This window comes from Bacillus sp. FJAT-27986, assembly GCF_001685035.1.
GTDB lineage: Bacteria > Bacillota > Bacilli > Bacillales > Pradoshiaceae > Pradoshia.
Window position 1 is genome coordinate 1 of sequence record NZ_MAYV01000016.1, and the last position, 57,671, is coordinate 57,671.

The 57,671-nt window shown below is 37.2% G+C and carries 47 protein-coding genes, 1 tRNA gene, 1 riboswitch and 2 other annotated features (1 of these 51 running past the window's edge); of the genes, 6 read left to right on the top strand and 42 right to left on the bottom strand.

What is annotated here, in order from left to right:
* Nucleotides 1-374: 374 nt before the first annotated feature.
* From A8L44_RS12970 to A8L44_RS13025, 12 genes are all read right to left on the bottom strand, one after another.
* A complete protein-coding gene (locus A8L44_RS12970; protein WP_066106940.1) occupies nucleotides 375-1,805 on the bottom strand; it encodes a glycoside hydrolase family 1 protein in 1,431 nt (476 codons plus the stop codon).
* An 80-nt stretch (nucleotides 1,806-1,885) separates the two neighbouring features.
* Nucleotides 1,886-2,797 (bottom strand): ROK family protein, encoded by a 912-nt coding sequence (locus tag A8L44_RS12975; protein WP_077248133.1) that lies wholly within the window; start codon nucleotides 2,795-2,797, stop codon nucleotides 1,886-1,888.
* 144 nt (nucleotides 2,798-2,941) lie between these two features.
* Nucleotides 2,942-3,946: a LacI family DNA-binding transcriptional regulator gene (locus tag A8L44_RS12980; RefSeq protein ID WP_066106946.1), complete on the bottom strand. Its 1,005-nt coding sequence runs from the start codon at nucleotides 3,944-3,946 to the stop codon at nucleotides 2,942-2,944.
* Nucleotides 3,947-4,036: 90 nt separating this feature from the next.
* Entirely contained in the window at nucleotides 4,037-4,879 is an 843-nt protein-coding gene (locus A8L44_RS12985) for a carbohydrate ABC transporter permease (RefSeq protein WP_066106949.1), read from the bottom strand.
* Complete coding sequence (locus A8L44_RS12990) at nucleotides 4,876-5,835, bottom strand: carbohydrate ABC transporter permease (RefSeq protein ID WP_066106952.1); 960 nt, start codon at nucleotides 5,833-5,835, stop codon at nucleotides 4,876-4,878. The genes A8L44_RS12985 and A8L44_RS12990 overlap by 4 nt, the downstream gene beginning before the upstream one ends.
* An 86-nt stretch (nucleotides 5,836-5,921) precedes the next feature.
* On the bottom strand, nucleotides 5,922-7,217 hold the full coding sequence (locus A8L44_RS12995; RefSeq protein WP_066106955.1) for an ABC transporter substrate-binding protein: 1,296 nt from the start codon (nucleotides 7,215-7,217) through the stop codon (nucleotides 5,922-5,924).
* A gap of 681 nt (nucleotides 7,218-7,898) precedes the next feature.
* Complete coding sequence (locus A8L44_RS13000; protein ID WP_066106959.1) at nucleotides 7,899-8,318, bottom strand: hypothetical protein; 420 nt, start codon at nucleotides 8,316-8,318, stop codon at nucleotides 7,899-7,901.
* Between the two features lie 17 nt (nucleotides 8,319-8,335).
* Nucleotides 8,336-9,172 (bottom strand): carbohydrate ABC transporter permease, encoded by an 837-nt coding sequence (locus tag A8L44_RS13005; RefSeq protein WP_066106962.1) that lies wholly within the window; start codon nucleotides 9,170-9,172, stop codon nucleotides 8,336-8,338.
* A 12-nt stretch (nucleotides 9,173-9,184) separates the two neighbouring features.
* On the bottom strand, nucleotides 9,185-10,117 hold the full coding sequence (locus A8L44_RS13010; protein WP_077248134.1) for a carbohydrate ABC transporter permease: 933 nt from the start codon (nucleotides 10,115-10,117) through the stop codon (nucleotides 9,185-9,187).
* Between the two features lie 115 nt (nucleotides 10,118-10,232).
* Nucleotides 10,233-11,492 (bottom strand): extracellular solute-binding protein, encoded by a 1,260-nt coding sequence (locus A8L44_RS13015; protein ID WP_066106965.1) that lies wholly within the window; start codon nucleotides 11,490-11,492, stop codon nucleotides 10,233-10,235.
* 195 nt (nucleotides 11,493-11,687) lie between these two features.
* A complete protein-coding gene (locus tag A8L44_RS13020; RefSeq protein ID WP_066106968.1) occupies nucleotides 11,688-13,445 on the bottom strand; it encodes a glycoside hydrolase family 2 protein in 1,758 nt (585 codons plus the stop codon).
* Between the two features lie 228 nt (nucleotides 13,446-13,673).
* Nucleotides 13,674-14,762: a GntR family transcriptional regulator gene (locus A8L44_RS13025; protein WP_066106971.1), complete on the bottom strand. Its 1,089-nt coding sequence runs from the start codon at nucleotides 14,760-14,762 to the stop codon at nucleotides 13,674-13,676.
* Between the two features lie 508 nt (nucleotides 14,763-15,270).
* Between A8L44_RS13025 and A8L44_RS13030 the strand changes: the two genes are divergently transcribed.
* Nucleotides 15,271-15,975, top strand: coding sequence for a type 1 glutamine amidotransferase domain-containing protein (locus tag A8L44_RS13030; protein WP_066106974.1), 705 nt, complete (start codon nucleotides 15,271-15,273; stop codon nucleotides 15,973-15,975).
* A 58-nt stretch (nucleotides 15,976-16,033) separates the two neighbouring features.
* Here the strand turns inward: A8L44_RS13030 and trhA are convergent, their stop codons facing one another.
* The 19 genes from trhA to sdaAB form a co-directional block, all read right to left on the bottom strand.
* Nucleotides 16,034-16,678, bottom strand: coding sequence for a PAQR family membrane homeostasis protein TrhA (gene trhA, locus A8L44_RS13035; protein ID WP_066106977.1), 645 nt, complete (start codon nucleotides 16,676-16,678; stop codon nucleotides 16,034-16,036).
* Between the two features lie 67 nt (nucleotides 16,679-16,745).
* On the bottom strand, nucleotides 16,746-18,206 hold the full coding sequence (locus tag A8L44_RS13040; RefSeq protein WP_066106980.1) for a bifunctional ADP-dependent NAD(P)H-hydrate dehydratase/NAD(P)H-hydrate epimerase: 1,461 nt from the start codon (nucleotides 18,204-18,206) through the stop codon (nucleotides 16,746-16,748).
* A gap of 423 nt (nucleotides 18,207-18,629) precedes the next feature.
* Nucleotides 18,630-19,247 carry a 5'-nucleotidase, lipoprotein e(P4) family gene (locus tag A8L44_RS13045; RefSeq protein WP_066106983.1) on the bottom strand — a complete coding sequence of 206 codons (618 nt, stop codon included), beginning with the start codon at nucleotides 19,245-19,247 and terminating at the stop codon, nucleotides 18,630-18,632.
* Between the two features lie 564 nt (nucleotides 19,248-19,811).
* On the bottom strand, nucleotides 19,812-20,297 hold the full coding sequence (locus A8L44_RS13050; RefSeq protein WP_066106986.1) for a DinB family protein: 486 nt from the start codon (nucleotides 20,295-20,297) through the stop codon (nucleotides 19,812-19,814).
* Between the two features lie 122 nt (nucleotides 20,298-20,419).
* On the bottom strand, nucleotides 20,420-21,220 hold the full coding sequence (gene trpA, locus A8L44_RS13055) for a tryptophan synthase subunit alpha (protein ID WP_066106989.1): 801 nt from the start codon (nucleotides 21,218-21,220) through the stop codon (nucleotides 20,420-20,422).
* On the bottom strand, nucleotides 21,213-22,412 hold the full coding sequence (gene trpB, locus A8L44_RS13060) for a tryptophan synthase subunit beta (protein ID WP_066107807.1): 1,200 nt from the start codon (nucleotides 22,410-22,412) through the stop codon (nucleotides 21,213-21,215). Before trpB ends, trpA begins: the two co-directional genes overlap by 8 nt.
* 5 nt (nucleotides 22,413-22,417) lie before the next feature.
* Nucleotides 22,418-23,035, bottom strand: coding sequence for a phosphoribosylanthranilate isomerase (locus A8L44_RS13065; RefSeq protein WP_066106992.1), 618 nt, complete (start codon nucleotides 23,033-23,035; stop codon nucleotides 22,418-22,420).
* Nucleotides 23,032-23,823 carry an indole-3-glycerol phosphate synthase TrpC gene (gene trpC / locus A8L44_RS13070; protein ID WP_066106995.1) on the bottom strand — a complete coding sequence of 264 codons (792 nt, stop codon included), beginning with the start codon at nucleotides 23,821-23,823 and terminating at the stop codon, nucleotides 23,032-23,034. Before trpC ends, A8L44_RS13065 begins: the two co-directional genes overlap by 4 nt.
* Nucleotides 23,808-24,845: an anthranilate phosphoribosyltransferase gene (gene trpD / locus A8L44_RS13075; protein ID WP_066106999.1), complete on the bottom strand. Its 1,038-nt coding sequence runs from the start codon at nucleotides 24,843-24,845 to the stop codon at nucleotides 23,808-23,810. Before trpD ends, trpC begins: the two co-directional genes overlap by 16 nt.
* On the bottom strand, nucleotides 24,838-25,431 hold the full coding sequence (locus A8L44_RS13080; protein ID WP_066107002.1) for an anthranilate synthase component II: 594 nt from the start codon (nucleotides 25,429-25,431) through the stop codon (nucleotides 24,838-24,840). The genes trpD and A8L44_RS13080 overlap by 8 nt, the downstream gene beginning before the upstream one ends.
* A complete protein-coding gene (locus A8L44_RS13085) occupies nucleotides 25,412-26,803 on the bottom strand; it encodes an anthranilate synthase component I family protein (protein ID WP_175354298.1) in 1,392 nt (463 codons plus the stop codon). The genes A8L44_RS13080 and A8L44_RS13085 overlap by 20 nt, the downstream gene beginning before the upstream one ends.
* Nucleotides 26,804-26,854: 51 nt before the next feature.
* Nucleotides 26,855-27,090 (bottom strand) — a binding site (T-box leader).
* Nucleotides 27,091-27,132: 42 nt separating this feature from the next.
* Nucleotides 27,133-27,382: a binding site (T-box leader), on the bottom strand.
* A 353-nt stretch (nucleotides 27,383-27,735) separates the two neighbouring features.
* Nucleotides 27,736-28,989 (bottom strand): 2-oxoglutarate dehydrogenase complex dihydrolipoyllysine-residue succinyltransferase, encoded by a 1,254-nt coding sequence (odhB, locus tag A8L44_RS13090; RefSeq protein WP_066107005.1) that lies wholly within the window; start codon nucleotides 28,987-28,989, stop codon nucleotides 27,736-27,738.
* A gap of 16 nt (nucleotides 28,990-29,005) precedes the next feature.
* A complete protein-coding gene (gene sucA, locus A8L44_RS13095) occupies nucleotides 29,006-31,846 on the bottom strand; it encodes a 2-oxoglutarate dehydrogenase E1 component (protein ID WP_066107008.1) in 2,841 nt (946 codons plus the stop codon).
* Between the two features lie 215 nt (nucleotides 31,847-32,061).
* Nucleotides 32,062-32,928, bottom strand: coding sequence for a GNAT family N-acetyltransferase (locus tag A8L44_RS13100; RefSeq protein WP_066107013.1), 867 nt, complete (start codon nucleotides 32,926-32,928; stop codon nucleotides 32,062-32,064).
* Between the two features lie 169 nt (nucleotides 32,929-33,097).
* Nucleotides 33,098-34,543, bottom strand: coding sequence for a sensor histidine kinase (locus A8L44_RS13105; protein ID WP_225983578.1), 1,446 nt, complete (start codon nucleotides 34,541-34,543; stop codon nucleotides 33,098-33,100).
* A complete protein-coding gene (locus A8L44_RS13110) occupies nucleotides 34,540-35,763 on the bottom strand; it encodes a beta-ketoacyl-[acyl-carrier-protein] synthase family protein (protein ID WP_066107015.1) in 1,224 nt (407 codons plus the stop codon). Before A8L44_RS13110 ends, A8L44_RS13105 begins: the two co-directional genes overlap by 4 nt.
* A gap of 520 nt (nucleotides 35,764-36,283) precedes the next feature.
* Nucleotides 36,284-37,603: an amino acid permease gene (locus A8L44_RS13115; RefSeq protein ID WP_066107018.1), complete on the bottom strand. Its 1,320-nt coding sequence runs from the start codon at nucleotides 37,601-37,603 to the stop codon at nucleotides 36,284-36,286.
* Nucleotides 37,604-37,831: 228 nt separating this feature from the next.
* A complete protein-coding gene (sdaAA, locus tag A8L44_RS13120) occupies nucleotides 37,832-38,710 on the bottom strand; it encodes an L-serine ammonia-lyase, iron-sulfur-dependent, subunit alpha (RefSeq protein ID WP_066107021.1) in 879 nt (292 codons plus the stop codon).
* Between the two features lie 23 nt (nucleotides 38,711-38,733).
* Nucleotides 38,734-39,432 carry an L-serine ammonia-lyase, iron-sulfur-dependent subunit beta gene (gene sdaAB, locus A8L44_RS13125; RefSeq protein WP_066107026.1) on the bottom strand — a complete coding sequence of 233 codons (699 nt, stop codon included), beginning with the start codon at nucleotides 39,430-39,432 and terminating at the stop codon, nucleotides 38,734-38,736.
* 740 nt (nucleotides 39,433-40,172) lie between these two features.
* Between sdaAB and A8L44_RS13130 the strand changes: the two genes are divergently transcribed.
* The 3 genes from A8L44_RS13130 (at nucleotide 40,173) to A8L44_RS13140 (ending at nucleotide 43,445) form a co-directional block, all read left to right on the top strand.
* A complete protein-coding gene (locus A8L44_RS13130) occupies nucleotides 40,173-40,850 on the top strand; it encodes a helix-turn-helix transcriptional regulator (RefSeq protein WP_066107029.1) in 678 nt (225 codons plus the stop codon).
* Nucleotides 40,851-41,164: 314 nt separating this feature from the next.
* Nucleotides 41,165-41,935, top strand: a complete 771-nt coding sequence (locus A8L44_RS13135) for an NADPH-dependent oxidoreductase (RefSeq protein WP_066107032.1) — start codon at nucleotides 41,165-41,167, stop codon at nucleotides 41,933-41,935.
* A 289-nt stretch (nucleotides 41,936-42,224) separates the two neighbouring features.
* A complete protein-coding gene (locus tag A8L44_RS13140) occupies nucleotides 42,225-43,445 on the top strand; it encodes a dicarboxylate/amino acid:cation symporter (protein WP_066107037.1) in 1,221 nt (406 codons plus the stop codon).
* 410 nt (nucleotides 43,446-43,855) lie between these two features.
* Here the strand turns inward: A8L44_RS13140 and A8L44_RS13145 are convergent, their stop codons facing one another.
* From A8L44_RS13145 to A8L44_RS13160, 5 genes are all read right to left on the bottom strand, one after another.
* A complete protein-coding gene (locus A8L44_RS13145; RefSeq protein WP_066107041.1) occupies nucleotides 43,856-44,851 on the bottom strand; it encodes a hypothetical protein in 996 nt (331 codons plus the stop codon).
* A gap of 188 nt (nucleotides 44,852-45,039) precedes the next feature.
* Complete coding sequence (locus A8L44_RS13150; RefSeq protein WP_066107046.1) at nucleotides 45,040-45,786, bottom strand: SDR family NAD(P)-dependent oxidoreductase; 747 nt, start codon at nucleotides 45,784-45,786, stop codon at nucleotides 45,040-45,042.
* A 239-nt stretch (nucleotides 45,787-46,025) separates the two neighbouring features.
* A tRNA-Ser gene (locus tag A8L44_RS19020) sits at nucleotides 46,026-46,095 on the bottom strand.
* A complete protein-coding gene (gene metH, locus A8L44_RS13155) occupies nucleotides 46,094-49,537 on the bottom strand; it encodes a methionine synthase (RefSeq protein WP_066107049.1) in 3,444 nt (1,147 codons plus the stop codon). Before metH ends, A8L44_RS19020 begins: the two co-directional genes overlap by 2 nt.
* Nucleotides 49,534-51,393: a bifunctional homocysteine S-methyltransferase/methylenetetrahydrofolate reductase gene (locus tag A8L44_RS13160; protein WP_066107052.1), complete on the bottom strand. Its 1,860-nt coding sequence runs from the start codon at nucleotides 51,391-51,393 to the stop codon at nucleotides 49,534-49,536. Before A8L44_RS13160 ends, metH begins: the two co-directional genes overlap by 4 nt.
* 94 nt (nucleotides 51,394-51,487) lie before the next feature.
* Nucleotides 51,488-51,589, bottom strand: a riboswitch (SAM riboswitch).
* Nucleotides 51,590-51,713: 124 nt separating this feature from the next.
* On the opposite strand from A8L44_RS13160, the gene A8L44_RS13165 reads away from it, so the two are divergent.
* Nucleotides 51,714-52,310 carry a class I SAM-dependent methyltransferase gene (locus A8L44_RS13165; RefSeq protein WP_066107055.1) on the top strand — a complete coding sequence of 199 codons (597 nt, stop codon included), beginning with the start codon at nucleotides 51,714-51,716 and terminating at the stop codon, nucleotides 52,308-52,310.
* A gap of 208 nt (nucleotides 52,311-52,518) precedes the next feature.
* Here A8L44_RS13165 and A8L44_RS19025 read toward each other — a convergent pair whose 3' ends face one another.
* From A8L44_RS19025 to A8L44_RS13190, 6 genes are all read right to left on the bottom strand, one after another.
* Nucleotides 52,519-52,677 carry a hypothetical protein gene (locus A8L44_RS19025; RefSeq protein WP_175354299.1) on the bottom strand — a complete coding sequence of 53 codons (159 nt, stop codon included), beginning with the start codon at nucleotides 52,675-52,677 and terminating at the stop codon, nucleotides 52,519-52,521.
* 566 nt (nucleotides 52,678-53,243) lie between these two features.
* On the bottom strand, nucleotides 53,244-53,582 hold the full coding sequence (locus A8L44_RS13170) for a hypothetical protein (RefSeq protein WP_066107058.1): 339 nt from the start codon (nucleotides 53,580-53,582) through the stop codon (nucleotides 53,244-53,246).
* Nucleotides 53,583-53,732: 150 nt separating this feature from the next.
* A complete protein-coding gene (locus A8L44_RS13175; protein ID WP_066107059.1) occupies nucleotides 53,733-54,410 on the bottom strand; it encodes a phosphatase PAP2 family protein in 678 nt (225 codons plus the stop codon).
* A gap of 30 nt (nucleotides 54,411-54,440) precedes the next feature.
* Nucleotides 54,441-55,424: a diaminopimelate epimerase gene (gene dapF, locus A8L44_RS13180; RefSeq protein ID WP_066107062.1), complete on the bottom strand. Its 984-nt coding sequence runs from the start codon at nucleotides 55,422-55,424 to the stop codon at nucleotides 54,441-54,443.
* Nucleotides 55,425-55,520: 96 nt separating this feature from the next.
* Nucleotides 55,521-56,327, bottom strand: coding sequence for a hypothetical protein (locus A8L44_RS13185; protein ID WP_066107065.1), 807 nt, complete (start codon nucleotides 56,325-56,327; stop codon nucleotides 55,521-55,523).
* Nucleotides 56,328-56,451: 124 nt separating this feature from the next.
* A complete protein-coding gene (locus A8L44_RS13190; RefSeq protein ID WP_066107071.1) occupies nucleotides 56,452-56,775 on the bottom strand; it encodes a DUF4870 domain-containing protein in 324 nt (107 codons plus the stop codon).
* 143 nt (nucleotides 56,776-56,918) lie between these two features.
* Here A8L44_RS13190 and A8L44_RS13195 point away from each other — a divergent pair, with 143 nt between their 5' ends.
* Nucleotides 56,919-57,671, top strand: partial view of an undecaprenyl-diphosphate phosphatase gene (locus A8L44_RS13195; protein WP_066107074.1) — the 5' portion only. 48 nt of this gene lie beyond the right edge of the window; the window shows 753 of its 801 coding nt (coding positions 1-753); the start codon lies at nucleotides 56,919-56,921; its stop codon lies off the right edge, out of view.

A 57,671-nucleotide genomic window follows, 5' to 3' on the forward strand; every position in this document is an offset into this window, starting at 1 on the left:
TTCGTTTTTTTGTTGCTGTTGTTGTTTTTGCTGTTGTAGTTGTAGTTGAGCTTGTATAAATGCAAGTAAATCCTCAATTCTTATTGAACTCATTGATATTTCCTCCTTTCTTGTTGGTATAAAATATTGTATGTAGACAAGCATTATTTGCATGGTCAAGTAGACTGAGTTAAATCCATCATTTTCGATGAAAGCTATTATAAATGCTTTTTTGCCCTTAAAAATATACTTTGTGCCTTTCGTCGACCCTATTTACCTTCAATTCATATACTTACTTTTTCAAAGAAATGTATACAGAAGTTTTTTAATCGCAATAGAAACAAAACTCTTAATTGATTGCATAAAAAAGAAAGCGAAGTATTCCTCCGCTTTCTCTAAATTCCATTCGATTCAATGACTTGCTTGTACCAATAGAAGCTATCCTTTTTGATACGGCGTAAGTCATGCGTGCCTTCTTCGTGCTGATTAACATAGACGAACCCGTAGCGTTTTTGGAAACCATTCAACCAACTTAGTAAATCTGTGAAAGACCAGACACAATAGCCAATCACTTCGGAACCATCAGAAATGGCGTCTTGAATTGCTTTCACATGAGCCTGAAGGTACTCGATCCGGTAATCATCATGGATTTGGTCATGTTCCTCTACCTTATCAAATGCACCGAGTCCATTTTCACTTATCAATATCGGCAAATCATATCGGTTTGTGATTCGGCGCAGCGCAGTTCTCAGCCCTTGCGGATCAATATTCCAATCCCAATTCGTCCGTTCAAGGTTTGGATTCTTCGTAGTTTTGTATAGTCCTGGAATTCCAGAATCCTTTGATGTCCCTTTGATCCCGGTTGTATTCATTTCACCGGCACCCACTCCGCCTTCTAAAGGATTGACTTCAAAGGTCGAGCTTTGGTAATAGTTTAAGCCCATAAAGTCTGGCTTACCTTCTCTTAATAAAACAAAGTCCTCCTCTTCCACTTCAGGAGCAAGACCTTCTTCAACCAAGTAGTTCCATGCTGCCTTCGGGTATTTTCCCCAAGTATATATATCCATCCACCAATGGCTATTCAACTCCTCTGCATTCTCAGCAGCCAAAATATCTTCCGGCTTTGAAGATGCCGGGTAAGCTGGACCATAGGCAAAGCTCGGACCAATCTGTCCATCCGGGACATATTGACGGAATGCTTTGATGACACTGGCATTGGCCAGGTTTGCGTGATGATTCACTTGGTAGAATAACTTTGTATCCTTTACACCCGGTGGATGTGAACCTTGATCATATCCATGGCGAGTAAAAATATTTTGTTCATTTAAGCTGACCCAGTACTTCACACGATCTCCAAAGCGTTTAAAACATTCCACACTATAATTCGTAAAATCCTCAATGATTCTTCTGGACTCCCATCCGCCATATTCGTCCTGAAGTGCTTGTGGTAAATCCCAATGGTACAAGGTTAAGATAGGCTCAATTTGATATTTTCGCAGCTCATTAATCAAATCATCATAAAAGGCGAGTCCCTGCTCGTTGATTTCACCTCTTCCATTTGGAAAAATACGCGGCCATGATACAGAAAAACGGTACGCCTTTAAACCCATTTCTGCCATTAAACGGACATCTTCCTTATAACGATGATAATGGTCTACTGCGACATCTCCCGTCGTCCCTTTATATGTCTTACCCGGGATACGTACAAATTGGTCCCAATTACTAACCCCTTTTCCGTCTATATCCCATGCACCTTCAATTTGATAGGCAGCAGAAGCAGCTCCCCATAAAAAGTCTGTCGGAAACGGTTTTAATGTTTTATACATATCGCTTTAGTCTCCCTTCCGTCTGAATGTTGTCTTTTCCTTTTATAACATAGTCACTTAGACATTCTCCCAATCTAGCTTTAAACCAAAATGGAGTCCTTCTGCCGCTGTAAAAAATGATACAAAGCACCAATTAGATTCGAATCATTTCCAAACTGACATTTTTCAACTTTGACCGTTAATCCATCTGTTTCATATTTCATTTCGTTTAATGTTTCATTAATCTTGTCGATAAATGCTTCGCGATTACTGATTGCACCGCCAATCAAAATCTTATCCGGATCCAGAATAAATTGTAGATTATATATGCCAACAGCAAGCCGACGCATAAACTTATCAATCTCTTCCTGTACCTCTGTGTCACCCTGTTCAGCAAGCTCAAAGATCATCTTACCGGTAAAAGTATCGGGGTCTCTCTCTTTTCGTTTAGCAACCTGCTTGATCAAGCCTCCTACGGCTGCCAACGTGCTATAGGTTTCTGCTGGTTGTGTTCCCAAATAGCCCTCCATCTTCATATATCCGAATTCTCCAGCAAACCCATTTCTCCCATGCCGAACTTTTTTATCGAGTACGACGGCACCGCCTATACCGGTGCCAATCACTATACAAAGATAATCCTGTACATCCTTTGCTGCACCAATCCAGCCCTCCGCCAAACCAGCACAATTAGCGTCATTCTCCAATTCTACCGGTAAATTTGTCCGTTCCTGAAGGAGTTCTTTTATATTAGGGCCATGGATATAAGGGAGTGCTGTGATCCCCTCTATGATCCCGGTTTCAATATTTACCGCACCAGGCATACTCACCGCCAGACCTTTTATCACATATTTATTTTTAAAATCCTTCACGATCATATCAATTGTATTTATAAATTCGGTAAGACTCTCTTTAGGAGTTGGAAGTGAGGATTTTTCAATAAAACATCCCGTTTCATCCATAAGTGCATATTTAATGGCAGAGCCACCAACATCAAGTACCGCATAGTAATTCACTATATAACCTCCAGCAACCCAATTTTTCATACAATTATCATATCCAATATATCTGTGTTTCTTATGGGTTATAAAATAGCTTCATACATCGAAAACATCAGAATTTATCAGCTTCTGTGAACCTCGAAGTCTATGAAACTTTGATTAACAGGATTCTCGGATAATTAATTCGGAATCAATAAATACCGGTTTTAATTGGGATCTATCATTAATTAAATCGTCGAGCATATAGGCGGATAATTTACCGAACTTTTCCTTATCCTGTTTCACCGTTGTTAATTTTGGAGAACTATAACGGCAGGCTGCAATATCATCACAGCCAATTAACCGGATATCATCTGGACAGCTTAAGCCTGCTTCTTTAATAGCTTGCAAAGCTCCGAGGGCCATCATATCTGATGTCGCAAAAATTGCTTCTGGCAGCGTTTTAGAGCACAGGATTTTCTTCATTGCCGCATACCCGCTTTCCTCATGAAAATCACCGTATTGAATCCAGTCCTCACAAATTTCGAGTCCAAATTGATTCAGTGCTTCCAGGAAACCTTTTTTGCGAAAGATCGAAACAGGAGAATCAAATATACCGCCAATAAAACCAATCTTTTTAATAGCATGAAGATACAGATATTCCACCACTTTTCTCGACAAGCCCAAATTATCAGTCATAATATAGCTAGCCTTTGGCCCTTTTAATTCAATATCGATTCCGATACAGGGCAGGCCGGCTAAAGCTAAAGCGTAGGTAGATTCCTCCACCTCTTCACCAGCAATAATTAAACAGCCATCCACATTAAAATGCCGGCATCTTGCTAAATAACTTCCATTATCCGACTGAAAATGTTCGTTTGAAAACATTAAAATATCGTAACCCAGTAAACCTATATTCTTTTTAAATGAAGAGATAACCTCATTAAAATAAGGATGGGTCATATCAACATTAATTCTTCCGGCATAAATTAACCCAATTAGATTTGACTTTTTCGTAGCCAATGATCTGGCAGAAAAGTTTGGCTCGTAACCACTTTGGTTAATAATATCCATCACTTTTTTTTTCGTTTTTTCACTTATTCCCTCATAATTATTGATTACTTTTGAAACTGTACCTTGAGATACATTGGCCATTTGTGCAATATCTTTAATCGTTAAATTCATGTTAATCCCTTCTAAATGCGAGTAGTTTGGTTACCCATTTTTAGGTTAATAGGAGTTTCAATAGTTAAGCATAAAATTTGGAAGGAATGTTTATTTAACTGAGCCTTCAGTAATACTCGAAATAAACAACCTGTTGAAAAATAAAAATACTAGTAATAACGGTACTGTTGCCCAAAATACACCTGACATAATCATTCCAAAATCCACATTATGTGTATTGCTTAATTGAGCCAATGCTACCTGAATCGTATAATTTTCCGGATCTCTTAACACGGTAAACTGCCATAGGAACTCACCCCATACTGCCGTAAAGACAATAATACCCAACGTTGCAAATGCAGGGAGAGTAATCGGCACGATGATACTGCGATAAATTCTAAAGTTCGAACAGCCATCTAACTTTGCTGCTTCGATAAGTTCATCAGGAACCGATTTACTAATATATTGCCTCATGAGAAAGATACCCAAAGGATTTAAAAAGAACAGCACCATTACCCCTGGTAATGTATCAAGCATGCCCGCCTTTGATATAAGGAAATATTGAGGGATTAAACCCAATTGCGGCGGAATAATCATCGTTAGCAAAATCGCGATAAATAGTACATTTTTTCCCCGGAATGTAAACTTAGCAAAGGCAAAACCGGCCAATGAACTAATGAATAGAACAACGATTGTTACAATGGCACAAATGACAAATGAGTTCCACATCGAACCGAAGAAATCAATTTGATTTAATACCTTTTTAAAATTTTCAACTAACATATTCCCCGGTGTAAGGGTGGGAGGAATCGAGTTAAAGGCCGAGCTTGGACTAGTCGCCATTACAAACATCCAATAAAACGGGAACAAGGATAATAAGGAGGAGATGCCCAATAAGGTATAAACTAATAGTTTGCTTATGGAAAATTTCCTCACTTTTTTATTTTTATTCATTTCCCACCCCTCCTTTTTCTTCCAACTCCAGAAGTTAAGTATACATTGATTGCTGCAATCACTGAGATTAATACCAGCAAAATAATAGCTGTTGCAGAAGCAGTACCAAAGGATTGCAATCTGAAAGCATCACGATACAGGTACATAACGATCGTCATAGCCTCATCTCTTGTAAAGGCGCCTGTTCCCATAAATATAGTAGGCTCGGAAAACAGCTGCAAAGCTCCAACGGTAGAAGTAAAGACAGTCAGTATAATAAATGGTTTTAACATAGGAATGGTTATGTAACGAAATTGTTGGGTTTTATTTGCCCCATCAATCGTGGCAGCTTCATACAAATCATTGGGAATACTCTGAATCCCTGCTAGGTAAATGATTGTATTATAGCCAACCCATCGCCAAAAGACCATAATGGATATCGCAATTTTCGTTCCCCATTCTGAACTTGCCCAGCTTACTGGATCAAGACCTGCTAAACTAAGAACATAATTGGCTAAGGAGGATTCATGATTACTAAACAGCACACTGAAAATCAAGGCTACCGCAACCATTGATGTAATATAAGGCATAAAAATAGTGACTCTGAAGAAGTTTTTAAATCTTAGGAAGGCTAGATTTAACAGATAAGCAAAAATGATTCCAAACACAATTTGCGGAGCCGTGCCCATAATGCCCATAACAATCGTATTATAAACAGCCTTCCAAAATAGAGGGTCTGTTAAAACAACCTTAAAATTATCCAACCCCACTGAGACCATGGGACTGAGACCGTTCCACTTTTGAAATGCTAAATAAATACTGAAAATCATAGGATATAAACCAATAATCGCAAAAATGATAAAGAAAGGAGCAATGTATAAATAAGCGGAATACATATCTTTTTTTGCCTCAGATCTAGCTCGCTTCTTTTTAACTTTGATTTCGTTCATACTAGGATTCGCTTTCACTGGATCCATTTTCACACCTCTTTTCTTATCAAAGATGGGAGCGACGTATCCATGAAAGTCACGCCGATTCCCACCTTATTAGTAATCTATTGAAATTACCGGTTTAGTAAGCCCTTGGAGCGTTTAACAGCGGCTTTCCATTCTTTTTCAGGATCCGTTCCTTTATTTTGAACGTTCTTTAAGCCATTCAATACTTCTGAATAGATTGGGAAGTATTTTTCTCCTTTATAAACAGCCCCACTGATATCCTGTGCTGCTTTTGCAAATACAGGTGCTGTTGCTTGACCGCCAAAGAAAGCATCTTCGTTTGTTTTGAAAGCATCCATTTCATATACAGCTTGTGCGGAAGGGAAAAGTCCCTTGTCTTGGAAGGATTTTAGTTGATTGTCTGGAGAAACTAACCATGAAGTAAATTTATATGCTTCTTTCGCATTTTTCGTTTCGCTTGGTATGGAGATGAATGAGCCACCCCAGTTTGCCGCAAATTCAGATGGCAATGTCGCAACTCTCCATTTACCGGAAGCTTCTTGCGCATTCCCTTCCATCCAGCCTTTTAACCATCCAGCCCCTAATTCAGCAGCAAATTCACCTTTATTTACAGCATTTGCCCACTCCGGAGACCACATTTCAAATTTACCAACAATACCCATTTCATTCAATTTCACAGCATAATCATAAGCTTCTTTAACAGCGTTACCATCCTCTTCGATCAATAACTCCCCTTTAGAATTAAGGAATGTTGTTTCTGCACCATCCAAGTAAGCTCTGAATGCCATTTCGATACTATCTATAAATACCTTGCCTGTTTTTTCCTTCACCTTCACACCAGCTTCTTCAAAAGCTTTTGGTGAATTAATCAGTGTGGCTACTTCCTCAGGATCTGTTGGAAGACCTGCAGCTTCAAATAAATCTGCACGATAGTATAAGGCTTTCGGTCCAATATCTGTTGGCAGACCAATCAGGAAATCCCCACTATCATTCTCCCCTGTTTTCCATTTCCAATCTAAGTACTGATCCTGAATATCTTTTGCACCAAGATCATATAAGTTTTCAAAGCGATCCTGCGCTCCTTTAAAACGGTCCAGTTGGTCAATTTCCAACATCGTGATATCAGGTGCTCCACTTCCAGCAGATAAAGCAGTAAATAAAGCATCATGATGATCTGCTGTTTCAGCTGCTCTTACTTTAATCGTGACGTTTGGATTTTCCTTCTCATATTCCTTCGCAAGATCCTCATAATTCGTAGCTCCGAAAGTCCAGAAATCCAGAGTAACTTTTTCCCCACTTTTACCACCGTTTGAAGAAGTCTTTTCATCATCCTTACATGCTGCCAACGACAGCGCCAGGACCGTTGATAATCCGATTGCAGCCAATTTTTTTAAGCTTTTCAATTGTAAAACCCCCTATAATAATTTGGTCAGACCATCATCCATGGATGATGCATAAAGGTAAATTTTGATTCTGTGCTACCCAGCCCCCTTTACCATATTAATCTTTAAAAAAATGATAATAGCACCACCGTTTAGAAACCGGTTTCCAAAAAGATTAAAATCATGTCATTATCAGAGAACAGAAACCGCTTTCATTAGTGATTATAAATCGATTTTTCTGAAAAATCAACCATTTATTGGGAATATCGCCCAATATTTTGGAAATCGCTTTCGTAATTAATTCTATTAAATAACTTACCAAAGACCCTTTAGGGAGTGGTCTTAACATTTCTCTATATAGGTACCTGTTCTTCCCATTCTGGGTATTCATAAACTGAAACACAATCACCCTTACATCTAATTGTATGCCTCAAAAATAACATAGATGTAAACAGGTTATTTCACAAAAAAAAAAAAAAACGACTTACCGCACGGGCAAGCCATTAAAGAATTAATATCTAGATGACAGTCTTATCATTAAAATTTTTATGCTATCAGATTAGATACTTTTTAATACGGTTACCAATCAATTAACTAAATGGGATTTGATCACCTTTAGAAATTACAATTTAGAAGTTATACCCATTCTAAAGAACTAGGACCCTAACCATCCTAACTGAGAGAATCAACTTATTAGATAAATTATTGTTTTTGAAATTGATTGTTTACGATCTTTGATATCGATTTGTTTTTGGCTAATGCTAAAATTCCTGCCGATAAAAACATTAAGGACCCTAACAGATCCATTACTAGATAGGAGGTAACCCCTATTAAGATAAACCAGATAGGCTTTTTAACTTCTAGTTGATTGTCCTTTAATAATTTTGCCATAACAAAATTTACAATCCCTAATATAACAAATAGCATTCCGAAGCTAACCGAGAACATATATAAACTACCAAAAATAGATTGTGCCGCTTCAAGTTTTGCTAGAGTATTATAATCAGAATTTAATCCTTCATTTTTTATATATGAAGCATAAACAAAAATAGTAAGGAGACCTGAAACGATCTGCCATATAGAACCGACCATGACTAATCTTCTCTCTAGCTTTCGATTCACCATTAAACCTCCTTCTATTATCCTTTAACTCCAGATGACAAGGACATTGATTCCATAAAGTATTTTTGTGTAAATAAATAAAGGATAAATGTTGGAATAATGGCAACAAGTGCTCCCGTTAGAGCATGCGCCACATCGAGTTGATACATCCCTTGTAGTAATTGTAATCCCGGGGTGATTGGCATCATTTCAACATCATTAAACACAATGGATGGCCATAAAAAGTCATTCCAGGAGGCAGTAAATGTAAATAACGCTACAACTGTTAATACCGGTTTTATTAGTGGTAAAATCAGCTTAAAAAATATTTGGAAATCGGAAGCTCCATCTACTCTCGCAGATTCATCAAAATCAATAGGAATTCCTTGCATAAACTGTCTTACAAGGAAGATATTAAATACTCCTGCTGCCCCCGGTACAATCGCAGCTAAATAATTATTTACCCAACCTAGTGTGTCCATAATTTTATAAAGCGGAATAAGGTTTACAACAGCTGGAAACATCATCGTTGCCATTAAAAAGATAAAAATGGTATCTCTTCCCTTGAATTTCATTCTTGAGTATCCATATGCAGCTAATGAAACAATTACAAGTACTAATACTGTTTGTGATAGCGATATTATCATTGAGTTCATAAACCATTTTGCAACTGGTGCACTCGTGTTATTAAAAAGTACATCCTGGTAATTACCAATAACCCAATTAATCGGTAGGATTGTAAAAGCATTTGTTTGAATATCTGCCTCACTTTTGAAAGACGTAATGAATGTGTACAAGACAGGGACAATCCATATAAAAGCCATTATCAGTAAAAAGATTAAACCAACAATTTTTGAAATACCTTTTTTACCCAAAACAAGGACCTCCTAATCACGTTGTCTTAAAAAGAAGAATTGAATGGCAGAAACAACCATAATACATAAACCGAGAATTACAGCCATTGCCGCTCCGATACCAGCAATAGAAATTCCAGAACCAAATGCATTTTCTTGTATGTACATTAATAATACGGAAGTTGAGCTAGTTGGCCCACCTTTCGTTAACATAAGTGGTTGTCCATATACATTAAATTGTGCGATTGTTGTAATAACAACTGTATATAATATTTGAGATCTTATACTTGGTAGAGTGATTCTAAAAAAGCTTTGAAACTTATTTGCTCCATCTATTGAGGCTGCCTCATATAAATCTTTTGAAATACCGTTTAAAGCAGCCTGATAAATAATCATATTTGCACCGATTGTCCACCAGACCGTTACAGTAACTAATGCAATCCAGGCATATGGCTGGGTCGCTAACCAGTTTGTTTCAACATTTAGAAAATGATTAACTGGGCCAAAAGAAACACTGAAAAGCATTGAAAAAATAATCATTACGGCAGAAACAGAAAACAAAGTCGGCATGTAAAACAATGCCTGAAAAAATTTCATCCCCTTTGGTTTTGTGTTAAGACCTGCAGCTAAAAGCAAAGGAACAATAATACAAGCAGGAACTGTAAAAAGCACAAACTTGAATGTGTTTCCTAATCCAGTACGTAGTTGATCGTAAAATGTTGAATCTTGATTAAATAATATTTCTTGATAATTAGCAAATCCAACAAATTCCGGCTTTCCGATTAGATCCCAGCTCGTAAATGAAATATAAATACCATATAAAGTGGGAATAAGAAAAAATATCGCAAATATTATTAGATGTGGCCCAATGTATAGAAACGGAGAAAAATTAAAATGTTTTTGTTTCGAATGTTTTTCTATACCTGCTGACATTTTTAATTCTTTATTCACTCCAGGATTGTTCATATATTTAACCCCTATTCTTTAGATATCGAATAGAGAGAGAAATCCTTATATATGGATAAGGATTTCTCTCTAATTGTGAAAGATCGATTTTTATTGTCAATTAATTCCATTATTATTATTTTTTATTAGTTGAAATTTTATCCTCAACTGCTTTTTGAGCATTTTTCAACCCTTTATCGATATCTAATTTCCCATAAATCGCATCGCCAACCAATTTATCGACTTCTTCGACTACAAAACCATTGTACTTATAATCAAAGATTTTAAGAGATTGCTGCATTTCTTGGTTCTCAATTAAGAAAGCCTGAGGCAATTCTTTATATTCAGGATTTTCTAAGGTTTCTAAAGCTGCAGGATTTTGTCCTGCTTTAGCCCATGGAAGTGAATTTTCTCTCACAAAATCTAGGAAATCAACTATCCCCTTTGCCTTTTCGTCTGAACGTTCTTTGCTGTTAAACATGACGAATTGGTGAGAAGACGTCCAGTTTACAATTTTATCAGATGAAAGCTGAGGGAAGTTTGTTAAACCCCAGTTTAATTTCTTAGCATCTTTTATACTATTTTGCATCCAGATACCTTCTGGATAAAAAATAGCTTTACCAGATTTGAATAACTGGCCTGGATCTTCTCCATCCTTGTTAGCAATTTTATCGTCTACAAGACTTTTTAATAATTGTAATGCTTCTTTAGCTTCTGGAGTATCAATAGTAGGAGCTTCACCATCACTAGTTATGTCTCCCCCGAATTGATTGTAAATGGATAAAAAGATCGGACGTGTCCAAGTGATTCCAATGCCAGTAATTTTGTCTTTTTTAGACAATTCTCCTGCTTTTTTCACTTCATCAAAAGTTATAACATTATCATCAAGTGCATTAGGTGCATATTTTTCCAGCAAATCTTTATTATAATACATTACAAAACTATGCACATCTAATGGCACACTATATCTACTATTATTAAGGTTACCAATGTCCCAACCTGCTGTTACATAGTTTTCTGCTTTAATTTCAGGATGATCAGTCAATACATCATCAAACTTTGTTAACATATCATTATCTACAAATTGTTTAATTCTCTCAGCATGAACTACGGTTAAATCAGGAATACCTTTTCCAGAGTTTACTACCGTTGGAATCTTGGTATACATATCATTTTCTACCATTGATACATTCTTAATTTTGAACTTAGGGTTTGTCTTATTATAATCATTCACAATTTGCTTCATATTCTCACCATCTGGCCCTGTGAATGGATTCCAAAAGACAATTTCATTTTTAGATGAACCTTCTGAACCTGAACTAGATGAACTACAACCTGTCAATGCCGTCATAACTAGAAAAAGAATAGACAATGTTAATAGCGATATTTTTCTCATTAGTTTCCCCCCCTAATTTTTTCAGAAGATAAAACATGCTCCTAATACTTAAAAGCGAATCAATACCTCCCATCAATTAAATAATGTTTAATGAATAGTTAGTACACATTTTAAATTTCACTATTTTTATCCCTTTAACTGACTTCCTATAAGTTTTCATCAAGGGCGTTGTACATACAGTTATCAATTTGAGTCTTATTTATTGTTTATTGTCTTGATTTTGTTTAAATCTACTTTTGGTTCCCGATTTTCCTTTAGTAAACCGTTCACCTCTTGTTGCACATCGGTAATTTGCGTATAGCAAAAACCACTAATATATGGAGTGTTTTTAATAGCTTGAGTAATAGATTCATAACGATGTAGTAATTCTTCTTCACTATTCACTTGCTTACCATAGCCCCAGCCTTTTTCAGAATCAAAGGCAATACCACCATATTCACTAATAATGATTGGCTGCCCCTTATATTCATATCCTTTTGCCATTGCAAACTTAGAATTATTAAATGCTATCTTGTTATTCACAACTTTTTCTTTGTCTTTATATCGTCCAATAAATTCCTCACCATATTCCACATAATCATGAAGAGTCAGAATATCTGAAACTGTATGCTCCCAACCATCATTTACAATAACAGGTCTCATGCTATCAATCGCTTTTGTAAGATGATAGATACCTTCTGTAAAATTTTGCTGTTTTGCATCTGTAAAAACATTCTTTATACCCCATGATTCATTAAACGGAGTCCAAGTAATAATGGACGGGTGATTATAGTGCTGCTTAACAACTTCAATCCATTCATCTGTAAAATTCTGAATTGCCCCATCAGAAAACTCATAGGTTGCAGCCATTTCAGACCAGACTAGCAGTCCTTTTTTATCAGCCCAGTATAGGAATCGCTGATCTTCGACTTTCATATGCTTTCTAACTCCGTTAAAGCCCATTTCTAATGTTCGGTCAATATCTTCAATGATTGCTTCATCTGAAGGTGGTGTTAAATATGACTCTTCCCAATAACCTTGATCTAATATAAGTTTTTGATAAATTGGTGTATTATTTAACAATACATTCCCATTCTCTATAGACACTTTTCTCATCCCAAAATATGATTTTACATAATCTATTACTTTCTCGTTCTCAAGCAATGTAAATTCAACATCATATAAATTAGGAGATTGTGGACTCCAATGCATTATTCTCCATTTATGAGACTCACAAGCAATATTCATGGTAGTCATAAAATGTGGTCGATATACGCTTTCTTCAAAACGCTTTATTAGCTGACCTTCAAAATAAATGGATGTTCTTAATACTAAGGACTGATCAAGGTCACCTGAAACTTCAAACCCGAATTCAACTGATTCTGTATCTATATCAGGAGTTATTTTGACTGACTGGAGATGCGCTTCATTTAAAAACTCAAGCCATACCGTTTGCCAAATTCCAGTTGTTTGGACATACCAACAATCAAAATTATTATCTAACCACCTTTGTTTTCCTCTTGGTTGAAAGCAGCTTTGACTGTCTTCATTTTTAACCACAATGTTTAATTCATTTTCCTCACTTAAATAATCAGAAACATTAAATGAAAATGCAATTTGTCCACCCTTATTTTCACCAACAAATATTTCATTAACCCATAGCTTTGTTACATAATCTGCTGCTTGGAAATGAAGGATTATGTTTTTATTTTCATATTCTTTAGGTATTATGATTGTTTTTTGATACCAAACATTCGGACAAAATTTTTCCTCTCCAATACCACTGGCTTTTGTTTCATATGTAAAAGGGACGATTATTTTTTTATCAAACTTTGATTCTTTGTACCATTCTTCCTTTTCTCCGATATTCTCTCTATCAAATTTGAAATTCCATTCTCCATTTAAATTCATCCAATCCGCTCTTTCAAACTGAGGACGCGGATATTCAGTTCTTGGTATGTATATTTCTGTCATTTGAATAACTCCTTTATATTTTATCTAAATATTTCAAAAAATGTAAGTGCTTACATTTATATTTTAAATTAAGCTCAATAACATTAATATACTAAATTTAGTATAAAATATACTTTTCTTAAGATAAGTAGACTAAAGCAGAAAAGAACCAACCTACGTCTATAAAGATTACATAGTTTGCTTTCTATTAATTAAACAACATATCATTATTAATCAACCAATACTTGTTTATTTTAATAGAGTATCTAACAGTGCTACATTTTCACATGAATTAAATTGCACAGGAACATAAATCCTTTTTGGATTGTAAGTACCCTTAACTTGTTCTAAAAGAAGGTCAACTGCTTTTTTACTACATTTATCAATATCTTGCTTTATAAATGGAACTCCAGCTATACCAGATGGATCAAAGGTCAACAATACAATTTCTCGACCTAATTCCTTCTTCAAAGAACAGATTGCTAAATGAGTATAAAGAGCTAATTCTGCATTCATTGTAAAAACAGCTGAAATTTCTGGCTTACTTAATAAAAAAATCTTAATTAAGTTTGGGGTTATGTTCGGTTGAATATCATTGAATCCTAATAAAAGCCATTGGTTCTTATCAATTTTAATCCCTTTAATTAGAAAAGCGTTTTCAAATCCCTTTGATCTCTCATTAGTTACAGTATTGGTAATGAACGGAGATATGAGCCCAATATTCTTGTGCCCTTCATTTAATAAGTAGGAAATAGCTTCGAACGTACCGACTTCATTTTCGGAGGTTACACTATAAGTTAAAATATTTTCCATATATCTATCAATTAATACAAAAGGATATTTATCCAATGACAGTTTAAGGACAGCCTCATTATATGTTTCTTTTTCTGTAGGAAAGATAATCATCCCGCTTACTTCCATCTCTCTAAACATTTCAATAGCATCCGCTTCAACATATTGGGACTCTCTTGTAATTTTTATAATAAGTTTATAACCATTTTCTGTAACATACCTCTCAATAAAATTAACAAACTCTTGTTCAATCTTCGTTTTCATATTTGGTAGAATAAGTGCGATTAATCCCTTTTGTTTATTCAGTTGATTAATAGAAGAGGTTAAATAACTTTCACAAACAAACGTACCTTTTCCTTTGATTCTTTCTACTATTCCTTCTTCAGCAAGTCCAACAAGCGCATTTTTAGTTGTAATCTGGCTAACATGATATTCTTTCGTCAACTCTTTTTCAGAGGAAACACGATCACCTACCCGGAGCTTACCTGTTTGTATTTGAGCTTTAATTTTATTTTTTATTTGTTGATACAGAGGCTCATTTTTAATCGTAACTCACCCTTTATTCTTTATATACTGATATACTAAGCATACTAACCATTAGTATATTTTACCACCTTTTAGTGGATTATATTAATTCATATATAAAAGATAATCTCAATAGTACATTTGTTTACAGTGTATAAATTAAAAATACAAAAAGAAACAAACTGCGAATAATATCAACAAATATCAATAAGCATAATAAATAAGGATTCTATTATAATTAAGTCTATAAAAGTTCATAAATATATTTTTATCTGCATCTTGATTTTCATAATAAAAACACATTTACCAATGGTATGGTTTACACAATTAAACTTAAACTCTCCTTAAATCCATATCCACTAACTCCAATTTTCAATAAAAATAATAGATTGAAATATCTAATCTATCCTCTCAAATAAAAGTGGTAAAAAACTTCATCGTCCCCTTCCTTTATTTCACAACACCATAATAATAGGTCAATAGAGTCAATTTATGTTAAAATTACACTTTACAGATAGGAGGATTTTTAATGGCGAAAAAGAAAGTATTGGCTGTTGTGACGAGCCATGAATATATGAAAAATAAAAAAGACAAAACGGGTTTATGGTTAAGCGAACTTGTACATTTTTATGATTGTTTAAAATTGGCAGGATATGAGGTTGATATAGTTTCCACAAAAGGAGGAAAAGTACCACTTGATCCGAAAAGCCTTCTCCCTGTCTTGCTGGATAACAGGACAAAGGAATACTATCTGGATCCGTATTTTATTAGTAGATTGGATAAAACCACTTCTATCGATGAAATAACATCTGACGAGTATGGCTGCATCTATTTTGCCGGCGGACATGGAACGATGTGGGACTTCCCTAACCAGTCCAGCATTCAAAAGTTAACCGCTGAAATATATGAAAAAGGCGGTGTCGTTTCGGCTGTTTGCCACGGACCTGCTGCTTTATTAAATGTTGTATTATCAGATGGGACTCATCTCTTGGAAGGAAAAACAGTAACCGGTTATACAAATATGGAAGAAACGATCATGTTTGCATCACATAAAATACCATTCAAGCTTCAAAATGAGTTAACCGCTAAAGCTGGAAAATTCACAAAATCAACCGTTCCTTTCACATCACATGTGGTGGAAAATGAGCGAGTGATTACAGGACAAAATCCACAAAGCGCGCGAGCAGTTGGTGAGAAAACGTTACATTTCTTACAAAATCAAAAAAGATATTAAAAAATGTCGATTCAAACTCCAAACCTTTGTTGGAGTATTGAATCGACATTTTTTTAATTTACATAGGTAATACATACAAAAAGATAGATAAAAAGTGCAGAATAGAAGCAACCAAGACCATCAGATGCCAAATCGCATGGTGATATGGAAACCCTCTCCATACATAAAAGATGCTTCCTACCGTGTATAATAATCCGCCATACACAAGCATCATTAATCCAGTTGGAGGAACTGCCATTTTTAACGGCTCCCATGCTACAACAATTAACCAGCCCATGATGATATAGATTATTGTAGAGAGAATGACAAATTTCCTTAGGAAAATGGCTTTAAAAACAATTCCGGCTATTGCCAACGTCCAGATAATCGCCAATAATGCATATCCTGTTTTCCCTCCAATTGCAATGATTGCATACGGTGTATACGTTCCTGCAATAAATAAATAGATGGAGGTATGATCAAAGAATTCCATAATCACTTTGACTTTGCCCTCAGGAAATGCATGAGTCAGAGTCGAGAATGTAAAAAGCATCAACATCGATATTCCATAGACCAAAACAACTGATAGCCTATCGCCAGCTCCATTCGTTATAGAAAAAACAATCATTAAGATTAGGGCCGCAAAGGATAAAGCTGCTCCTATCCCATGCGTAATCGCATTGACGACTTCTTCTTTCTTGGTGTAAGTATAGACTCGATTCATCAAGAGACTCCTTTCCATGTTTTTATTTGTCTATTCCCGTTTTTTTGCTAAATTAATACCTTTCTACCTATTTTTTAAGATTTAATTGTTTTAAAAGATATGGCCAGACCTCCATAATATCTGTTGCTAGCATTGCGCTAGGTTCACGTTCAATCGCCCAATATTCTGACGATTTCCCATGAAGATAAACCGCATTCGACACGGCTGTTGTATAGTGTGAGAAAGGTTCAGATAGACACAGTAATCCTAAAATAATTCCAAGCAATGTGTCTCCAGAACCGCCTTTTGAAAGACCGCGATTTCCCGTTTGATTGATATAGCCAGTTCCATCTGGAAAAGCGATAACCGTATTTACTCCTTTTAAAATAACTGTTACCTCATGTTCAATAGCAAAATCACGAGCAACCGAAATGCGGTTTTCATTGATCCACCTAGAAGATAATCCTGTAATTCGAGCCATCTCTCCGGGATGAGGTGTCAAAATGACCGGTGCCGGACGCCCTTTTGGATACTCTCTTTTTTGCAGGGCAGCGGCATCTAAAATAAGAGGCAAATCAGGTTGATTCAATAAAAATTGAACTTTATCCTCCAATTGTTCATCCAAATCCAAACCAGGACCGATTGCTGCTGCTTTCATACTGGATAGCTGTTTATTTTCTTTTAATTGTTGAAGCGTGTGATACCAATAGGTTGCTTCAGGAAGTCTCTGACAAACAATTTGTGCTACACTTTTATCGGTTGCGATTGTCAGTTTGCCAATTCCGGAACGCATAGCACCAAGACCAGACAGAAGTGCACAACCTGGCATTTCCTCACTGCCAGCAATTAATAATCCGGTTCCAAATGATCCTTTGTGCGGATTATTTGGTAAAGCAGGCCATGTTTGTTTAACATCTTCCTCTGTCCATACTCTCCAGCCTGATTGCTGTACCAATCCAATATCCAACGATTTGACTGTCCCATAGTATTCAGCCGAAGGCACTAAAAAAGCTGAAGGCTTAACCCCATGTAAGCATAATGTGTAATCTGCTTTAAAGGCAGTCACTACATTACCTCTATCAGCTTCAACACCTGAAGGAATATCAATCGCAATTTTCAGAGCCAATGATTGGTTCCAGTAGGCAAGCACTCGATCCGCATGACTGGAAAACGGCGGTTTAAACCCAATTCCAAAGAGCCCATCTACCAGAACATCATATTCATTTTCAATCGTTTGGGTGTATGGGTATCCACAAGTAGTAAAATAAGAAAAATGCTGTTGCGCAACTTCAGACTTTGGCAATCCAAACGGCAAAATAAGCGTCGCCTTATAACCGTGATTCAGCAATAATCTCGCAAGGACAATCGCATCGCCTCCATTATTTCCTTGCCCAGCGATGATTCCAACTTCATCTTCCCTCTGAATTAAACTGGATACTTCTCTGAACAAAGCCTGTCCAGAGTTTTCCATTAAAGTAAAGATGGATAGCCCATCCGCGTCAGCTTTACTGTCGACTTCTCTGATATCATTCGCAAAATAAATATTCATCATCGACCACCTCTCTTCTTATATTTTTAGTATACAACAATAGGAATAGGACATTTAAACGATATAGTAAGGTAAGGGATCTGATATCTATTGATCAGATATAGGTTTAGGAGAGAGGTAGCATAGATGGTCCATAGCCAGGGGATTCCTCCTTTCTCCCACCTTTCCCATACCTTTACGCCACCTTTGACCGGGGATAGGTGTGATATAGGTGGGGTAAAGCTCCGGTATAAGTTTTCGATTTAAAATAAAATAGTCAGCTCCACAATCGGAACTGACATTTGTTTAACCATCAACTTCCAGTAAATAACGTATCTCCTTTTTCCAGTTCCCCTGTATGAAGTTGATAACACTTATACTTATTTCCTGCCTGTTCTTTTATCCAACTTGCTGCATTCGTTCTTGATGATCATAAGTATCAATTTACTTGGAAAAATTAATCAAATTATCACCGAGGTTCAGAATGACGCTATGATTCTTTTCGATTGCTTTCCTTCTTGATTCTGTATTCACTTCATCTGTCAGTAAAATAAGATGTCCTTGATCCGTTTGCGGTAATCCAGCCCTCTTCAGATTCTTTTCAGTAGCCTCATATAAATGTTTTTTCCTGTTTGACACATAAAAGATTTGGATTCCTTTCATATCCGCATATTGAAGGAACTCTGATGCACCAGGCAGAGGTTTGGCATTTGCTTGGTAGACCCATGCATCCCATTCTTTATCATTAAAGGAGCTTTTCTTTTGAGCCAACTTAGCTAAAAAAGGGCGGTTATTCAATACGGTTTCATCTAAATCTAAAATAATGGCTTTATCCTCATCCGTCTTTTGTTGCAGAGCTCGATCGAGTCTATGTTTAGCCACTTTATAACCTTTACTAAATGACGCATCAGTCGTAGATTGTTGGTACCTAAGGACGTGCATTATATTTTCTTCTTGTTGATTCTTATACGGACTAGCTTCTATCCAGTTCATAGGTAAGCTTATCCAAACACTAAATACAGTAATAAGTATACTTCCTTTTCTGATGCCATTCTTTTTCATTCCAATCACCTCTCGAACAGTTTTTCCAAAGACTTTTCATTTCATGAAAAATTTATATTGGAATAGCGAATCTGCTTAAATAAAGTAGGTATTGGATACGAAAAAAAGACCTCATTTGAGATCTTTACTGATTGATTTAGAATTTTCTTTTTCTTATTAAAATACTACTAAACATCCTCAAAGAAACCGCAAAACAGAACATTTTATCAGTCGGAATTTGCAGAATAAACATATTTTCCAGAAATTTTTTAATCTTTAATCAGGGTCTTTATTATGAGGAGCCGAATTGTAAAACTATTTATCTCCATTGGTATACATATCTTAGAATTCATAAGAACTAATATTCATAAATATAGGGGTGATATTCTTGTTTAAAAAACCATTTATTTTGTTGATGATCGGTATCATTCTTGTTCTATTTATAGATACGGGTGCAAAGAATTTCTCAGATCTTTTGCTTAATAAATAAACAGAAACATAAAAAAAGCGGGGAATGCGATACCGCCCCTTAAAAGTTAGTTTTACTCTAACTTTTAGGGTATGACAACTTCCCCGCTCTCTTTATTAATATTGATTAGTAGTCTTATGTCGTTCAACTAATTTTTTTAATGATTGAATCTGACCTAGATGCATCGCTTCATGGCTCAGTAAAAAGTGAAACAATTCGCTTTTTGTTTTAATACCAAACTTTGCAAGAGGACCTGTTACCTCTTCTCTCCAGAATTCCTCCGGTAAATCTTTAATTCTCTTTTCCTGAGATTGATAATTGGACTTGATATCATTCAAAGAAGGTGCACTTCTTTGCCAATATTTTGGCGAAGTTCCGCTTCTGAAAAATTCTCCATATAACTCTGAAAGCGGTGAACCGCTGCCAGGATAATCAAACAAGAAGGATTCCGCACTTACCAGTACATGCCCTAATTGCCAGCGAATCGTATTATTAAAACCTTCTGGTTGAAGATCAGCCTCCGCTTCAGATAAATCCTCTAAAATTTCCTGTAGCTTACTTCTGGTCAACTCAAATTGTTTTTGCATACCAGTCGTTTCCATATAATCCCCTCCACTAATTCTTTTTGCCCTTCACAAGATATGGGTTGCTATCCTTTATACCCTATCTTTCCTGAAAAAAAACAGAAGTGAAACGGCTTATTGGACTGATAACATACAAATTGTTAGCTGGTTGTTTGTTTTGCCTTATTTCTAATCAATTCTTTAACAAAGGACTCCAATTCCTTATGGCCCTTTTGATGCAGTAAACTTACAACCTTACTCCCTACAATAATTCCATCACAATAGTCATACAATTGATTGGCCGTCTTTGCATTGGATATTCCAAATCCCGCATAGATTGGACAATCCGTATTCTGCTTAAGTTGTAGGATTTGTTCTTTAAAGGCTTCATCATTCAACTGTGCCTGTTCTCCTGTTGTCCCATTTACCGTTACTGCATAAATAAAACCTTCCGCTCCATCACAAAGCTTTGCCATTCGAGTTGGATTTGCCGTTAAAGGTATGAGTCTAATTAACACAATCCCTTCATTACTGAGCTCTTTCTTAAACATCTGCTCTTCCTCCAGGGGAACATCTGGAATGATACAGGCACTAATGGAGGCTTCTCTGCACTTGGCAGCAAATTTTGAAATCCCAAGGCGTAAAACAGGATTTGCATACGTCATCATTATTAACGGAATTTCAATAATTTCCTCAGTATTCTTTAATTCATTTAATATATCCTCCAAAGTAATATCCTGTTCCAGGGCACGTAAACCTGCTTCCTGAATGCTAGGTCCGTCAGCTACTGGGTCAGAAAATGGAATTCCAATTTCTATGGCGGAAGCCTCTAATCTTTCAAAGTACTTTATAGTCGGAACAAGCTGATCAAGCCCTCCATCACCGCCCATAATATAGGGGATAAACCCTTTTTTTTCACTCTTTTTAGCCTCTGAAAAACAATCTACTAGCTTATTAGGCATGCTCCGCACCTCCAACTACATTCATGACGGTATCCATATCTTTATCTCCTCTCCCAGATAAACAAATCACAATAGACTGATCTTTCCCCATATTAGGTGCCCTTTTGACTGCTTCCGCTATCGCATGCGAGCTTTCGAGCGCAGGTATAATTCCTTCCTTTCTTGTTAACAGCTTAAATGCCTCTAATGCCTCATCATCTCGAATAGATATATATTCAACTCTTCCCTCGTCCTTCAGAAAGCAGTGCTCCGGTCCGACTCCCGGATAATCTAGTCCAGCCGATATAGAATGAGCTTCCTCTATCTGTCCAGCTTTATCCTGCAGGAGATACATGAGTGCGCCATGCAGAATCCCCTTTTCTCCTTTTGAAAGGGATGCTGCATGCTCATTTGTATCTAACCCATGGCCAGCCGCTTCCACGCCTACTAAAGTAACCTGTTCATCCTCTAAAAATTCGTAAAACATCCCCATCGCGTTACTGCCACCGCCGATACAGGCAATAATTTCATCTGGCAATCGATTGTGTAAAGCTAAGAATTGCTCCCTGGTTTCCCGACCTATTACACTCTGGAAATCTCGTACAATTTGCGGGAAAGGATGGGGTCCCATCACAGATCCCAATAAATAATGTGTATCCTCAATATGACCGACCCAGTAACGTAAAGCTTCATTTACGGCATCCTTCAGTGAACAGCTTCCTTGTTGTACAGGCACTACCTTTGCACCCAACAATTCCATTTTCAATACATTCGGTTTTTGCCTCTTCACATCTTTTTCACCCATAAAGATTACTGCTTCCAAACCAAGCAAGGCACAGGCTGAAGCAGTCGCGACTCCATGCTGGCCGGCACCTGTTTCCGCAACAATTCTTGTTTTGCCCATTACTTTGGCAAGCAGGGCCTGACCAAGTGTATTATTAATTTTGTGAGCCCCGGTATGATTTAAATCCTCCCTTTTAAGGTAAATCCGCGCACCACCTAAATGTTCGGTCAAATTTTCCGCATAGTATAACGGAGTCTCTCTTCCTACATAATCCTTCAAAAGTAATTGATATTCAGTAATAAATGACTCTTCCTGCGCAATCGTTTTATAGGCTTCCTCCAATTCGAACAAAGCCGGCATTAATGTTTCCGGTACAAATCTTCCTCCATATTCCCCATATCGGCCAGTTTTATCTGGATATTCTTTTATTTGATTCACTTGATTTCCCCCTCTTTTGCCATTTTTATAAATTCAAAGATTTTTCTCGTATTTTTTCTCCCATTTACCTCAACACCACTGCTCACATCAACCATAAACGGATTTACAACCTCAATCGCAACTCTTACATTTTCAGAATTCAAGCCTCCCGCTAAAATGATAGTAGGATATTTAGCTCCTAGTCCTCTAACCTTTTCCCAATCAAATGCCACTCCGTTTCCACCTCTATATTCCCGTGCTTCAGCATCCAATAAAATATAATCAGCATGCTTAACATCACCAACATCTAAGTCTGCCTGAGCAGGCTTAATTCCTAGCGATTTAATGATCGGCAATCCAACCTCCAAATAGTCTGCCGGCTTTTCTTCTCCATGAAGCTGAATGGCTGTCAATCCACAATATCGTGCCACTTGTTTCACCGTTTCTACCTCTTCATTAACAAAGACACCGACCTTCCAGATTTCACCTTCCAGTTTGGAGATGATTGGTTTGGCCTTCTCAGGAATAATTCTTCGCTTGCTTTCGGCGAACATAAATCCAAGGGCATCCGCACCTGCTTTTTCAGCTGCTAATGCATGCTCGACGGTTTGTATTCCACAGATTTTCACCTTCACCGACTGTACCTTCTTTCAATTTTCTTGATTTCTTTTACAAATTGAGCGGGATCTTGATGCTTCATCAATGCCTCCCCAATTAGGATTGCATCCACGCCTGCATTGGCAACACGTAAACAATCATTAACATTCTTGATTCCACTTTCACTAATGACAATAGTCGACGGATCGTCAATCAATTTGATTAAATTTTCAGTAACAGCTAAATCTGTGTTAAATGTTTGAAGATTTCGATTATTTATGCCAATCAATTGCGGTTTAAGGGACAGAGCTGCCATTAAATCCTCCTCATCATGCACTTCCAGTAAAACTTCCAAATGTAGATGGAGAGCATACTCATACAATGCTTTTAATTTTCCAGGTGATAAAATTCTTACAATCAACAGGACTATACTTGCCCCCGATAAAAAGGCTTGATTAATCTGAGATTCTTCCAATATAAAATCCTTGCATAAGACTGACAGATCTATATGACTGCTTACAACCTGTAAATCTTCAAAGCTTCCATTAAAATATTCTTTATCCGTTAAAACAGATATGCCGTCAGCGCCGCCTTCCTTATATTGATTAGCTACCTCTATTGGGTCGGCCAAAGATTGAATGATTCCTTTTGATGGAGATGACCGTTTAAATTCTGCAATCACACCAAGGGTAGACTGACTTCTGATTCGTTCAGCAAAAGTATCTCTTACCTGCATTCGTTTGATGTCATTTGACAATTCAATTGCGGTTGATTTGCTTAACTCTCTCCTCTTGTGCTCCACGATATTCATTAAATAGGTTGGCATATATCATTGGCCCCTTTCGTTTGAACCGGTCCCCTAACTTCAAGTAATTTCCGATAGACAGCACCTGAATCAATTAATTCAGCCGCATACATGACTCCTTCCTGGATCGTAGAAACTTTCCCTGATACAAATAAACCAATTCCTGCATTTAGAAGGACGGCATCACGACATGGATTCTTTTCCCCACAGAAGATACCAATCATTTTTTTTGCATTTTCAGACGGCTCACCACCGGTCAAACGGCTATTGTCCGATACTTTCAATCCAACGTCATTGGGATGGATGGCTTCTTCTGTTATTAGACCACTCTGAACAAAATATAGCTTGTTTTCGCCAGACAATGAAGCTTCATCCATATTACCCGCTCCATGGATAATGGCAGCCTTTTTTCTCCCAGCCTTCAACAATACTTCTCCATACAGCTTTAATAGTTTTACATCATACACACCAACCATTTGATAGGTTAAATGGACTGGGTTTGTTAAGGGTCCGATTGCATTGAAAATCGTAGGAATACCCAATTGCTTCCGAACTGCAGCGATTCTTTTTAATTTTGGGTGGATATGTCCAGCATTCAAAAATACTAAGTTAGCTTGATGAATAGCTTTCCTGGCTTCTTCCTTTTGATTAATCGTATTAATGCCCAATGCGTTCAGCACATCCATGCTGCCGGATTGACTCGTCATATTTTTGTTTCCGTGCTTCACCATTTTGATTCCGGCACTTGCCAAAACAAATGCTGATGCCGTACTGATATTAAAGCTATTGCTGCGATCGCCTCCGGTACCACAATTATCCATGGCTTCCGGGATAGTTCCTAGCTGATGTGTCGATTCCTTTCGAATCATTTCTGCGATAATATACAGTTCCTTACTCCCGTATCCCTTCAATCCAATAGCCATCAAAAATGCAGCCAATTCCGCTTCAGAAACAGTTGGACTTAACATTTGTTTTGCAGCATCTGTCATTTCTCCCTCTGATAAACTCTTTCCTTTACTTAATTTGAAAAGATACTCATTCATGCAAGACTGCCTCCTTCACAGTACTATTAAGAAAATTAGTAATTATTGTTTTTCCATAGGGCGTTCCTATTGATTCAGGATGGAATTGAACGCCGTATAAGGGATACTGCTTATGACGAATGGCCATAATCTCGTCATCATCCTCTGAAGTTGCTATAATCTTAAACTCATTTGGCAATGTCTCTTCTTTTATAATTAGAGAATGGTATCTCATTGCCTGAAACCCTTGAGGTGTACCCTTAAAAATTTCATCTCCTGTATGGATGATCTTTGATGATTTACCATGTTTGATCTTTCCAGCTCGACTTACCGTAGCACCAAACACCTGGCCAATGGCCTGATGCCCTAGACAAACGCCTAAAATAGGAATATGGCTATAAAAAGCTTTAATCATTTCTTTACATATCCCACTCTCTTCAGGCCGACCAGGTCCGGGTGATAAGACAATTGATGTTGGTGATAAATCTTTTATTTCTTGAATCGTAAGGGCGTTATTTCGTTTAATCAGTACCTCTTCCCCCAGTTCTAATAAAAGCTGATAGAGGTTATACGTAAAGGAATCAAAATTATCGATAAGTAAAATCATTTATCCCATCCTCCTTAAATCCAACTTTATGAAGTGTTTCATACCATTCATTTTCCGGAATGGAATCATAGACAATACCAGCGCCAGCCTGGAAATGAATTTGTTGATCTTTAATTACCATCATTCGGATTGCTAAGGCCAGGTCCAATTCACCACCATAGGAGATAAAACCAACACCGCCGCCGTAAGCCCCTCTTCTTTCCTGTTCAGCCTCTGAGATTAACTGCATCGCTCTTATCTTTGGCGCGCCCGATACGGTTCCAGCCGGCAAACAGGCTTTAATTGCGTCCATTGGATGAATCGCTTCGTTTAATTGGCCTGTAATTTCTGAAACAAGATGGATTACATTTTTAAATGATTCAATCTCCATAAACCGTTTAATATTTAAGCTTTCCGGCTTACAAATCTTCCCCAAATCATTTCTAGCAAGATCCACCAGCATGACATGTTCTGCCTTCTCTTTTTCATCCGCTATTAAACTGGCAATCTGTTCTTCGTCTTCTTGAAGAGTAGAGCCTCTTCGTCTTGTACCAGCTATCGGATTAGAGTGAATAACGCCCTGATCGATCGCAATCAATCGTTCAGGAGAGCAACCCACAATGTGATAGGAGCCAAAATTAATATGAAACTGGAATGTATCAGGATGCTCTTGCTTTAACTTCCCATAATAATCTTCCGGGTCTCCCCTAAATGAACCGGTCCATCGCTGCGACAAGACAGCCTGGAATATATCGCCGTTCCGTATTCTGGATTTTAATTCATTAACCGTATCAATAAATTTCTCCTGATTCGTATTGCTTTTAATTCCGTGAATCAAATACATTTCATTTCCAGAAGCCTGGCTATATGTGGATAGTTTTTCCCGAAAGTACTTCATGTTTTTAGCCAATTCTTCCTCTGATCGTTCACCTTCATAGTCTAAATGGAGGTGGCTGCATTCGGAGAAATCATCACCGCTGTAAATAAAATAATCTGTGTGATAGAGAAAATGAAAATCCGGAATACCAACCGGATTCATTTCCGGCGAATCTATTTCTTCAAAGAGAAAACTGTACGAATAACCGGCAAATCCAATGGAACCTCCTATAAATGGCAGATCAGGATAAAGGGCATCATCGATTGCAAGGGACGCTTTTATAAACTCATGCGGATTATTCACTTTCTTTTTCATTTGACCTTTTTTAAAGAACGTACCATCTATACTCGTCATGATTTCTGCATATAGGTTAAAGGCAACAATTTTTGTCCTGCCACCGCTCGGAGATGGAAATTCAAGCACAGCTTTATAAGACTTAGCAATGTCTTCTATATTTCTAAGTTTGTTCTTTTCCTCGGCTTTCAGTCGTTGCCTAATTATGTTAGGTTTCCTCAATCTAATCCCCCCTGAAAATAAAAAAATCCCCCATAAGCAAATAAATTGCTTATGGAGGACGTATAATCGTGGTGCCACCCCCGTTGGATCTCTTTCAGATACGATGAGGAAGGAATCCATCATTTAATATCCTATCCTTTTAACGGCGGAATCCCGTATTCCCCTACTAATCTTTCAGGGAATCACTCGAAAGCCCATTCACATAAAGCCTGCATACCGGTTCTCACCCACTCCGGCTCTCTGTAGTGCAATGTTTTTATGCTACTCCTCTTTCTTAACGTTTTATTTATTCAATTTTATCCCATACAAAAAGGGCCTCACATCCTTGAAAAAAGGACGAGAGACCCGCGGTACCACCTTAATTGATTGCTGAATTCAGCAATCCACTTTATGACAGACTATGGAAATAACTGTCAGCCTATTTTAACGATTGGCTAAATCGACCAAAGCATACTGAATAACTCACGTTCTGCTCGGCAACTCCGAAGTCCATTCACAAATGAAATCGTACCGATTCCCACCACCCATCGGCTCTCTAAAACTCCTTCAAATGCTACTACTCTTCATCAACGCATTATTATGTTTAAGTTGTTGTTAATATTAAATTAACTCTTTTGAATTGTCAATCTATTCAGTTAAATATAGGTAAAATGATGCATTTTTAGTCAGACAAAGTGAAAAATGACTATATGTTAATGAAAGGGATCATATCTCTCATAGATTTTGTATTAATTTATCTATTAGAAACAAGCAACTTTAAGTATTATTGCGTTTTCCTATCCTCTAATTACAATACAAAGGCTTGATAGAAGGGTGTAGTTTATACGATTTTCAAAAAAAGAGTGCCAATTCAGTAAGAACTGGCACTCTTTAAGTAAATATCATTTGTATGATACAACATTAATTATTAATTTATTTTGTTAGTTAAACAATCATCCCTCAAGCAATAAAGATTCAGGGTCTTCGATTAATTTTTTCACATTCGCTAGGAAGCTAACTGCTTCTGCTCCGTCGACAATACGGTGATCGTAAGATAATGCGATATACATCATTGGGCGAACTTCAATTTTGTCATCCTCAACAGCAATCGGACGCTTTTTAATACCGTGCATTCCAAGAATACCTACTTGTGTTCCATTTAAAATAGGTGTTGACATTAAGGAACCGAAAACACCGCCATTTGTGATAGTAAAGGTTCCACCCTGTAAATCTGATAGGGCCAATTTATTATCACGTGCTTTTTTAGCCAAGCTACCTATTTCTTTTTCAATTTCAGCAAAGTTCATACGATCCGCATCTCTGACAACAGGGACTACTAAGCCTTCTGGAGCAGATACTGCTACACCGATATCATAGTATTTTTTGATAAGCAGCTCATCACCTTGGATTTCTGCATTTAACAGTGGATACTTCTTAAGTGAACCAACCACGGCTTTTGTAAAGAAGGACATAAACCCTAATTTCACATCATTTTCTTTTTGGAATGCATCCTTACGTTTATTACGAAGGTTCATGATATTCGTCATATCTACTTCGTTAAATGTAGTCAGCATCGCTGTATTGTGTTGAACCTCAACCAAACGTTTCGCGATTGTTTGGCGTCTGCGTGACATTTTCACACGTTCTTCCGGTTTACCAGATACCTGAGCCGGTGCTGATGCTGCTTTTTTAGCTTCCGGTTTTGAAGGCTTAGATGCAGGCGCGCTGGCTTGTGCATGACCATTGTAGGATTCTACATCCTGCTTGCGCACTCTTCCAAGTGGATCTACTGTAGGGATTTCATCCAAATCGATTCCTTTTTCTCTTGCTAATTTACGTGCAGCCGGAGAAGCAACTGTTTTATTTCCTTTTTTCTCTTCTTCTTTTGGTTCAGGAGCAGGTGCTGCTTTTGGCTCTTCTTTTACTTGTTCTTTTGCAACAGGTTCTTGTTTTTCACTCTGTGCAGGCGCTCCATCAGCATCTACCATCGCAATTGCTTCCCCAACAAGAACCGTATCTCCCTCTTCTTTTAATTGCTCTGTCAAAACTCCTTCATAGTCGGAGATGATTTCAACATTTACTTTATCTGTTTCAAGCTCAACGATATATTCACCTTTTTCAACCTTTTCACCCGGTTGTTTAAGCCATTGTGCAATTGTTCCCTCTGTAATTGATTCCGCTAATTCTGGTACTTTTACCTCTGCCATCTCTATATTTCCTCCTCTATTCGCGAGTTAATGCGCTGTTAATAATACGATTTTGTCCTTGTTTATGAATGGTTGGATCTCCCTCTGCAGGACTGGATCGTCTTCTTCTGCCGATGTACTCAACTTTAACCCCTTCTGGTGCTGCTATTCTTAAACGTGGCTCAACGAAATTCCACGCGCCCATATTTTTAGGCTCTTCCTGTACCCATGCAATCTCTTTTAGATTCGGGTAGGATGCAAATAATTCTTGAACCCCTTTAAGTGGGAATGGATAGATTTCTTCAATTCTCACAATATGAAGCCAATCAAGATTTTCTTGAGCTTCAATAGCCTGAGATAAATCAATTGCCATTTTACCTGTACAACAAACGATTCTTTCCACACTGTCTTTTTTTGTTCCTAAGCCTGGCTGTTCAATAAAGGACTTGAATTCACCGTCACTCAGTTCTTCAGCAGTACTCGCAACAGTCGGATTTCTCAGCAAGCTCTTTGGCGTCATTAATACCAGTGGGCGTACTTCTTCTTTTCCTAAAATAGCTGCTTGTCTTCTTAAAATATGGAAGTATTGAGCTGCTGAACTTAAATTAGCTACAGTCCAGTTATTCTCCGCTGCCAATGATAAATAGCGCTCTAAACGTGCACTGGAGTGTTCCGGTCCCTGGCCTTCATAACCATGAGGCAATAGCATGACTAAGCCAGATTTTTGGCCCCATTTCGCTCTCCCAGCAGCAATAAATTGATCAAATAATACTTGCGCAGTGTTGGCAAAATCACCATATTGGGCTTCCCATAAAACGAGCGTATCCGGGGATTGAACATTGTATCCATATTCAAATCCAATCACAGCTGCTTCGGACAACGGACTGTTATGAACCGCAAAGGAAGCTTTTGCCCCTTCAAGTCCATGTAACGGTGAATAGGTTTCTCCGGTTTCACTGTCATGTAAAACAATGTTTCTATGAGCAAATGTACCGCGCTCGGAATCCTGTCCAGTAAGGCGAACCGGTGTACCATCCTGTAAGATAGTTGCAAATGCTAACGTTTCAGCCAAAGCCCAGTCTACCTTATTTCCTTCTTCCAAAGCATTCTGTCTTCTCATAAGGATTTTATCCAGTTTATTAAATACCTTGAAGTTCTCAGGTCGTTTTAAAAGCTCCGCATTTATTTGCTTTAATACGTCAAGCTCTACTTTTGTATCTACATTCGGAATCCCGGATTCAATAATTTTTGGAACATCAGCTGCTTCAAGCGGAGAATCTTCCTTTTCACCCACTTGATTATAATACTCTTTCAACATATCAAAATGTTCCTGATCCAGACGAGCGACCTCTTCTTCCGTTACAAGTCCTTCATCGACTAGTCTCTTTGCATACACCTCTCTAGGTGTTGGATGCTCATGCACCATCTTGTACATGGCCGGATTGGTTGTCATTGGCTCGTCCATTTCGTTATGGCCATAACGTCTGTATCCAATTAAATCTATTAAAAAGTCTTTTTTGAAATTTTGACGATATAAAATAGCTACATAAGCTGCTGCTAATACAGCCTCTGGATCATCCGCATTGACATGGATAATCGGGATTTCATATCCCTTCGCCAGATCACTTGAGTATCGAGTGGATCGGGAATCCCGGCTTTCTGTTGTAAATCCAATCATATTGTTCGCGATAATATGAACGGTGCCTCCTGTTTGATACCCATTAAGGCGACTTAAATTCAAGGTTTCCGCCACAATTCCCTGACCTGGGAATGCTGCATCTCCATGAATAATAATTGACATACTGGAATTCGAATCCTGTACAGGAAATCCTTTTTGGCTTCTGTCATCCTGTACAGCCCTTGTATATCCATTTACGATGGGATTAACAAATTCCAAGTGACTCGGATTATTTGCTAACGTTATAACCGCTTCTCTTGTATTCTCTTCTTTAATTTTACGATCTGCGCCTAAGTGGTATTTCACATCGCCAGTCCATCCAAATGTAACACCAATGGATCCTTCAGATGGCACCAACTTTTTATCTGGAGCATGCTGAAACTCAGAGAATATTTTTTTGTACGGTTTACCCAGCACATGAGCCAGTACATTCAATCTGCCTCTATGTGCCATTCCGATATTAATAGAATTAGTTCCGCCGCGAACGGATCTTGAAACTAATTCATCAAGAAGTGGAACTAAAGAATCTACACCTTCAATTGAAAATCTCTTCTGTCCAACAAAGGTTTTATGTAAGAATCGCTCAAATCCATCCACTTCAGTTAAGCGCTTCAACAAATTTTTCTTTTTAGCTGCCGAGATTGCAAAACCGGAGGCTGTTTGTTCAACCATTTGTGTAAGCCACTTTTTCTCTTCCATGTCATGGATATGATCGAATTCAAAAGCAATCGTTCTCGTATATAAAACTTTTAAATATTCGATGGCTTCATGGCCATTTTGAATGTTTGCAGGCAAAACATCACTGATTAAGGAAGCTGGCATCGCTTTCAAATCATCAGTCGTTAAATCATATTTACCCAATCCTAAATTAATATCTTTCTTTACCTTACTGTACAATGGATAAATATCAGCGGCCAAATGTCCGTTTATTCGAATATCCTCAGCCAATTTGATAGCCTGCGATACTTTATACATCATTTTTGCTGTGAACTGACCGTCTGAAACTTCCTTACTTTGATTACCCCTTGTTTGTTCGGTTTCCTCTAATCTTGGAGGTCCCCATTCTTCAAATAATCTCACCAAATCCGGATCCACTTGCTCTGGGTCCTGTAAAAAAACTTCGTACATTTCCTGGACGTAACCCAAGTTTGGCCCCTGAAACTCTAGCCAAGGGTTTGTTACAGGTGTATCAAGTTTCATTATGAAATCCCCCTGTTAAACATTGTTTTGCCTTAATCCTGCGACTGAATAATATATAATAATAATGTTATCGAAAGAGTCGGAAGGATAAAACATTTCCGACATTATTCTACCATGTTTTGGTGAATATACCCAAAGGTTTGCACTTAATTTACGAGAAAATCAAAACTTTCTAAAAAATCAGCTATTATGAAATAGCAAAAAAAGAGAATTGATTATATAACCAACTCTCCTTTCTGATTAATTCCAAATTGAATCATGCTGGATTCACATACCCATTCATAGCCAATTTTTTGATAAATTGAATTTAAAGTTGGATTTGATAAATCCGTATATAAACTGCAAAATAAATAGTTTTCAAGAAGTTGTTTCGAAAAAGTGTGAACGGCCGAGCTCGCATACCCCTTCCCTCTCTCTTCATCGGGAGTATAAACCAGCGAGACTACAATTCCATTTTGCGTTGGCCGAGCCCACTTCACCATCGATACCGGTCTGTTCTGATCAATCCATAAATGTAAGGACTTCTCCTTGATATAATCATTTGCCCTTGCCTGACAATCTTCGTAAGTGAGATTATCAACCGTATATTTAGTGAACTTTTTAATCCAATCAGCTACTAAGGGAGCATCTTCATGGCCTGCCATACGTAAATACCCTTTTGTGATTTGAACAGAATTCAGTTTTGTCAGTTTATAGATTCCCTGTTCCACGCCAATAGAGCCCTCAATTCCCGTTACACACTTCCATTCATCAGCAAATAAATGCGCTAATTGCTTTTCGCCTGTTATCCCTGGAAACATGAACCCTTCTTCAACAAATTTATTTACAGCAAAGGAAATAGCTTCTTTTTGGTTTGGATCGCCTGCAATAAGCAGATTATGTGGATGAGTTCGTAAAAAAATCAGGACAGTCTGATCCTTTACCTCCACTGTACACATGAAAAGTTTTATAGTATCTGATGGATTTTGGATCAATTTATTCACCAATCCCAGGATGACATTATGCTTCACTTCTTCCTTTAAAAGAATAGGTTCGACTTTGTCCTTAAAAGGTTTAATCGTGTCATAGAATACGATATTCATTTTCTCATCCTCCTTTTTTCCATTATCCTCCTACATCTATATATTTCAAACAATTTAATTTAAATGTTTGGAGTTTACATAATATTTTTATAATTAACCTTTTTGTATTTTGTTGTCGTGTATCAAAAACAGCAACCCTAGTAAGGATTGCTGTTAAAACATTGCCTATTTATGCATTGCCTTTGCCCATCATATCCAATATACCGTTCTGTGGTAATTCGATGATAAAGTGAGTTCCTTCAGGACAGCTTTCGGTAATCGAAATGGTACCCAAATGCTCTATTATCGTTTTCTTAACAAAAGGTAATCCCAAACCCATTCCCCGCTTATCTATTGATATAAAGGGATCAAATACACTTTCCCAATTAGCTGGTGGAATTCCTTTTCCGGTATCAATGAAATGAATTAGAATTAGTTCATTTTTTAATTCTGTTGTTATCATTATTTTCTTATTCGCTCGATCTTCTGGCATAGCCTCTACACTATTCTTGATTAAGTTAATGAAAACTTGCTCCAAATTCGTTCTATTTACATAGGTAATTAATGGTTGATATTTGTTCTGAAATTCAATGTCTACCTGTTTTGTACGCAACATTTCAGAAGATAGGTTAATGGATTCTTCAATAACTTCCATTAAGTTTTCCTTTTTCAGAACTAGATTGGATGACTTCATGTAATCCTTATAATTATTGGTCAGTTTACCTAAATGATCTGAAGACTTTTGAATCATATCCAACGTTCTCTTATCTGTGTCATTTAAGTCACCACTAAGACTAAGAAGATTAGAAAAACTCTTGATGATTTGGTTGGTGTTTTTCACTTCATGGATTAAACTCCCTGCCAGATTCCCAGTATAGTCCAGCTTCTTTTGTCGTTCCATCAAATCATAGTAACTCTCTTTTAGACTGGTGTTCAACTTAACATAAAAATGAAAAATCGAAATGGAGAATATAATGACTCCAATACTACTCGTTATGGCACCCATAGCTGGAGAAAAATTAAATAAACCGAGTATGATTAGCCAAATGGAAGCTAACGATATGGCTGTTAAAAGGTTTCTAAAGCTCGGGTTAGAGATTTTCCTCGAAATCAAAAAGACTAGGAATACGAAGATAATAAAACCAAACATATGGGCAATGAATATCCAACCTAAAGGCCCATATACCGGATAATAAAAACTGGAAGAAGCAGCCTTCTCTACAGTTAACCCACTAATCCCTAAATTTGTTAGGTTGATAACATATAAAACTCCACTCCAAATAGTAAAGAAAATGAGAGACTTTTTAGTAAGCAGCACCCGAGAAACTCTCAACAACCAATCAGTCTCTTTTAACATGGTTGGCTGATCCTTTATGATTTTGTATGCTAAATAGAGAACAATGGGCACTCCAAAAGTTGGCCCTATGCGCAGAACCTTAAAAAGCCATAGAATGGTACTTTCAGAGAAAGTATCTAAAAAATATAGACTTCCAATATCAAGTTGCCAAATGGTAATAAAGGACAAGTATAAAAAAAGACCTGATGACAAACTTGAATTGTTATACATACTTTTAATAACAAAAGAAACAAGTAAAGGACTTAAACCAATGCTACATACTAACAATCCGATAATCATGTATTTTCGCGCTCCATTGCTGAATGATTTGGTCTATATTTTTGGATATAAGCACAAGCGTTATTTCCACCGTGTCCATGATTAGTAACAGCTACTTCGTTAATTTCCTGATATTTTGTTTCGGTTACAATATTCATATCTTCATAACCTTTTTTGGTTGTTCTTATGGTTGGTGGGATAAAATTATGTTCCACACTCAATAGTGAAGATATAACTTGTAAGATTCCACTGGCCGCAAGAGGATTTCCGAACATACTCTTTATTGAGGTGTAAGGCGTTTGATGATTGAATAATTCCCTTGAGCACCTTTCCTCTATACGATCATTTATTTGAATCCCTAGCGCCTGACTGTTGATATAATCTGGGGAACGTCCATTTGTGATTTCTTTTAACACATTGACCATTTCTTCCCCAGTTTCATCTGTGCTATAAATGTAAATTCCATCATTATTCGAGATAGCGTCTACGAATTCTCCTTTAATAGAGGCTCCGCGAAGAAGTGCATCTTCTTCTCTTTCTAATACAATGGCACCGGCAGCTTCCGCTATTGCAAACCCTTTACTATCTTCTTGGAAAGGTACAGCTCCATCTTTCATTTCTTGGTCCAATGGCAACACTCGTGTTCTAGAAAATGCATATGTGACCGTTCTGTCAATGGAGCTTTCCGTTCCGCCTACTATAGCTATATCAATTTTACCGGACCTCAAATATAGCAATGCTGATTCAATTGCTTCCAGACTAGATGTACAGCCGGTAGTAATGGTTCTAGTTATACCTTTTGCACCTAAAAAGTAAGCAATCGATGAGGTAATGCTATGATAATTAACATAGTGAGGGAATGTAATGGGTACTTTTCTATATTCATCATTATTGATATGTATAACAGAGTCCTGGAAGGGTCTTTCTGTAATGGAACCAAGTGAAGTTCCAAAAAAAACCCCTACTTTTTTTCCTGCCAAATCTACCCCTGCTGATTTCAACGCCTCTTTCCCTGCCACGATTCCTAATTTAGACACTTTAGGCAATCGATTAATTCTCCTATCTTTCTCTAACTCTTCTAATCCATTATCTATTAAACCAACTATATTGGACTCACCTTTATATCCTTCTCCATCTATTAGTTCCAGTGTGTTCACACCATGCTGTAAATTAAATAGAAATTCATCGATATTCCTTGTATTCGGGGCTATTGTCCCGTAGCCACTAACTACTATTTTCATGTAATTTTCCGCCTTAGTTGAGAATATTTACCTAAGAAAATTATAGCAGATAATATTTCAGAATGACTATAGGAAAAAACTATTAAAAATATATTTAAATAATCTAAATAGTTTAAATAAATCATTAATACTACTTTATAAAACAATCAAAAGCGTATGTTGATACCACATGTCGTTGAGCTTTTTGTTTGGGAGATAAAGTAACTTCATTTCAGATGTTCAAATACCTGGAACTCTAGTGAGATATCAGCCCCAACAAGAATGTTATTAGCCATCAATAATATAAATTCTTTAATCTATCAAATTTCCCTGCTAACATCAAATATTGTTGATAGCAGTCCTGAGCCCTAACCAACCGGGGACAAATTTCGAGTAATAAGAATCATTGAATATAAAAAAGCTGCATACCGTAAAATCCCGGAATACAGCCATATCTATGGTTCAAGCATCAAACACTTCTTAACTTTTTACTGCTTAAAACTTATAATCCTCTTCTAAAACCTTCATTCATTAAAGTGATTTAGAAGAATACTTTAATACTTGCTAGGATCGTAAGCAAACCTACAACAATGACGAATACGTTGCTCAATTTCCCTCTGTATTTAGCTAGTACTGGTACTTTGCGGATTGCATACATTGGTAATACACATAAGATAGCAGCAACTAGAGGTCCGCTGAGTGTATCAATTAATCCTAGAATACTTGGATTTGTATAAGCAACAAACCAACATGTTAATACCACAAATACTAGAATTGCAGTTTTAATTGTTTTTTCTTTAATACTTTTTCCGCGTGCTTTTCCTGATGCCACAATCATGTCACGCATTACTTCGTAAGCTCCTACATAATGACCAAGGAAGGACTTTGTGATGGCCACGAATGCAATAATAGGCGCTGCAATAGCAATTATTGGTGAACCAAGTTCATTCGCAAGATAAGATAGGATTGATAAATTCTGTTGCTTTGCCATGGCAAGATCACTTGGAGTTAAGCTCAAGACACTGCTCCAAACGAAGAACATGACAACAGAGAATGTCATAATATAACATACTTTTTGTATTTGGGCACATTTCGCGTCAGTCGCATCTTTTCCATAAGTTGCCCGCTGTTTCATTACAAATGACGATACAATAGGAGAATGGTTAAACGAGAATACTATAATTGGTAATATCAACAGTATAATTCCAAAATATCCGGATCCTGATGAAGCAGTAGAAACACTTGCAGAACTAAAAATCGATGTATTCCACTGTGGAATTAAAGATACTGCGATAAATAACAGAGAAGCTATAAATGGATAAACTAGCATGCTCATCACTTTTACAGTTATATCTTGTCCAAAATTTAGTATGACGATAAGACCGAGAATTAATACAAGTGATAAAATGGCTCTTGGCGGCTCGTTCATATGCAATTGATTTACCATAAAACTACTTGCTGTATTTGTAAGTGCAACTGAATACATCAGCACGATCGTATAAATAGAGAAGAAATAAACTATGTTAAAGGCTATACTTGCCTTATTTCCAAAATACTCCCTTATCGTACCGGTAATTCCCTCATCAGCAGAATCTGAAGCAGCTATCATTTTAGCAAGTGCCCTATGCGAGTAGTACATTACCGGAAAGGCTAGTATAGTAATTAACAATAATGATATTAATCCGCCTGATCCTGCATTAATAGGTAAAAAGAGTACACCCGCTCCAATTGCTGTTCCAAAAAGGCTCAAAGCCCAGGTTGTATCTTGTTTATGCCATTTCTTCGCATCTGGAAAATTCTCTTGTATTACTGAATGATCTTCAACTGGTAATTCGAGTTTTTTTGCTGTATTTCCATGCATAATAAGGTTCCTCCTTATATATACCCTAGCTTTCTGCTAAGGCTTATAAATATGGATATTTTTTTAAAATTAAATTACTTATAAGATTCGGACAATAGAAATTATTAAATGAGAATGCTAGCACTGAGAAATTGGTTTATCTACCATTCTAGTTTATTTGTTGGCGTTTGCAAAATATTGTATTTGTATAGTATTAAATTCCTTTATTTCTATATTTGTCTTTTCTTCTTACTTTTCTCCAAAAATTTTATTTTTAATGGCAATTCCAGTTGGTGTGGCTGCCACTCCTCCTAAACCTGTCTCTCTTAACTCGCGTGGCATTTGTCTGCCTATTTTATACATGGCTTCAACAACTTCGTCGGCACTTATGATATTATCTACGCCGGCCAATGCCATGTCCGCTGCAACTAATGCATTGGCAGTTCCTATAGCGTTTCTCTTTACACAAGGAACCTCTACCAATCCAGCGACTGGATCACATACTAAACCAAGCAAATTTTGAAGGGCGGTTGAGAACGCTTCCGATGATTGCTGCGGTGTTCCGCCGGCAACTTCTACTGCGGCAGCTGCCGCCATTGCCGAGGCACTGCCTACTTCAGCTTGACATCCTCCAAATGCTCCAGCAATACAAGCATTATTTGCTACTATCATTCCAAATAAAGCAGAAGTGAATAGAAAATGAACCATATCTTCGTGACTTAACTGCAACGTATCTTTAATACCGAATAGGACCCCAGGAACTGTTCCGCTCGCGCCTGCTGTTGGAGTTGCACAAATTGCCCCTAACGAAGCATTTACTTCATTAACACCAATTGCATGTTGAACCCCAAATACCATCATATCTCCAGAAAGAGTTTTTCCACGTTCGCGATATTTTTTGATTTTAACAGCATCGCCACCAGTTAAACCGGTCGGAGAAAATACCCCGTCTCCCTCAATACTTTTATTTATGGCATTTTCCATGGTGAGTAGATTTTTTTCCATTTTGATCCAAACTTCATCATAGGTGGATCTAGTTTGTTGGATTTCCTGCTCAATGGCTAATTCATAAATGGGTTTTTGCCTTTTATTAGCTGCATCCACGATTTCTTTTATGGTCATGTACATAAACTTTTCACCTCCCTAAGATTTTAAAGAATAATAATAGTAGCTGTATTACTAAGGTCCTTCAATTTCTGCTGAACATTGTTACGTAATTGAGAATCTAATGTAAATTCAAAGAGGTGTTTTCCGTCTTTTTCTAAACTGATAAAGCTGTTAATATCGACATCATTTTCTTTAAGAATCCTGCGTAACCCAAATTCAAGGTCATCTTTTTCAGAAATCGCTAGTATAACTGGCAATGGTCCTTCGAGATTCAATTTAAACCCGTCCATTTCAATCTGTTTGACTTCAACCATACCGCCGCCGACCGAAATTCCCATCGTTCTAATACTTCTATTTTCATCCTCCAGATAAACATCTGCAGTATTGGGATGACCGGCAGGACTATCAATCACTTCTTCAATAAAAACAATCTGGATACCCTTAGATTCTGCTATTTTAATAGCTTCCGGCACTCTGCTATCATCAGCAGCAAATCCTAATATACCAGCAACAATGGCAAAATCAGTTCCGTGACCCTTATGAGTTTCAGCAAATGATTCATAGTATCTGACTAAAACTTTTTTAGGAAGACCTTGAAATAATTTATTGGCAACAGCTCCAATAGCTAAGGCACCTGCTGTGTGCGAACTCGAGGGCCCTATCATTACCGGACCAATTACATCAAAACAACTTTTATAATTAATAATCTTTTTTTCTTTAACGGGTGCTACATTAATACTCATATAAAATTCCCCCACCCCATTAAATTACTTGATCTTTAAAATTGATTTTGCACTGTAAACTTCAATGGATGAACATGGCTTGTACTAGTGAGCTTACTAGAGTTATTCCTAACTACGCTCTATTTGAAAAGGTTTTCATTACTAACCAATAAAATCGAATCGTATTTATATTGAATACTAACTAGCATTGCAAACATTTCTTAGCAACTTAATGCCATCAAAACATAATTTGTAGCAATTCCTAGTTGTTCAATAAATCCGATTCCAGATACACACCTTTAGCATATTTTAGAAAAGCATAAGGTAAAAACGGTACCGCAACTGCCCTAAAAAATCCATATAAAGTGTTTCAAGCTGACCATGGAAATCTATTAATCTATTTACAATAATTTCTTACAGTAGTTATTATTTACTACTCGCTCAAAGTATCACATAATTGGTTTAATATGTCAATATGATTTAGTAAAAACTTATTTTTGTAAAAATTTATTATTAGAAAGCCTTTACAATCTGCTATAATTATTAGTAGATTATGTCTAAATTGGTTTTATTATCAAGGACTTACTTGATGCAATTGATAATCATCACTTCCCTAACCACTGAGCAAGCGCACAAATATAAGTGCAAAACTGAAAACTTGCATGTAGGGTCTAACTTACTATGCTCGTAGAATAATTGATAAATATTATTTGATCTCGATGTTCCATTAAAAAGAGTTTCCTAAAAGGAGGAAAACCTAATTGGATAAAGATCTATTTCGACATTATCAAACTATAATGAATTATTTTGGAGAAATTCTAGGACCTAATTATGAATTTGTATTACATGTTTTAAATCCTAATGGAGGTTCTCATATCGGTCATATTGTCAATGCTGACTTGAGCGAAAGGTCCTTAAATAGCCCATTGACTAACTATGCAAAAAAGTTAATCAACGATAAGGTTTATTTAGACAATGATTATGTTGTTGGATATGTTGGGGAAGGACCGCGGGGTAAAAAATTTCGTTCATCCACTTTGTTTATAAAAGATCATGAAGGTCAATTACAGGGACTTTTATGTATAAATTTTGATGCAGACGTTTATCGAAAAGTCGCCAAGGATATACTAAGTTTAGCCAATCTAAGCTTTGATATTAAACATATTGAAATGAAAACTGAACAAGAGAAACCTGTAGAAAAGCTTCAAGATAATGTAAGTAATATCATTTATACAGTAATAGATAGAGATATCCTCGAATCTGGAGCCCAATTATCACCTGACCAAAAGAAGCTTGCTATTTCAAAATTAAAAGAGTATGGGATATTTGATATGAAAGGCACAATAAGTGAAGTGGCAGATATAATGGGAATGTCCGAGTCCAGTGTTTATCGTTACCTTCAAATGGTATCACGAAGCAAAAAAGCAGTACCGGTATAATAAAGTGCATGTCAATTAAGCTGGAGAGTCCGAGGAAAGACTAGATATCTCGCAGACTTCCCAGCTTATTTTTCATCCACTTTTTTCCACACTTCAAAAAGTCATATAGGTTGTCATCCTACAGAAAAATTTACATCTCGAAGTCTATCTAGGTTGCTTGATCTCCTAATAGAAGTAACTTCATCCTTTCATTGAAGCTCTACACCCCAATATAACACTTAGATAACAGTCCGACTGTAATGGTTCTGTTATAAACAATAAACCCGTTTGTACTATACTAATAACGAAACCATATAGCGAAGGAGGACCTCAACATAAACGAAATAATGCAAACCTTATTATCTCACCGCTCCATCCGATCTTATAAAAACAAACCAGTCGAGGATGTACAGCTGGAACAAATCATTAAAGCTGTCCAATCTGCCCCGAGTTGGATAAATGGACAACAGGTTTCCATTATTGCTGTTAAAGATCCTGTAAGGAAGAAGAAGTTCGCAGAGCTATGCGGCGGGCAGAAGCATATTGAAGAGGCCCCTGTATTCCTCGTATTCTGCTCAGATTTTTATAGAGCATATATATCCAGCGAAATCGAAAAAACACCGTTTGCTGTCTCAGAAAATATTGATACATTATTGGTCGGTGCTACAGATGTTGGGATTGCTCTTGAAGCAGCCATTACTGCAGCCGAATCATTAGGCCTTGGTACAGTCTGCATTGGCGGTATACGCAGAAATTTAGATAAAGTCATAAAGGAACTCAACCTTCCTCCATTTGTTTTACCCATTTCAGGTTTATGTATCGGCTATCCTGCAGAGGATCCCGGCTTAAAACCACGCCTGCCAGTTAAAGCGGTCTATCATAGCGAAACCTATCAGCATGATATAAAAGAAGACATTGAATCATATAATCAAACATTTTCAGATTACCTGTCAGAGCGTTCCCAGGGTACACAGACTGGGACATGGACTAAAGCTGTAGCCAGCTTTTATAGTAAAATCTATTATCAGGGCGTTGATGAAGCAATTAATCAACAAATGCAGATTCCGAAAAAAATAGATGTTAAAGATAAAGGAAGAGAAGCCTAAACGCTCCTCTTCCTTTTTTTCACTTTGTATCTCCCAAATCTCTTGATGATCCCTTCACCTTGCCTTGATTGCTTTAGTAATAAAAATCGATAGAAATATCCTCACATTATTCTAGGACTTAATACTCCTTATTTCACTATAAAGAAGATTAATATGCCCTAAAAGTTATATTAGATGAGTAATTTCAAATTCCGTGGTAAAATATCTATTAATTCTCGGAATTTGGAATATAAGGATAAATATAATAGTTTAGTGTCAGAATTTATGGCTGAGAGCTAGGAGGAATCATATGAACTTAACGAAGAAGATAATCTATGCACTGATACTTGGTGCCCTTGTAGGTCTTTCCCTAAATATTTTCTCCCCATCTTTATTTGAAACATTCAACAAATTTCTTTTCGATCCTTTAGGTACCATCTTTATCAATCTGATTAAATTGTTAGTAGTCCCAATAGTATTGTTTTCTATTATTTTAGGTGTAGCTGGCCTGGGAGATCCTAAAAAATTAGGATCCATCGGTTTTAAAACCGTTTTCTACTTCCTATGTACTACAGCCATAGCCATTATATTGGCTATCGTTCTTGCTATGGTAATTTCACCGGGAACCAAAGGTGAATTTGATACAGAAAATGCAACTTTTGAGGCTGAAGAAGCCCCTTCAATCGGAGAAACGTTCCTTAACATTATTCCTGATAATCCAATCATGGCTATGGCCGAAGGAGATATGCTCCAAATCATTTTCATGGCTGCTTTAATTGGATTTGCATTAACTGTTTTAGGAAAAAAGACAGAAGGAATTGTAAAATTGGTTGAACAAGGTAATGAATTGGTTATGTTTCTTGTAACCTGGGTTATGAAATTAGCTCCTTATGGAACGTTTGGTCTTATAGCATCAGCAATTGGAGAACAAGGCTACAGTGCAATGAAAGCGATGGCATTATATATGATTGTCGTTGTAATTGGACTAATCATTCATACTATCCTTATTTATGGTGGAACGATTCTCTTTTTGGCACGTAAAAGTCCAATATGGTTCTTTAAAGGCTTTGCACCTGCCATGACGGTTGGATTCAGTACTTCCAGCAGTAATGCAACTTTACCTCTATCCATGGAAGCGGCACAGGACAATTTAGGTGTTAAAAAAGAAATATCTAGCTTTGTTCAACCTCTGGGCGCGACAATCAATATGGACGGAACAGCCATTATGCAGGGTGTTGCCACCATCTTTATCGCTCAAGTCTATGGTGTAGATTTATCCTTCACTGCCTTAGTTACAGTCGTGATAACGGCAGTTCTTGCCAGTATCGGCACAGCAGGCGTACCTGGTGTAGGTCTAATTATGCTTGCAATGGTTCTAAGCTCAGTTAATTTACCTGTAGAAGGTATTGGGCTAATCCTTGGAATCGACCGTATTCTTGACATGGCACGAACATCTGTCAATATTACAGGTGATGCAGCTTGTGCTGTCATGATCAACGAACAAGAAAAAAGAAAAGAAAGCGCTGCATAGTCATAAACTCTAGTATTCTATTCTATTTTTATAATCCTTATATCCACTGCATCTTTATTGATAGAGATCTTATCGATAAAGATGCAGTTTTCTTATTATTGTTTTATTTATAATAATAGTTATATTCAATTCAAAAAAGAGCAGGTAAAATCCAAAAACAGGAAATTTATCTGCTCTTTTAGTCAGAGTTTAAGGTCTATAAATTTACTATACATTTAAAAATAAACAACTATAATGGTTGTGTTTGGTAAATCATTTCCTTTATACCCTTATCAGTTTTAAGCTTTTAGTGTAACTGTACAGTTTCCTTGCAAATTTTACTCCCTACTTTCACAGTTACAGCAATACAACTGGAATTCATAGTTTACGAACTACTATTAAGAATAATCCATATCCTAAGCTAGGTGGAATTAATCATTAAAAAGTAGGAATCCGCCCAATGGTCCGGTAATTCCAACAATTAATTTAGTTTCCTTATCTACATAAAAAATGTAGTCATAACCGCCTTCTCCAAATTTAAAGTAGGAATATAAAGTTCTTTTCCCTGAATCCCTCTTACTAGAACTCTCCGGTAATTTATCCAACAAATCATCTTCTGTCATTCCTACAGTTAAACCTTTCACAAAAAACACTTGTGATTCTACTTCTGCACCTTTAATTTTAGTAATGACATCCTCATCTTTTACGCTTAAATGCACCCCAGGATTGTCACTCATAGCACCGTCAGCAGTAACATGACATTCAACTAACGGAATTGATTCACTTGTTTCCTCATAAGTAGGATTAACAGGCTCAAGAAATAATTCAAATTCATTTTTGGAAACCTTGATTAGTGGTGAGAACCCAAAACTATCGTCAATCCAAACCTCTTCAATTGATTTATCACTTTCCTGTGTCTTACTTTCCATATAGACAACATTAAATCCAGCATCAATAAAATCCTGAACAATTGTATCTTCCGTCCATATGAAGTCAAAAATTTGGATGGCTTTAGTACCTAAATCAGCATTTAGAATTTCTTTATCTGCCTCATGGAGTGCAATTTTTTCTAAACCGCTCACTTCTTTATTTACTTTTCCGTCTTTTAAGTTAACCTCTAATTCCCCTTGATCAGCCGTATAAGATACATCTGCTACAAGTTTATCTCCATTACTAATATTTTGTTCCTTATTTAACTTTATTTCTATATTCTCTTCAAGTGAAGAAAATAAAAGTTTTCCATCAATACTGAGTAATTTTTCTTCAAAACGAGATGAATCGAAATTAGCATTTGCTGTTGCTTCACCATCATAACCACTTACTTCAATTGTTACATATTCGGTTAAATCAATTTTTTCCTTTGAACTGCAACCCGATATTCCTATGAAAGTAATTAAAATAAATAATAATGCCAAGCCTTTCTTCATTTTAATCTCCACCTTCCGGAATATTAATTTTATATTGATATATTAATAATACCCAGTTTGAATTTACTTAAATATATACACATTTAAATTAAATTATTTTTATATATCAGATTGATACTTAATATACATAAAACAAAACACCCACATTCAATAGTGGGTGTTCATAGTATCTCTTTATGTATGCTTTATTATTGAGCAGTGTATCCTCCGTCTACGACAATTTCCGCTCCTGTCATAAAAGTGTTTTCAATAGCGAATATGATTGCATGTGCAATCTCCTCAGGTTTACCCAAACGTTCAAGTCCTTTTGATAGCGGATGAAGTGATTTTAACATTTCGATTCCTTCTGCTCCTGCAACATCCTCATTTACCATACCTGTAATAACATAGCCAGGATGGACACTATTTACTCGAATGTTAAAAGGAGCAAATTCTAAGGCCATTGATTTTGTCATTAATCTTACTGCACCTTTACTAGCGTTGTAGAAACAAGCACCGGCTGAACCTACTAAGCCAAGAATTGAAGAAACGTTAATAACCGCCCCACCCATGCCTTGTGCAACCATCTGTCGAATCGCTTCACGGCTGCAATAAAATACACCATTTTGATTAACCCCTATGTATTTTTCGTATTCATCAGTTGGAAGATCTAGTGTAGAACCTCCTCCTCCTATACCTGCATTGGCAATCATAATGTCAAGGTGTCCATATTTTTCAACCACGTGTGACACCATATCCTTTACTTGATTTTCGTCTGATACATCTACTTTCAAAAATTCAACGTTTAACTCTTTGGCAGTTTGATTTCCCAACTCCTCGTTGAAGTCTGCAATAACAGGGATTCCACCTTTGTTGAGAATAGCTTTTACCGCTTCTTTACCAATTCCGTTTGCCCCTCCAGTTACAATAGCTACTTTACCTTTGATTTCAAACATACTAACTTCTCTCCCTTTTTCTTATTTAAATACTTTCTAAAGAAAGATTATTTGACCATTTATTATCCACAAATAGTAGAAATATTGCTTGATTTTTTGATCCCTGCATATAAACTTCACAATAGTAGACTTCAAGATAACTAAAAAGGGGCACAAACGCTTGGTGCTAATCTCCGTTTGTACCCCATTATATTGAAATTTACTATTCATATGGACTTATTCATGCTATCTATTACATCCGAAGAGAGATTCGAACTCCCGACCGACGGCTTAGAAGGCCGTTTATCTATGCCTTTACGTTATCTCGTTACTCCTCCCGCCCCACATTAAAATACCTAGCCTCCGGATGCGAAAAGACCATCGCGGAAACAGATGCTTCAGGATTCATCATAAATCCCTCTGTCAACTGAATTCCGATATCCTCTGGTTTCAGCAACCTGAATAGCTTTTCTTGATCCTCGAGATTCGGGCAGGCTGGATACCCGAATGAATAACGCTGACCGGTATACTTAGCACTCAATCGTTCTTTCATGGTCATATCGATAGAGTCATGGATTCCCCAAGCATCCCTCATAAGATGGTGGACTCGTTCAGCTAAGCCTTCAGCACATTCGAGTGCGAGTGATTGGATGACATGGCTCTTTAAATACTGTCCTTCTTTTTTCCATCCTTCTGCTATTTCTTTTATACCTTTACCTGCTGTGACAATCATCAATCCCACATAATCCTGTACACCTGACTCTTGGTCCTTCACATAATCAGATAAACACAGATAAGGCTTTTTGGACTGTCGCGGAAAATCAAATGTTTCGAGGACTTCATCCGGATTAGCTGGGGAACATATTTTTAGAATTTCTCCATCACTTTTTGCAGGAAAATATTGATACATCGCTGATAATTTAATCTGATTGTTTTCGAGAATCTCATCAACTATGGCTGCAAGTTCTAATAATTTTGGATTCTCTTCCTCAAACAACCGATCCACTTTCCCCTTCATCCCAAGGTGATGGCCAAATAACATTTGTTTATTCACATATGGGTACACCAGAGATAGTGGGTAATCCTGCAGAATATGCCGGTTTAAGTCCTCGGGGACTGGTATATTCTCTTGATCCTTCACTGTTTTATCACGGTTTTCTGTAACTTGAATATCCCTTTTCGTTTCAATCGAAATCACTGCTGCTTGCTCATTCGTTTCTGCCTCTAGCTGAGCGAGAAAGGATAGCCTTTTCTCATCGTCATGGAGCTGATTGATTAAATCGAGTCCATTCATGGCATCCTTTGCATAAAAGACCGGTCCATTATATTCAGGAGCAATTCGCCCTCTAGTAAATTTCCTGGTAAGAGCTGCTCCACCTACTACAATCGGAACATCAATTTCCGCTTCTCTTAAATCCTGAGCGGTAATAACCATCTGTTGGGCTGATTTTACCAACAAGCCTGACAAGCCAATAATAGTTGGGTTCTCATTTCGGACGGATTCAATCAAGGTTTGCGGAGCTACTTTAATGCCTAAGTCAACCACTTCATAGCCATTATTACTCATGATGATATCAACGAGATTCTTCCCGATATCATGTACGTCCCCTTTCACGGTTGCCAGCACCATTTTTCCTTTTGTAGACGTTGTACCTGATTTAGTCATCAATGGTTCAAGCTGCGAAACGGCTGCTTTCATGGCTTCCGCGCTTTGCAATACTTCAGCTACGATTAACTGGTTATCATTAAATAGTTCTCCAACCTTCGACATACCGGCCATTAATGGACCGTTGATGATATCAAGCGGCTCCATCCCTTTTTCAAGAGCTTCATCAATATCCTCCTTCAACCCGTCCTTTGTCCCTTCGATAATGTATTCAGGTAGGCGCTCCATTAATGGAAGTTTTTCTTTCGTTTCCTTTTGAACAGGCTTTTTTGTCCTATAAAAAGCAACAAACTCAGCAAGAGATTCTTCTGAGTTATGAAACAAAAGATTCTCTGATAATTTAACTTCCTCCTCAGGGATTAACGCAAATCGAGTTAATTTTTCTGTATTGACAATCGCATAGTCCAAGCCAGCCTTTGTACAGTGGTATAAATAAACGGCATTCAGGACCTCTCTTCCCTCATTCGGCAGTCCAAACGATACATTACTGATGCCTAAAATCGTTAATGTTCTCGGAAGCTCTTTTTTAATGGCCGCCAGTCCCTTTACCGTTTCCGCAGCTCCTTCCCGGTATTGTTCATCACCAGTACCAACCGGAAAAACAAGCGGGTCAAAAATAATATCCTCCGGTACGATTCCATACTTTTCTGTTAACAGTTGATACGATCTCTGGGCAACCTCCAGTTTTCGTTCTTCTGTTACGGCCATCCCTTTTTCATCAATTGTTCCAACAACCAAGGCTGCACCATACTTTTTTGCCAATGGAACAATTTTCTCAAAGCGTTCTTCCCCATCCTCTAAATTTATCGAATTAATGATTGCTTTACCCTGAGAATGGCGGAGTGCTTTTTCGATGACCATTTCATCGGTTGAATCGATAACAAAAGGCACCTTTATTTTTTTAGCCGCTTCTTTCATGAATTCTTCCATATCAGACACTTCATCGCTATCTGGATCAGCTAGGCACACATCTATTACATGGGCTCCTTTTTTGACTTGCTGTCTAGCAATTTCTGACGCTTCTTCAAATTTCCTGTCCTTAATCAGATTCTTAAACTTTCTGGATCCAATCACATTTGTCCGTTCACCTACAAATAAAGGTCTCATTGAATCATCATAGATTAAGGCATCAATACCAGAGACAGCATGATTACCCTGTTTGCCATTAATTTGCCTCGCTTCAATTCCGGTAACCGCTTCTTTAATAGCTCGAATATGATCAGGAGTCGTTCCGCAGCAGCCGCCAACAAGATTAATCCAACCTTTTTCGGCAAATTGCTTGATCTTCTTGCTTAGGGAGGAAGGCGATTCATTATATTGGCCATTTTCATCTGGTAATCCCGCATTCGGGTAACAGCTTACTGCAGCAGTGCTTAATTCAGATAAAGACCTGATATGGTCAGCCATGAACTCTGGACCAGTTGCACAATTAAGCCCGATTGCAAGAGGATTCATATGCTCACACGATATATAAAAAGCTTCAATGGTTTGACCGGCTAGAGTAGTCCCCATTGGTTCAATCGTTCCTGAGATAATTAATGGAACTTCCCTGCCTAAAGATGAGAATGCTCTTTTCATTCCAATATAAGCTGCTTTCACATTTAATAAATCCTGCGATGTTTCCAAGAGAAGCAAATCAACTCCCCCATCAAGCAGGCCCTTCGTTTGCTCTTCATATGAATCTGCCAATTGTTCAAAAGTGGCTCCGCCTGTTACGGATAAGGTTTTGGTCGTAGGTCCCATCGAACCTGCAACAAAGCGAGGGCTGTCAGGACTGTCAAACTGTTCTGTTGCTTTTCGAGCCAATTGAGCTGATTCTTTATTCAGCTGATATGCCAGGTGACCAAGATTATATTCATCCAGTACAATTGGAGTTGCCCCGAATGTGTTTGTTTCAATAATTTCCGCACCTGCTGCCAAGTACTCTTCATGAATCGATTGGATTACATCCGGGCGGGTTAGCGTTAAATACTCATTACACCCATCGTATTGTTCCCCGCCAAAATCATCCTCTATTAATTGATGCGCCTGAATCATGGTTCCCATTGCTCCATCTAGAATAACTATTCTTTCAGCCAATAACTCTTTCAATTTTTCTGTTCTCATGATAGATGCACTTCCTTATTTACAACTGATTTCTGTTCTTTGATGTACCGAACCAAATGCCCGCTTAATTCATATTTCATAAAAGGTGTAATAATATAGATACCGTTAAATAGTTCACTTGCCGCGTCCACTAATTCTTTTGAAATGGCAAAGCTTTCGCGAGCACAGGCTTCCTTATCCGTTCCGGCTCTTTCCATCGCCTCTCTAACATGAACCGGCAATGAAATACCTGGCACTTCATTATGTAAAAACTCTGCATTCCGGTGACTCGTTAAAGGCATAATGCCAATAAAAATCGGCTTTGTTATATGCCTGGTTGCCGCGTATACTTCCTCTAATTTTTCAATACTAAACACGGGCTGGGTTAAGAAATAATCAGCTCCAGCCTGAATTTTCTTTTCCATTCGCTGTACGGCTTTATCTATGTACTTTACATTTGGATTAAAGGCAGCTGCGATATCGAAATTCGCCCGGCTACCCAGCGATTTTCCTGAATAGGAGCGCCCCTCATTCAATTGCTTAACCAATGAAATCAGGTCCATTGAAGAAAGATCATATACAGAAGTCGCGCCCGGAAAATCACCAATTTTTGAAGGATCCCCAGTCACCACCAACACCTCTGATAATCCAAGGGAATGCATGCCCATTAAATGAGATTGCAAGCCAATCAGATTATGATCTCGACAAGTTAAGTGAACAAGAGGCACCGTATTTAACTTTGATTGTAAAATCGACGCTACCGCAAGATTGGATATTCTCGGTGACGCCAATGAATTATCCGCAAGTGTAATCGCATCGGCACCCGAATCTAATAGGTAGCGACTTCCTATTAAAAAATCCTCCAGGCCGAACGTCTTTGGCGGGTCCAACTCCACGATAACCGTCGTTTGTTTTTTTGCCTTACCTGAAATTGTATCTGGACCTTTTCGTTTATATTGAATGATTTCATATGATATAGGCTGATGCTTCGGCTTGGCTACAAAATCTTTCACCTTTACAGGATGAAGATCTTCGATTCCTTTACGAATGGCCTGAATATGGGCAGGAGTTGTACCACAGCATCCACCTAGCAGCCGGACCCCCTGCTTCACAAGCTGCCTTGAACTATTAATGAAATAATCCGCTTCTGTCGAATAGACATATCTTCCATCTGATAAATCAGGTAAGCTGGCGTTTGGATAAGCCGCATAATAGGTATCTTCCAATAAAGGTACTTCTTCGTATGAGCGAATCATATGATAGGGACCCATCCGACAATTGATGCCTAACACATCAGCGCCTGTTTTTTTCATAAGAGAAAACGCCTCACTGACATGCATACCATTTTGCAAAAGGCCTGTTTCATGCAGAGAAATATTCGCGATAAGAGGAAGATCACTCATTTTTCTAGCCGACTCTATTACCGTTAATAATTCGTCTAAATCATAATAGGTTTCAAGTAAAATGCCATCCGGCTTTTCTTCCAATAAAGCGGTCAGCTGTTCATCGAAATATCCCTTAATTTCCGTTAGTGTTAATTCTGATTTCCTAAAGCTCCGCAAGCCGCCAATCGTGCCGATGATGAATGTGTTTGGATCAGCCGCATCTTTCGCTATTTTCATTCCGGCTCTATTAATTTGAGAAACTTCCCTTTCGAGACCATAGCGCTTTAATTTATGAAAATTTGCGCCGAATGTATTCGATTGAATCACATCAGCACCAGCCTCAATATAACTTCTATGCATCTTTTTGATCTGATTGGGGTTTGTCAAATTAAGCTCTTCAAAGCAACTATCAATTCCAAATGAATATAAAAGTGTTCCACTCGCCCCATCTGCGACTAGAATTTTTTCATTTAACGTTTCCAGTAGTTTCACTGTCTTTCCCCCTAATTAGTTGGTTAATGTCTCTGATGAGGAAAACAGACTAATAGAAAAGAGCTTTCATCATGAAAGCCCTCTTTCCTAAGGTCTCTCATCTCTCAAGCATTGCTTGCTGGATTTAGCACCTTGGATTACCATCCAGGTTGCTGAGATTTCAACGGGCCAGTCCCTCCATCTCTCTAGATAAGAATATGAAATTATATATTTACTTAATTTACTATAAATTTTCAGTTATTTCAATCTATTTTGATAATTAATCCAAAAGAGTTAACGATTTAGTATTTTGGGTATGTATGGGGTAGGAGTGATGTTAGATGAAGGAAATAATAACGAATCAGTTTAAAAATCCAACTGGTGTCCTCGGAAAGATTGCAGGTAAAATAATGGCCTATGAAAATGAGGAATTATACGAATGGACATTTGATCAATTGACTATTACCCCAAATGACACACTGCTAGAAGTTGGTTTTGGCCCAGGTGAAGGAATGCACATGCTTTTTGAGAAGTACCCTACCATCCAAATAGATGGTGTCGATCCATCAGAAGAAATGGTGAAAAATGCGAGCAAACGAAATCAAGAACAACTCAACCGCAATCAGCTTCGTTTGTTTAATGGAACTGTTCTCGGGATTCCCAATCCAATGGTGTACGATAAAATATTTAGTGTAAATAGCTATCCATTATGGGAAGATCAAGAGGCTTGTATTCAAAAAATACATTCTTTATTAAAAGAAAATGGAAAACTGACTATAACCGTGCAGCCAAGGCAGGAAGAAGCAACCGAAGAACAGGCTCATGCCTTTGCCGAAGAGATTAGAGAGGTGCTAACTAATACAGGCTTTAAGTCTATTAAGGTTCAAACGAAACCACTCAAACCGTGCTTATCTATAAATGTCACAGCCATCAAATAGCCCTTTTTATGAATATTAGAAATTCCACTCAAGCTTAGACACTCTTTCTATCTGACCCTTTTCAACCTATAAAAACCATAAGCTCCTCCATCAGTTTTGATTGAATTTCTATTATTTAGGGTATATTATAAACATATACACATATATTAAAAAACCAGAGAGCTGGATACTCCCTGGTACAACTACTAGCGAGTGGTATGCAAATAGTTTAGTTCTTAGAGGAACCACCCTTATGCTTTGGTCGGCGCGGGGTGGTTTTTCGTTTGCCCTTTAGCTGAAGATTGGCGAATCGCGTGGCGATGCCGGCAGCAAGGGTCGTGAAAAAGATCATTGCTACATCTTTTGCCAGAGCTATTAGAAAATCCATAAGTATATCACCTCCCTTCTCCTTTATATAAGGAAAAGAAGGCGCATACCACCCGCACCAAGTAGTTGTATGAAAATTATACCATATATGTTATTGATAACATAATTGCTCTGGTTGTCTTTTTAAGGTAATTAAATATCTTTAATCCTTGCTAATGGATCTCTTTTATTTGCTCTCTGTTCACAAGTATTGTTGCTGATGACTTAAAGAGAGACAGCTTTTTTATTGTCGCAATTATTCAACTAATGCCCCATGTTTTTCTCCCTATTAAATTGATTTTTATCAATTCCTTATTCTTATGTAAAACTCTTTTTCGTTATCCTGAACCTTTACTGCCATAAGAAGTTCAACACAAAAAGGCATTCAACGATTATCACTTAATATTACCTTAATTAAAAATTATACTTTCTCTTCTTCAGCTATCCCAACATAACATCGTTAACCGATATTGCGGTTTTACCGCTACGTCTATTTCACACTGAAGTAACTAACTTTGGCTGCTGCATTAAGCGAAATGGGAACCCTATAAGAAAAGGAGCAGCCTAAGCAACCCCTTTTAAATAACATCAATAATTTCCCTTGTTCACAGGCCTAATAAGCACTCCTAATTTAACTATTAGTTTAAACACCCAATAAAAGAAAAAGAAGTTAAACAAAAAGCCAAACGAGACTAAAGAAAACAGCATTCCACCATGATAAACTAAAATATCAGCAGGAAAACCGAAATAATAATCACCAATACTCTTATCAAATCGATAACCTAAGGTAGGAACAACTACAACAATAATAGTTGATATAAGACTTACTATTGATAATTTTAGTTTTTGGGCATTAAATTTGTTGTTGTTTAAAAACGCAACTATTACTAAACCATTGATTAACAACCCAATAATCAAATCAATCATACTAAAATCCCCTTGTTTACTTATTCCAGAATTTTTCTTTATAAATTATTATAACAAATATTTCCTTAGAAACCTTTTGTTATTTTCAGACAGCCAAGATTTCCATAAAAAATAGCCGTCCATAAGCCATTATGGCTTATGGACAGCCTATTACGATTTCGAACCTTTTGTTTTCCGATATTCCCCAAACGTAAATACAGTAGCAATGATAGCAAGCCATGCACATCCTGCAATATACCCTGCAATTACATCACTCGGATAATGGACACCCAAGTAGATTCGGCTGTAGCCCATCGTTAAAATCATAAAAATACAAATCGCATAGACAGCCAATCTAATGGGCCAATTCTTCGTGATTCTGGTAGTTATGATCATAAGTGCGCCGTATAGGATAAAAGATGACATAGCATGACCGCTCGGAAAGCTGAAGCCATTTACCTCGATCAATGGATTCAATGTTGGTCTCTCCCGCTGGAAAATCCATTTTAAGTAATGGTTAACATAACCGCCCGATAATGTCGTGATGATTAAGAATATGACACTTAATACACGTTTTTTAAATAATAAAAACACAGAGGATAGGATAACCAATAGAATATTGCCATCAACTGATCCAAGATTAGTTATAAAGGTAAGTACTTTTGTGCTTAATTCATTAATACTCCCCTGCACAGCCTGGATGATTGTCATATCAAAATGATAAAGCTCATTCTCATTTATGTTCTCTGCAATATCTACGAATAGGATGGTACACACAATAAAGAGGGCGATTAATACGAAAAAGGTGATTACATGAACATTTAAAAAGGTATTCGTCTGCTTCTTCATTTCTGCCCTCCTATTCTAATATGTATCAGCTCAGCCTATTTTAGATTCTACAAATGCTTTAGCATGTTGTTGGAATGCTGAATAAGCATCTGCCTCTTCTTTATAGACTTTCCTTTCTCCAAAGCTAACATGTAGTGTATCCAAATTTAACTGAACAACCGTTTCATACTCATACGTTGCATTGCCAATCAAATCAATCCACGTTTCATCTGGCAAATCATGGACCTGGCATAGTACCATTCCGCCTGGATTATAGACGTGCAGAACTGCTTCATCAGCCAACTCATCAATCCATTTCGTAACAAGGCTTGAAGCTGACATTGCCGTTCCGCAAGCATCCGTAAAGCCAACACCTCGTTCAAATGTGCGAACAAAAATGGATCCTTCCTCCAGACGGGACACGAAGCTGACATTCACACCATCTGTAAACCAGTCATTCTCACCATTCAGCATAGTTGCTATTTTCTCTTGTTTATCCGAATGGATTACCTCTTTATCAACAAGACTGATCAGATGTGGATTTGGTACTGACAGGGTTGTGAACGTAAGATTCTCGTCAATAAACGGCAGTTTTTGATTGATGATTTCGTCCATTTCAGTATTCATGGGCAATGCACTCGTTGCCTTGATAACCGGAGATATTTCGACGCGGTATGTAGGGATATCCTTATACATGTCCGGCTCTTTCTTAACCTGCAGGGTGGCTTTCATCGTTTCTATCAGCAGGTTATTTTTCTTCAATTTTTCTTGAACATACCGACCTACACAACGGAGTCCATTCCCACACATGGATGCTTCTGAACCATCTGCATTAAAGACTCTCATTCTGGCATCTGAGGCCTCACTGTTTAACACAAAGAGAATTCCATCTGCTCCCTCTGTGCCCGTCCGCTTGCACATATTTATAGCCAATTGGCTTCGTTCTTCATCTGTTAATGACAGCTTGGTTTCCATTTCATCGATTAAATAAAAATCATTGTTAGAACCATGTACTTTAATTATCTTTATATCCATTCTCCTGCTCCCTTCAAACAACATTCTCTTCACTATTTCACCATTATAAAACATATTGTGCAACAAGCTAAAGTTTAGCGACGTTTATAGGAGTGGTCAGTGGTTTTGCTGCTGAAGGTAATCAAGGCAAAAGCAATAGCCTATTCTCTTTTCATCCTCTGTTGCTCCTTCCGTAAATGTCAGGAGAGGTGTATTGGGATCAAGAAAATGTTTACTGTAGTATGCCGGCATCCATCCGCAAGAATAATGTACAATTTTCCGCTTATCATATGTTTGTTCAACAATGAATTCAGATCCATGAAGGATTTCACCGCCATATTGCCGGATTCCATATGGGTTTGCCACATTGCTTGTACTTTTTTTTCCCAGTTGTTTAGATTGCTTATACCTGCCTAATTGTTCTTGCTCAGACGTTAAAATTTCAATATCCCCATTTAACCCAAAATGGCTTCGATACTCACATAATACATGGCCGTTGCTGTCAGATAAGATATATCTTCTCGGTAAAAAAATAAGCAATGAAGCTGGAATAATCCACATCCAAATATTTTCCCGTTTATCTTTAAGAGATCCAACCAGATTACCTTCTGGTGAGAAAATAGCCATATGAAGGGTCGGGGCTGGTAAAAATCCAAGAAAATATTGGCTGTTCGTCAGCGGTGAGCCTTCCTCATCAGCCACTTTCGCTTCCGGAAGTTTCTTCATTCTGCTTTTCAGTCTGAAATTACGATTGATAGAAAAAAGAACCAGCACTATAAAAGGACAGGTAACACACGCAGCTAATATGATATCGAATCCATTCAACCAGGCAAACAAAAAACAGAGAAGACCGACTACAAAGTATGCAACTAATTCTGCTGTATATATGCTATGAATTTTTTGGTAATAATGCTTAGTAGTCAAGGATTTTTCACCGCCAATTTTTTAAACCTGATAACCATCCATACATTCTATGCTGGACATGTCCAAAATAGTAACGGATTTAAAAAAGACCCGGCAGAAATAATGCCAAGGTCTTTAGCTATTGCTATTTCAATATTCGAAGTGTTAATGGGATTTGATAATATTCTCCAGAATATGCCTTTACAGCAGCCACTATTGTAAATATCAACACATATATTCCAATCAGCCAAGCAAGGATAAAACCAATACCGATGAACGCCAATATAAATGCTATAAAGGTGTAAATCGTATAGCTGATTAAAAAGTTTAAATATTCCTTACCATGGTAATCGATAAAATCTGAATCATTCTTTTTAATTAACCATATAACGAGTGGCCCAACCAGCACTAAGAAAAAACTGCTGACATAGATGGCTACTGCCCATAATTTATCATTTGTATTTTGCATCATTAAAACCTCCCGTATCTTTATATAAATTTATGCGATTCATTCAACATTTAGGTTTCAAAGCTTTCATGATTTCTTTTAGTTCTTCATACACTCTATACAGAAACTATAGACAAGTATAAAAATTTGGTTTTGTAACCTGCATGAGGAGGCTGGCTAATTTGTTTGAAGAATGGAAAGCAATAGTACTGGGGATCATCCAGGGTCTTACTGAATTTCTCCCTATCTCCAGTACGGGTCATTTATATTTAGGGAGACATTTATTCGGTCTTGATGAAGCAGGATTATTACTGGATACCCTGCTTCATACAGGGACACTTATTGCATTGCTGATCTTTTATGGGCATGAAATTATAAAACTTCTTAAAAAACCATTATCAAAAATGACATTCCTTTTGATAATCGGGACAATCCCTGCAGTATTAGCAGGTGTACTATTCAATGATTATTTTGAAGGCATTTCTAAATCCGGGGTTACAATTGGTTGGGAATTCCTTATAACTGGAATTGTTTTATGGTATGCAGATATTATGCCCAAACAAAATAAAAATTTAGAGAGCATTACTTATAAACAAGCGTTATTTATTGGAACTTTCCAGGCGGCCGCCATTTTCCCAGCCATCTCTCGATCCGGTTTTACGATGGCAGCTGGACTCTTCAGCGGGCTTAACCGTGAAACCGCTGCTTACTTTTCCTTCCTTCTCTCCATACCGGTAATATTCGGAGGAATATTATTTAAGAGTAGAGATTTATTGACAGGACCCGTCGAAGCAATTTCATTCCAAGGTTTATTTCTCGGTACAATTTTTTCTGCTATATTTGGTTATCTTGCTGTTTCCTGGATGATTAAATATATTAAAAATCATTCCTTAAAGCCTTTTGCTATCTATGTCATT

What these genes read in the sequence shown, in the direction of transcription:
- A8L44_RS12970 (WP_066106940.1), bottom strand. Translation starts at nt 1,805, where the DNA reads ATGTATAAAACATTAAAACCGTTTCCGACAGACTTTTTATGGGGAGCT.
- A8L44_RS12980 (WP_066106946.1), bottom strand. Translation starts at nt 3,946, where the DNA reads ATGAATTTAACGATTAAAGATATTGCACAAATGGCCAATGTATCTCAA.
- A8L44_RS12985 (WP_066106949.1), bottom strand. Translation starts at nt 4,879, where the DNA reads ATGAATAAAAATAAAAAAGTGAGGAAATTTTCCATAAGCAAACTATTA.
- A8L44_RS12990 (WP_066106952.1), bottom strand. Translation starts at nt 5,835, where the DNA reads ATGGATCCAGTGAAAGCGAATCCTAGTATGAACGAAATCAAAGTTAAA.
- A8L44_RS13010 (WP_077248134.1), bottom strand. Translation starts at nt 10,117, where the DNA reads ATGAACAATCCTGGAGTGAATAAAGAATTAAAAATGTCAGCAGGTATA.
- A8L44_RS13015 (WP_066106965.1), bottom strand. Translation starts at nt 11,492, where the DNA reads ATGAGAAAAATATCGCTATTAACATTGTCTATTCTTTTTCTAGTTATG.
- A8L44_RS13020 (WP_066106968.1), bottom strand. Translation starts at nt 13,445, where the DNA reads ATGACAGAAATATACATACCAAGAACTGAATATCCGCGTCCTCAGTTT.
- A8L44_RS13030 (WP_066106974.1), top strand. Translation starts at nt 15,271, where the DNA reads ATGGCGAAAAAGAAAGTATTGGCTGTTGTGACGAGCCATGAATATATG.
- trhA (WP_066106977.1), bottom strand. Translation starts at nt 16,678, where the DNA reads ATGAATCGAGTCTATACTTACACCAAGAAAGAAGAAGTCGTCAATGCG.
- A8L44_RS13040 (WP_066106980.1), bottom strand. Translation starts at nt 18,206, where the DNA reads ATGAATATTTATTTTGCGAATGATATCAGAGAAGTCGACAGTAAAGCT.
- A8L44_RS13045 (WP_066106983.1), bottom strand. Translation starts at nt 19,247, where the DNA reads ATGAAAAAGAATGGCATCAGAAAAGGAAGTATACTTATTACTGTATTT.
- A8L44_RS13050 (WP_066106986.1), bottom strand. Translation starts at nt 20,297, where the DNA reads ATGGAAACGACTGGTATGCAAAAACAATTTGAGTTGACCAGAAGTAAG.
- trpA (WP_066106989.1), bottom strand. Translation starts at nt 21,220, where the DNA reads ATGCCTAATAAGCTAGTAGATTGTTTTTCAGAGGCTAAAAAGAGTGAA.
- trpC (WP_066106995.1), bottom strand. Translation starts at nt 23,823, where the DNA reads ATGCCAACCTATTTAATGAATATCGTGGAGCACAAGAGGAGAGAGTTA.
- trpD (WP_066106999.1), bottom strand. Translation starts at nt 24,845, where the DNA reads ATGAATGAGTATCTTTTCAAATTAAGTAAAGGAAAGAGTTTATCAGAG.
- A8L44_RS13080 (WP_066107002.1), bottom strand. Translation starts at nt 25,431, where the DNA reads ATGATTTTACTTATCGATAATTTTGATTCCTTTACGTATAACCTCTAT.
- odhB (WP_066107005.1), bottom strand. Translation starts at nt 28,989, where the DNA reads ATGGCAGAGGTAAAAGTACCAGAATTAGCGGAATCAATTACAGAGGGA.
- sucA (WP_066107008.1), bottom strand. Translation starts at nt 31,846, where the DNA reads ATGAAACTTGATACACCTGTAACAAACCCTTGGCTAGAGTTTCAGGGG.
- A8L44_RS13100 (WP_066107013.1), bottom strand. Translation starts at nt 32,928, where the DNA reads ATGAATATCGTATTCTATGACACGATTAAACCTTTTAAGGACAAAGTC.
- A8L44_RS13105 (WP_225983578.1), bottom strand. Translation starts at nt 34,543, where the DNA reads ATGATTATCGGATTGTTAGTATGTAGCATTGGTTTAAGTCCTTTACTT.
- A8L44_RS13110 (WP_066107015.1), bottom strand. Translation starts at nt 35,763, where the DNA reads ATGAAAATAGTAGTTAGTGGCTACGGGACAATAGCCCCGAATACAAGG.
- A8L44_RS13115 (WP_066107018.1), bottom strand. Translation starts at nt 37,603, where the DNA reads ATGCATGGAAATACAGCAAAAAAACTCGAATTACCAGTTGAAGATCAT.
- sdaAA (WP_066107021.1), bottom strand. Translation starts at nt 38,710, where the DNA reads ATGTACATGACCATAAAAGAAATCGTGGATGCAGCTAATAAAAGGCAA.
- sdaAB (WP_066107026.1), bottom strand. Translation starts at nt 39,432, where the DNA reads ATGAGTATTAATGTAGCACCCGTTAAAGAAAAAAAGATTATTAATTAT.
- A8L44_RS13140 (WP_066107037.1), top strand. Translation starts at nt 42,225, where the DNA reads ATGAACTTAACGAAGAAGATAATCTATGCACTGATACTTGGTGCCCTT.
- A8L44_RS13145 (WP_066107041.1), bottom strand. Translation starts at nt 44,851, where the DNA reads ATGAAGAAAGGCTTGGCATTATTATTTATTTTAATTACTTTCATAGGA.
- A8L44_RS13150 (WP_066107046.1), bottom strand. Translation starts at nt 45,786, where the DNA reads ATGTTTGAAATCAAAGGTAAAGTAGCTATTGTAACTGGAGGGGCAAAC.
- metH (WP_066107049.1), bottom strand. Translation starts at nt 49,537, where the DNA reads ATGAGAACAGAAAAATTGAAAGAGTTATTGGCTGAAAGAATAGTTATT.
- A8L44_RS13165 (WP_066107055.1), top strand. Translation starts at nt 51,714, where the DNA reads ATGAAGGAAATAATAACGAATCAGTTTAAAAATCCAACTGGTGTCCTC.
- A8L44_RS19025 (WP_175354299.1), bottom strand. Translation starts at nt 52,677, where the DNA reads ATGGATTTTCTAATAGCTCTGGCAAAAGATGTAGCAATGATCTTTTTC.
- A8L44_RS13170 (WP_066107058.1), bottom strand. Translation starts at nt 53,582, where the DNA reads ATGATTGATTTGATTATTGGGTTGTTAATCAATGGTTTAGTAATAGTT.
- A8L44_RS13175 (WP_066107059.1), bottom strand. Translation starts at nt 54,410, where the DNA reads ATGAAGAAGCAGACGAATACCTTTTTAAATGTTCATGTAATCACCTTT.
- dapF (WP_066107062.1), bottom strand. Translation starts at nt 55,424, where the DNA reads ATGGATATAAAGATAATTAAAGTACATGGTTCTAACAATGATTTTTAT.
- A8L44_RS13190 (WP_066107071.1), bottom strand. Translation starts at nt 56,775, where the DNA reads ATGCAAAATACAAATGATAAATTATGGGCAGTAGCCATCTATGTCAGC.